This window comes from Desulfovibrio sp. DV, assembly GCF_001936595.1.
Lineage (GTDB): Bacteria > Desulfobacterota > Desulfovibrionia > Desulfovibrionales > Desulfovibrionaceae > Solidesulfovibrio.
The window spans coordinates 1-40,958 of sequence record NZ_MLBG01000030.1 but is presented as its reverse complement, the minus strand read 5'-3'; the positions used below and the strand labels follow the sequence as shown (position 1 = coordinate 40,958).

Sequence of the window (40,958 nt, the reverse complement as noted above, 5' to 3'; positions counted from 1 at the left end):
TTTTGGGGCTGGACTGGTGAGCCGGTCGGCTGCGGATCAGGGAGAGCATCAGAAAACAGTCGGGATGTCGCGGGAACCGTGCAGAACGCGAATGATAGTGGTCTGGCCCGGCAGGGAACGGTAAAAAATGACGTACCGGCCGAGAGGAAAACTCCGCACGCCATCGCCCAGGTTGTCCCGCGGCCGGCCGATATTCGGCGATACGGCAAGCGTTACGAGCTTGGCGTGTATCTTCTCAATAAAGGCATCGGCCATAGACAGGCTGTCCCGGGCGATAAAGTCCCAGATGTCGAGAAGATCCTCTCTGGCCCGGGGCGTGATGACGAGGCCGGACATTTAGTCGTCTGCTGCATGCGCGGCGGTCCGGCGGGCGCGGCCTTCCCGCTTGATGTCCTCGGGGTCCCAGGCCAGCGGCTCGCCGCTGTCGAGACCTTCGCGGATGTCCTCTTGCAGCCGCTTGAGCTTGGCAGCCTGCAACCGGTCCTGCTGCTCCAATAGCCGCAACGCCTCCCGGACCACCTCGCTGGCCGAATTATAGAGGCCGGACGCCACTTTCCCCTTGACCAGCTGCTCAAGCTGCGGCGTAAGATTGACGTTCATGGGCACACCTCCTGTCACGTATGGCCAAAGGATAGCGGCCTGCCAAAGATTGTCAATCCTGGACAGGCCAGGCAACGGCAAGGTGGCGAAGGCGGTGGAAGGTGGTGGAAGGTGAAGAGGAAGAGTGCCTCCGGCGGCCGGGGGATGATCCCCCCGGACCCCTGCAAAGGGAAAAGGGGTTCTTGGGGTGGTGTCCGGGATGGCAACTGAACGGCTTTCACGCACAACGAAACTGTTCAACCATCCGACTTTGTTTACATATATCTAAATTTATTGCGGGTTTCCAAAGGGCACTGCCCTTTGGCCGCCGGAGGCCTTCTTCCCTCTTTCCCTGCTGCCATCATCACAACAGCCCAAAGGATACCCATGGTTGATATATTGGTTCTCAATCCGCCGTTTCTGCCCAAATTTTCCCGGCCGCAGCGTTCGCCGGCCGTGACTAAGAGCGGCACGCTCTATTTCCCGCTGTTTCTGGCCCAGCTCGTGGCCGTGCTCGAAGCTGACGGCTATCGCGTGGATTTTTGCGACGCCCCGGCCGCCGGCCTGGACTTGCCGGCCGTGGTCGATCGGGCCGTCGCGGGGAAACCGTTTCTGGCCGTGCTCGACACCTCGACCCCGAGCATTGACGCCGATATCGAAGCCGCCGCCGCCCTGGTGCAGGCCCTGCCCGGCCTTTTCACCGTGCTGGTCGGCCCCCATGCCACGGCTCGGGCCGGCGAGGTGCTGGCGATGGCCCCCGGCGCGGTCCTGGCCGTGGCCCGGCGCGAATACGAGGCCACCGTGCTGGAACTGGCCCGGCTCATCGCTTCCGGCCCGGCCACGCCCGCGCGGCTGGCCACTGTGGCCGGCCTGTCCTTTGTCGGAGAGGACGGGACCGTGGTCCACAACCCGGACCGACCCTATCTGGATGATCTCGACGCCCTGCCGCCGGTAGCCCCGGTCTATGCCCGGCATCTGGATATCCGCCATTATTTCAACCCCAATGCCAAGCCCCCCATGGTGACGCTGGCCACCTCGCGCGGCTGCCCCTACCGCTGTTCCTTTTGCCTGCATCCCCAAACCCTGACCGGCCGGGCGGCGCGCTACCGGGCCATCGACAACGTGCTCGACGAAGTGGCTTGGTGCCTGGACAATTTTCCCGGCCTGCGCACCATTTTTTTCGAGGACGATACCCTGACTGCCGACAAGGCCCGGTGCCGCGAATTTTGCGCCGCCATCATGCGCCGGGGGCTGGTCTTTGACTGGTCGGCCAATGCGCGGGCCGATCTGGACGCCGATTTGCTGGCCATCATGCGCCGGGCCGGCTGCCGGCAGGTCTGCACCGGGTTCGAGTCGGCCGATCCGGCTGCGCTGACTTCCATGAAAAAAGGCATCGGCACCGAGCGGATGCGCCGGTTCCGGGCCGACGCCGCCCACGCCGGCATCAAGGTCCACGGCTGCTTCATTTTCGGCTTTCCGGGCGACACCCGGGAGTCGATCCTGGCCACCATCGACTTCGCCCTGAGCCTCAACCCGGACACGGCCCAGTTCTATCCGGTCATGGTCTATCCCGGCACCGAGGCCTATGCCGAGTACGAGGCCCGGGGCTTCATCGCCGCCGGCCGCTGGCGCGACTGGCTGACGCCCGAGGGGTTGCACGGCTGCGTGGTGCGAAACGAGCATCTGACCCCGGCCGAAATCGTGCGCCTGTGCGATCTGGCCCGGCGCCGGTTCTACCTGCGCCCCAAATTCCTGGCCCGCCGGGCGGCGCTGTCGCTTCTAAGCCCCGGCGAAATGGCCCGCACCTTCCGGGCCGGCCGGGTCTTTTTGAAGCATCTGGTGCGGGGCTCGCGGGTGTGAGGGGGAGTGCAATGACCACTCCCCCCATGCCCGGCATAGCCGTCGTTATCCCGGCCTATAACGCCGCCGCCACCCTGGCCGGGACCCTTGAAGGGCTCGATGCCCAGACCATCGGGCGCGACACCTTTGCCGTCATCGTGGTGGACGACGGCTCCAGCGACGACACCGCCGGCGTGGCCGCACGCTTTGGCGCAACCGTCATCCGCCAGGCAAACGCCGGGCCGGCCGCCGCCCGAAACGCCGGGGCCGCCGCTGCCCGGTGCGACATCCTGGTTTTCACCGACGCCGACTGCGCCCCGGCCCCGGATTTCCTGGCGAGGCTCACCGCGCCGCTGGCCGATCCGGCCGTGTCCGGGGTCCAGGGGGCCTATCGCACCTGCCAAAGCGCCCTGGTGGCCCGGTTTGCCCAGCTCGAATTCGAGGACCGCTACGCCTACGTTGCCCGCCGCCCGGCCATCGACCTTATCGCCACCTACGCCGCCGCCTACCGCAAGGCCGTCTTTGACGCGGCCAGCGGCTTTGACACGTCGTATTGTGTGGCCGACAACGAGGATACCGAGTTGTCCTACCGGCTGGCCGCCGCCGGGCACAGGCTGGTCTTTGCCCCGGACGCCATCGTCTGCCACCTCCATCCGGCAACCCTCGCCCGCTATGTGCGCATCAAGGCCCGCCGGGCCTGCTGGCGCTTCCGGGCCTGCCGGGACCATCCGGGCAAACTGGTCTGCGACGGCTACACCCCGTCCATCATCCGGGTGCAGACCGTGCTGGCCGGGCTTGCGGCCCTGGGCCTGCTCCTTTGGCCCCTGTCCCTGGCCGGCGGCGTGCTGGCCGGCGCGGCCCTGGCCGCCCTGCTCGGAACCACCGTCCCCTTTGTCCGTTTCGCCGCCCGGCGCGACCGGCCGGTGGCCGTCGCCGCCCCGGCCATCATCCTGGCCCGTTCCCTGGCCTTTGCCGGGGGCCTTGGCTGGGCCATTGCCACCAAGCTCACTCCCGCAGCCTTGAAAAAAACGACAACACTTCCACCCGCACCATCAACAAAAACGACAACACTTCCACCCGCACCATCAACAAAAGCGACCCGATTCCCACCCGCACCTTTGAAAAAATGTAGGGATTGATTTGCATACGGTGGGGGGGATCCGGCAGGGGTCGCGCACCTATATTGCCGCCCTGGCCGCCCGGCTGCCGGCGGCTGCGCCGGACCTCGATTTTGTCTTTTACGTCACCCCGGCCGGGCGCGACGAGGCGGCCCGGCTGGCCGGGGACGCGCCCAACGTGGCCATCCGCGACATCCCGGCCGGCCGGTTCGCCCGGCTGGTGTTCCCGTTTCCCTGGCGGCTTGGCCGCGAGGTGGACGTCTTTCACTGCCAGTATATCGCGCCGCTTGTGCCCACCGTGCCCTGCGTCATCACCCTGCACGACATCCTCCATGAAACCATGCCGCAGTATTTTCCCCGGGGCCTTTCCAGGCTGATGCGCCTGCTCTATCCCCTGAGCGCCCGGCGCGCGGCCATGGTGCTGACGGTTTCGGACTACTGCCGGGGTGAGATCGTGCGGCGCTACGGCGTCGCCCCCGAGCGCGTGGCCTTTGTCCATTCCGGGCTGGATGCGGCTTTTTCGCCGGTGGCCGACGCCGCCGCCCTGGCCGGGATGCGCCGTCGCCTGGGCATCCCGGAGGGCCGCTACATTTTATCCCTCGGGCGCATCGAGCCGCGCAAAAACCTGCCCGGACTGGTGGCCGCCTACCGGCTGGTGCGGGAGCGGCTGGGGGCGGCTGCGCCGCTGCTGGTCATCGCCGGCCCGGACGACGGGCTTTTTGCCGATTTCGGCCGACAGGTGCGGGACAGCGGCGGCGGGGAAGGCATCGTCTTTTGCGGCGGCGTGGCCCAGGCCGATCTGCCGGCGCTCTATTCGGATGCGGCGGTCTTTGCCTATCCGAGCTTTGGCGAAGGCTTCGGGCTGCCGGTATTGGAGGCCATGGGCTGCGGCGCGCCGGTGGTGGCCGGTTCGGCCCCGGCCGTGCCCGAGGTGGCCGGCGATGCGGCCCTTTTTGTCGATCGGCCGACACGGCCGGTCTGGCCCAGGCGCTTATGCGGGTGCTCGGCGACCCGGAGCTGGCGGCGGATCTGCGGGGCCGTGGGCTTGTCCGGGCAGCGGGGTTTGACTGGAACGGCGCGGTGGCCCTGGCCCTTGCCGCCTACCGCCGGGCTGCGGCCGGGCAACCGGGGGCATGATGCGCGTCCTTCTCTATTGCGACGATCCCGGCTACGGCGGGACAGCGGTCAATGCCGGGCTGCTGGCCGCCGGGCTGGCCGGGGAAGGCCTGGAGATGGTCCTGGCCGCCTCGGCCGACATCACCGGGGGCGCGCCGGGCGTGGCCTATGTCCCCATCGACTACGACACCATGCGCACCTTTGCCAAAACCGCCCACAGCCGCAATGAGCCGGAAGCCATTTTCATGGCCGTACGCCCGGATGTGGTGGTCTTTTGCGACGGCGCGCCGGATTCCAGTCTGGCGGCCAAGGCGGTCTGCCGGGATTTCGGCCTGCCCTATCTGGTCCACGTCAACTACGTGGCCCCGAGCCATCCGGCCGAACTCGGCGGGCGGTTGTCCGAGGTGGTGCGGGCCAATGCCGCCGCCCTGGCCGTGGTGGCCGTGTCCGGGGAGAATCTGGCCCTGCTGCGGCTGGCCTTTGGCGCGCCGGCCGGGCGTTCGGGCGTCATCCACTACGGCCGGCCCCTGGCGTTTTTCGAGCCGGCCGGGCCGGCGGCCCGGGCCGAGCGGCGGGCCTGGCTCGGCCTTGGACCCAAAGACGTCCTGTGCCTCACCGTAGCCCGCTACGAGCCGCGCAAGGGGTATCGCCATCTGCTGTCGGCCGCCGCCAGGCTGGCCCGGCATCCGGCCGGGGCGCGGCTTTTTTTACGCCGCCATCGGCCACAGCATCGGCGACGGCCAAAATGCTCATGGAGGCCATGGTGGCCGAGGCCGGCCTGTCCGACCGGGTGGCCCTGCTCGGCCGGCGCGACGACGTGCGGGAGTGGCTCGGGGCGGCCGACATCTTTGTCTTGCCGTCCGATTCCGAAGGGATGCCGCTGTGCATCACCGAGGCCATGGGCCAGGGCCTGCCGGTCGTGGCCTCGGCCGTCAGCGGCATCCCCGAGCAACTGGGGGGCACCGGCATCCTCCTGCCCGACCCCGCTATCGACCCCGAGGCCACGGCCCTGGCCCTGGCCACGGCCCTGGCCGCCCTGGCCGGTGAACCGGCCACCCGCCAGACCCTGGGCCAGGCCGGCCGGGAACGCGCGCGCAGCCATTTTACCGCCCCGGCCATGATCCGTTCCTGGCTGGACCTGCTCGCCTCCCTGGCCCCGGCCCTGGCCGGAGCCAGGGTGCGGTATCCCGATCCGGCCGGGTATTTGCCGCCAAACGCCGCGCCCTTTGGCCAGGATATTCCCATCGGCGACGATCTGGCTGCTGCGGAATTTCTCAAGGAAGGCTGGAGCCACGGCGAGGGGGCCGGGCGCTGGACCGAGGGCGGCCGGGCCAGATTGGCCCTGGGCCTGCCCGAGGCTGCCCGGGACGGCTTTGTGCTGGAATTAAACGGCCGGCCGTTTCTGGGCCGGGGGGACACGCCCCTGGCGCTGACCGTCACGGTCTGCGGCCGGGAAGCGGGACGGTTTGCCTGGCCCGGTTCGCCGCAACCCCTGGCGGCCGCCCTGGCCTGCCTGCCCGGAACCGGACGCTTTGCCCAGCAGGCCGTCGTCACCCTGGCCATCGACGGCGCATCCTCCCCGGCCGCCCACGCCATCTCCGACGACCCCCGGCCACTCGGGTTTTTCCTGGCCGGCCTTCGCCTCACACCGCTTTCCCGGCCGGGTGTCCGGCCATGACCGCCGCTGCCGCCGTCTCCGTGGTCATTCCCTGCCGCAACCACGCCCCCTACCTGGCCGAACGGCTGGCTTCGGTGCTCGGCCAGACCATGGGCCGCCTGGAAGTGCTTTTTCTCGACGACGGCTCCACCGACGGCAGCTATGAAACGGCCGCTGCCTTTGCCGCCGATCCCCGCCTGACCCTGCGCCGGATCGAGCCGCCGACCGGCAATCCCTTTGCCGCCTGGAGCCTCGGGCTGTCCCTGGCCAGCGCGCCCCTGGTTTGGATCGCCGAATCCGACGACGCCTGCGATCCGGATTTCCTGGCGGCCCTGGTTCCCTTGTTCGCCGCCGACCCCGGTCTGGGGCTGGCCTACTGCCAATCGCTCTCCATGGACGCCGACAGCCGGATCACCGGGTCGCTTGCCCGCCACACCGACGCCGTGGACGGTCTGCGCTGGGCTGCCGACTATGCCTGCTCCGGCCACGAAGAATGCCGCCGGGCCCTGATCTTTCGCAACACCATCCCCAATGCCAGCGCCTGCCTGTTTCGCACCGATGCCCTGCGCGCCGCCATGGCCGCGGCTGAGGGCTATCAGGTCTGCGGCGACTGGGCCGTTTACGCCGCCCTCCTGGGCGCCGGCTGGGGCATGGCCTACCGGGCCGCCCCCAAAAACCGGTTTCGCCGCCACGCGGCCAGCCAGCAGGCCCGGCTGGCCGCGGGCGGGGCGGAAATCATTGAGACCGTCCGGATCAAGCGGGCCATCCTGGCCGCCGTTGGGGCCGACGCCGACACCGTGGCCGCGTCCTCGGCCATGACCCTGGAGCGTCTGGCCGGATTGGCCGCAGCGGCCGGAGCCGGGGCGGCCTCGGCCTGGTTTGCCGATGGGACGCTTTTGGCCGGCCTGACCGCCTTTGATCCGTTTTTTCTCCCTGCCCTGGCCGGGGCCTCGCCGGGTCGGCGGTTTTGGTGCGATGTCTATGCCGGGCAGGCCGGGGTGTTTGACGAGACCGGCAAGGTCACCCTGGCCTATGCGCCAAACCGGCCGGCGGTGCTGTCCGTGCTGTGTCCGGCCGGACCCCTGCGCCTGGACCCGACCCAGGCCCAGGGACTGGTTCGGCTGCACGGACTGACCCTGACCGACAGCGACGGCCGGCGGCTTGGCCACTTTGCCGGGGAAGGGCTGCGGCAACTCACGCCGGGCGGCACAGGCGTGGTTGTGGCCGTGGACGCGGGCGGGCTGCTCCTGTGGAGCCACGGCCATGACCCATGGCTGGCGCTGCCGCCGGTTGCGGGCGGCAGCGGGCAGGTGCGCCTGGATGTGCGTCTGACCGGCTACAGTCTGGTGCCCGGAGCGACGCCGCTGCCGGAGGCGCTCTAGGCCCGCCTCCGGGCCCGGCGGCCTTCCCCGGTCCGGACGTCCGGCAAACGGGCCGGCCGGCGGCCGGGGGAAAGCCACGGCCGCTTTAGACAAATCTGGAATTTTCCGGTAGGTTCCCGGCCATGCATAACCGCTTCCGGGGCGTCTTCGTCGGGCTGGTCCTGATCCTGGTCCTTTTTGGGGGGGAAGCTGCCCCTTGGCCGGGCTGCCAAGACCATGCCGGCCGTCCTGCTGCTGGCCTCCTACCACCATGGCGATCCCTGGTCCCAGGGGGAAATCAACGGGTTCATGGAGGGTCTTGCCCCGGTTGGGGCCCGGGTGTTCGTGGAGCATCTCGACGCCCGGCGCTTTTCCGAAACCGCCGACCAAAGCCAGTTCGCCGCCTATCTGGGCACAAAATACCGCAATGTCCCGCTCGCCGTGCTGGTCGCCTGCGACGACGCGGCCCTGGATTTCTGGCTGCGGCTGCGTCCGACCCTTTTCCCCGGCCTGCCGCTGGTCTTTTGCGGGATCAATGATTTCACCCCGGCGCGCATTGCCGGCTATGACAACATCACCGGCGTTGGCGAATCCCCGGATGTGGTGGGCACCATGGAACTGGCTTTGGCCCTGGTGCCCGGAGCGCGGACGGTGCTGGCCTTCGGTTCGGACACCACGGTGTCGGCCAGGGCCAACATGGAGCGGTTTCGCCGGGCGGCCGCTGCCCTGGAACGCCGGGTGCGGCCGGTTGAAATCCTCAATGCCAGCCTGGAAAGCGCCGCCGCCGCCCTGGCTTCGGCCCCCACCGACGCCGTGGCCATGCGCCTGACATCACTTCCTTCCGGCGAGGCCGAAAACACCGTGCAACCGGGCCAGGACACTTCGGAACTGGCCAGGGTTTCCGCTGTCCCCATGTTCGGCCTGTGGGATTTCGACCTGGGGAATGGGACCCTGGGCGGCCGGGTGCTGCGGGCGGCGGCCCAGGGCCGGGCGGCCGCGTCCATTGTGGGCCAGATTCTGGCCGGACGGCCGGCAGGCGACATTCCCGTGGTGGACATCCCGGCCGAGATGGTGGTGGATTACACTGAAATGCAGCGGTTTGGCCTGTCCATGGACCGGGTCCCGGCCAAGGCGACCCTTATTAACGAGCCGGCCACGGTCTTTGAGCAGCACAAGGGGCTGTTGTGGGCCGGGGCGGCGGCCCTGGCGGTGTTTGTCCCCGGCGGCTGCATCCTGGGCTGGCTGCTGGCGGCCCGGCGAAGGACCGAGGCCCGGCTGCTGGAAAGCGAACGCCGGTATCGGGAGCTGGTGGAAAGCGCCAATTCCCTCATTTTGCGCTTTGACGCCACCGGCCGGCTGCTTTTCGTCAACGAATACGCCGAACGCCTGTTAGGCTACACCCGGTCCGAGCTGCTGGCCGGCAAGGCGGTCTTCTGGCCGGCCGCGCCGCCGGATCTGTCGAGCCTGCTGGCCCGGGCCATGGCCGCGCCCCAGTCCCTGGCCAGGGGCGACTCGGAAAACGAGATCACCACCAAGGACGGCCACCGGGTGTACCTGCACTGGGACAACCAACCGCTTTTCGACGCGACCGGCAAGCCCGAAGGCTGGCTGGCCGTGGGTTCGGACATAACGGCCCGGCGGCTGGCGGAAGAAGCCCTGGCAGCCCGGGCCATGGCCGAGGAAGAATTGTCGATTTTCGGGCGCGAACTGCTGGCCGATGCCCCGGACGCCGTGGACCGGGCGCTGACCCGGCTTTTGACGGCCTTTTCCCTGGGCCGGGCCGTCTGGTTTGAAAATGTCGAAGACGAGACGCACGGCCTGGGCTGCCGGCTGGCGGGCGAAGCCTGCGCGGCCGGGCTGACGCTGCAGCGCGGCCATCCGGACGTGGCCTTCATCCCCTACAGCCTCGACGGCTTCCAGTGGGCCGACCGTCTGGCGGCCGGGGAGTGCATCGCCGGGCCGGTGGACGACTTTCCCGAAACCGTACAGAACATCATGCGGGCCTTTGACCTGACGTCGGTGCTGGCCGCGCCCGTAACCTGCCGCAACGTCTGGGCCGGCGCTATCGTTGTCGGCGACGTGCGCACCCGGCGCACGTTCACCCGCCAGGAGCAGTCGCTGTTGTCCACGGCAGCCAGCCTGCTCTCCGCCCACCTGTCCCGAGGGCGGTAGGGTGGGGCGGCTAGCCGGCAACACGAAAGGATCAAGTCCGTGTTCATTATATTGGGAGGGTTGCCGGGCTGCGGCAAAAGCACCATTGCGCAGCCCTTGGCGAAGCGCATGAAAGCGGTTTATCTGCGAATAGACTCCATTGAGCAGGGCATCCGGTCATCCGGCCTTTTGGCCTCCGATGCAGATATGGGACCGGCCGGCTATATGGCAGCGTACCGCGTCGCCTCCGACAATCTTCGGTTAGGCCATTTAGTCATTGCAGACTCGGTCAACCCTCTTGAAATTACGCGGAAAGCCTATCGAGACGTTGCAGTGCGGGCAGGTGTCGGATTTGTGGAGGTGGAATGTGTCTGCTCTGACTTGGCAGAGCATCGAAAGCGGGTGGAAACCCGGCGTTCCGGCGTCGAAGGACTGACATTGCCCACCTGGGAGCAGGTGGCAACGCGCCACTACGAAGCCTGGGTTCAGCCACACCTACAGCTTGACACCGCATCTTTGTCGGTTGGAGAGAGTGTGGAGCGGATACTGCAAGCCGTATCGTCTGCTCTGCCGCGAAACCCCTAAGTTCCGCAACGAGCAACCCGAGCGCCCCCGGTCAAATCCTCCCCAGGAGGGGATTCCAAAGGGACTCAGTCCCTTTGGCCGCCGGAGGCATCTTCTCCCCTCCCCCTCTTCCCCTCCTTATCTCCCCCTCCCTCGTTACCCCTTCCGGCCGGCCACGGTCGGGTCGTGGCGAAGCGTGCGGCGCACGAAGCCGGTGATGCGGCCGAGGTCGCCGTGCCACAGGGCGCTTGCCCCTTTGGCGGCCAGACGCAGGCCTTCGCCGAGGACATAGGCGGCCTTGTAGAGCCAGACGGGATTGGCGCGGCTAAAAAGGCGCACCAGGGCCGGCGAGGCCAGGGCGGCGTAGAGGCGGGGCGGGATGTGCTGGAAGGTCAGCAGATAGAGCAGGAAGGCCGGGTAGCTGCGCCGGGGGGCGATGTAAAACGGGCGGCGGTAGATTTCCGTTTCCTCGTCGACGATGCGCCCTTCGGCCTTGGCCCGGCGGTAGAGTTCGGTTTCCGGGAAATAGACCAGGCTGGCGATGGCCAGGCCGAAGGGCTTGGGCAGGCGCATGAGCAGGCGCACCGTGTCCAGCAGATCGGCCTCGTCCTCCCAGGGCGCGTCGATGATGACGTGGTAGTCCGGGGTGAGCAGTTTCCCCTGGCGGGCGTGCAGCAACCGGGCCCCGGCCAGGACCGTGGCGTCGTCTTCGGGTCGGCCGAAAATTTCGCGCAGCTTGGGGCTGCCGGTCTGGATGCCCATTTCGACGTAGCACAGGCCGGCCTCGATGAGCACGTCGAGCTTGGCGGCGTCCAGGGTCGTTGGCGAGGCCTGGCAATACAGCGGCAGGCCGATGTCTTTCTTGTAGACGGCGGCAAACTCGGTCAGCCAGTCGAGCCGCCGGGAGAAGAACGTGTCGTCGAAAAGCTGCACCGCCTCGATAAACGGATAACGGGTGGTGATGGCCCGCAGTTCGGCCATGACATGGGCCACGCTCCGGTGGCGGAAATACGGCACGCCGCCGCCGCGAAAAAAGCGCCTTGACCGTCGGCACATTGCAGTAGGAGCAGCCGTGGGGGCAGCCCCGATCGGTCATGGTGCGGTAGGCGGTCAGCAGTCTGCCGCCGAAATACGGCAGCCTTGGGAGCGCACGGGCCAGGACCTCGGGGGCCAGCGGCACGATGCGGCCGAGTTCCGGGGCCAGGGCGTACTGATTTTCGCCGCTGAAATCGAAAAAGGGCAAGGCGTTTAAATCCGGGACCAGGGGGGCCAGGCCGTTGTCCACCATCCCGTCCTCGCCCATGGTCCACACGCCAGGGATGGCGGCCGCAGATGCGCCGGTTTCCAGGGCCCGGGCCAGGGCGTCAAGGGCGGCCTCGCCCTCGCCCCGGCAGACGAAATCGGCGTGCTCCAGGGCTTCGATGGGCCGCACCGTGGCGTGGATGCCGCCCCAGACGACGGGAATGCCGAGCCGTTCGCGCACGGCGGCGGTGAGCTGGAGGGCCCGGTCGAAATAGTTGGTGAAAAACGACACCCCGACCAGATCGGCCCCGGCGGCCAGTTCCAGGGCCTGCCCGATGACGGCGTCGGTGTAGCGGTAGACGTAGGACCCGTCCTCCTGGGACAGGCCGATGCTGCCGGGAAAAAGGACCAGGCGCACGTCGTGGCCGGCGGCCTTGAGGCTGGCTTGCAGGCTGCGCACGCCAAAGGCCGAGAGATCCGGGGGCGTGGGCGAGAGCAAAACGATGTTGGCCACGCCGGCTACCCGGTCATTTCCAGGATTTTGGCGTCAATGGCGGCCATCAGCGCGTCAAAGCCTTCCTGGGCCAGTACCACCATGATGTCGCCGGTAACCATGAAGCGCTCCAGGGAAAAATGTGCCCGCACGTAGAGGGTCACGGTGTTGCAGGAATCGGCCACGGCCAGCAGCGGGTCGAGGTTTTTGGCCGTGGTCAGGGGCTGGTAGACGACGTGCAGGCCAAGCACTGTGCCCATGGCCCCGAGGACGCCGACCAGGATGACATTGCCCACCTCGCGCAGGGTGTCGTCGCGCATGGCCTCGGACGGGTCGTCGATGCCCATGTCCGCAGTCAGGCCGCTGGTCAGTTTGGCCGCGTCGCCGTAGGCAAAGGCCAGGGCGGTCATACCCATCATGGGGCCGGTAAAGGGCAGGAACACGCCCTCACACCGGCTCGGACAGCGTCCGGCCGTGGCGGCGGTCAAGGTCGGGCGGCTCATGATCCGGATTTCCGGGGCCGAGAGCTTCACATGGCTGTCGCACATGCGGTTGAGCGCCTCGGCGGCCCGGCCCAGGCCAATGTTGACGCATTCGCTTAACAGATCCATGCGCGCTTCGAGACTGATGGCAGACGTCATGTACCGTTTTCCTCCTGCCTGGCCCGTCGAATATACCCGTATAGGGCCGGCTTGGAAATGCCCATCATGGGGCCGGGCCGGGCCGCCGGGCCCCTGGCGGCCGGGGTGCCGGCCAGGGCCAATTGGGATAGCCAAACACGGGCTAGCCAATTTACATTGCTGTTTGCCTTTTTTGGCCGGCCGGGTTACAGCCAGCCAAGTTCGGTATACCCATCCTGGCGAGGGACTATGCACGCAGCCCGCATCTATATCCGAGTCAGCACCGACGCCCAGGATCTCACCCGGCAGGCCGGGATCGAGTCCGATACCCGGGCGGCCGGCTATTACATCGCCGGGGTTTACCGCGAGAAGGCCTCGGGGGCCCGGGCCGACCGTCCCGAACTGCTCCGCCTGATCGCGGACCTGCAACCCGGGGACGTGGTGGTTGCCGAAAAGATCGACCGCATCAGCCGGCTGCCTTTGGCCGAGGCCGAGCAACTCATTTTGTCCATTCGAGCCAAGGGGGCGAAGCTGGCTATTCCGGGGGTGGTCGACTGGTCGGACCTGGCGGCCGGGACCGAGGGCGTGGCCAGGATCGTGCTGGAGTCGGTCCAGGAGTTGCTCCTCAAGCTGGCCCTGCAAATGGCCCGGGACGACTATGAAACCCGGCGCGAACGGCAGCGCCAGGGCGTCGAGCTGGCCAAGGCCGCCGGCAAGTACCAGGGCCGCATTCCCGATCGTGCGACCCACCAGCGCATTATCGCCTTGCGCGCCAGCGGCCAGAGCATCAAACGCACCGCGGCCCTGGCCGGATGCAGCGAAAGCCAGGTCAAACGCATCTGGGCCCTGCATCTGGCCGCCCTGCCCCCGGCCGGGGCGCAGCAACCCTAGCCGCAGCGAAGGTCAGGCGGTTTGGCGCATAGCCGGCGTTTTCCGGGCGAAAAGGCCAGCCGGGAGGCCGGGGGCACATTTTGCAAAATAATTTTGCTTTTCCCGCGATTGATCCCGAGAGCCGCCCCGCCGTTTGAACCATCCGATCCGGCCGATTCCACCGCCCTCCCCCCTCCCTGCGCCGGCTGCCCGGATAGGACATACAAGATGCCATAATTCCAGTATGTTACGTTTTTTTCCAATCCTGTTTCCCGGCTCCAACCTGTTTGGGAGTCTGGGCCATTTTGGTTTTTGTGACAAAAACCGGCTTCCACTTGTCCCTGGGCGCAGGCGAAAAACTCCTGTCGCCAAACCCGGCCCGTCCTTGACGCCGGCCGCTTTTCGTGGACTCATGGGAAGGTAAGAGCCTGGCCGCGCGACTCCTGCCATATTCCCAACTGGCTTGAATGCTTCATATTGCTTTGAGCAGCCCATGAGAACACCGGCCAACCGGCCGGTGTGGACGGCCTTTTGCGGCTTTTTGGCTGGGGCGTCCGGGAAAGTGGGCGGTTTGTTGACAAATTTGACCCACAGTGAAAATAATGCCCACGGGGAAATAAGGGAGGAAGGGAAATGCCAAAACCCGTCATCATCACGGTCGGCAACAACAAGGGTGGCGTCGGCAAGACGACGACCATCGTGAATCTTTCCGCCGCGCTGGCCCGGGAAGGCAATGCGGTTTTGGTGGTCGACGGCGACCCGCAGTCCAACACGACGTCGACCCTGCTGCCTGATTTGGGTCTGCGTGAAAATTCGTCGTTGGTCAAGGCGTTGGAGGACCCGGAAGGGGCCTTCTCCCCCAACGCATGTGCCACCCGGACTGAACACCTTGAAATTCTTCCAAATTCCATTCGCTGCATGGAATGGGAAGTCCGCTCCTATTCGAGCATCGACTCGGTCCTGGGCTTTTCCCGGCTCATGCAAAACGACAAGGACATCAGCCGCTACGACTATGTCCTCATTGATACACCGCCCAATATCGGCCCGATGCTGCGCAATGCCCTGCTCATCTCCGACTATGTCCTGGTGCCCTGTCCGGTTGGCGACCAATACGCCCTGGACGGATTTTCGACCTTTATCCAGGTGTTGTCCCAGGCCAAGCAGCAGAACAAGAAACTGCTGCTCCTTGGAGTGGTGCTCACCAAGTACGACGGCCGGGCAGTGACGCACAAGAAGAACAAGGACCGCATCCGGGCCTTTTTCGATGCCAAGGGGATTCCGGTTTTCGATACCGAGATCCGGGTCAACATCGACATCGATCGGGCGCACTCGCACCGCAAGACCATTTTCGAGTTCGACGCCACCAAGTCGGGGGCGCAGGATTATCAATCCCTGGCCAAAGAGGTTTCCGCCCGTGTCCAGAAAGAAGCCTAGGGAAATCGAGGACCAGCCCTTTGCGTCGATTCCGCCGCGGGAAACGTTCGATGCGTTTCCCGACCTGACGGCCTTTCCGGAGAGCGCCATTGCGTTCCTGACCGGCCGGGCTTCGGGTGTGGAACCGTCGCCGGGCGAGGCAGGGTCGGCCGCGCCGTCTAAGCCAGTCACAAAACCCGTCAGCCAGTCAACCGATAAGCCAGACGAAAAAAGGGCCACACAGCCGGCCGATAAATCGGACGGCCAGTCCGACTTTCGAACAGACAGTGCGTCAGTCGGAACGTCGGCCACACCGGCCGACACCGGAGGAAGACAGGAACCGCCCGCCCCGGCCCCGGCCCGGCCGGAAGCGGCCCAAACCGGCCAGAGCCCGGACCAGCGGCCGGCAACCGCCCTGCGGCCCCACGACGAAGCGACAAACCAGGCCGCACAACCAGCCGCCGGTCCCGCCCCGACCAAACGCCCCGCCGCCGCAGCCACCGGCCCGGGGCGTTTTGCCGCCCCGTCCGGACCGGCGACCGCGGCCACCACGGCGGGGCTGGCGGGTTCGAACGGTTTGGCCGACCAAGCCACTCTGGGCGGCTCCCCTGCCCAGCCGGACCGGGACCAGGGAACCGGCCGGGAGGCGTCCGATTCGACCGGTGAGCGGCCTGACGCGGCCAAAGAAGGAAGCCCTGCCCCGGCCCAGGCCCTCGTCGCCGGCAGTTCCAATGCCGGCGACGAGGGCCCTGAAACCGTCAATGGTCCGGCCAGCGCCAGCCGGACCGGGCCGGACAGTGCAGCCAAGGCCGGTGTTGGCCCCGGCCGCGAAGACTCGTCCGGACGCCGCGGGACAGCGGCCCGGGGCCAAGCGCCCGAAGCGGAAGTCGTTGCCGCCGGCCCAGGTAACGCCACCGGACAATTGCGACCGGCCAACGGACCGGACCGAGCCTCGCCCGATGGTGGCATCATGAAGGACCGGTCCGACTCCGGCGCTGGCCAGGACGCCCGGCCGAATGCCCCCTCCTCCGGCGGGCCTTTGACTGGCCTGCCCCGGCACGCTGCCGGCCGGCCCTTCAGTCAAGCCGATCAACCGACCGCACAGACAACCGGTCAGCCGGCCGCAACGTGGGCCAAACAGCCTGACGCATACTCAGCCGGCCGGTCTGACGACCAGACAACCGCCCAGCCCGTCGCAGGGCGGACCGGTCAGCCGGACGCATACCCCGTCAATACGGCCCACAGCCAACCGGCAAACCTGTCCCACAGTCTGACACCGGGCCGCCAGACCCCTGCCGCAGCCCGACCGGCAACCAGCCTGTCAGGCAGCCAGCCACAAAGCCTGCACACAGACCTTTCTGCAAGCCTGTCTCCAGGCAGCACAGCCGGCACCACTTTGAACCAATCAGAAACACTTTCTCAAAACCTGGCAGCAGGCCAGTCACTAACGAACGGGCAACCCGTCGGCCGGGTCAGCGTGGCCGACAGACTCAACCCCAACCAGCGCAAGGTCCTCGATCTGCTGCTGGCTGCCAAGCCCTACATCGTCAAGTTTCGTGACATCGCCCTGGCCCTGGATATGCGCGAAGCCTCGGTCCGTACCATTTTGCGCCGGCTTGAGGCCCTGTCCTTTCTGTCCTTTAAAAAGGCCCGTGACGGCAACATCCAGGGCGTGACCGTCACGTTTAACCAGCATGTGATCGAGCAGTACCAGTGCGACCAGACATTGAGCCTGTCTTTGACGCCTTTTGCCGGCCTGCCTGTAAGCCAGTCTGCAAGCCAGCCACAATTTATGTCACCAAGCCCGTCGCCAAGCCTGCAACCAAGCCAGCCCATCACAACGTCAGTCAGCCCCGAAGCCAGCCGATCCCCCTCTGATTTGATAGATAGAAAAGAAAATATCTCTCTATCAGAAGACTTCGGCTGGGATGACAGCCTCCTGTCCATCATGTGGCCGCTGGTCCATGAGACCGGCTTTGGCCTGGAGCAGATCGTTGCGGCCGGCCGCACCCGGGCCAAGCTCGGCAAGGAGCTTGACCGCGACCGGGTGAGCCTGACCCTGGACCGGGCCGAGTGGGAGCTTGAGACCATCGGCCACCTGACCGAGTTGGCAACCGGTGAACGGGTGCGCAATCCCGCCGGCTATATCTTTACCGCCCTGGCCCGGTGGGGTGTGCTGCGGGCCCATCCCCAGTACGTGTCCCGTGAGGAGGAGGAGGCCGGCAAGGCCGCTGCGGAATTGCAACGCCGGCGCGAAGCCAGCGAGAAAATCGAGGCCGACCAATTCGAGGCCTTCAAGGCCGGGATGTCCCCCGAAGAACTGGAAAGCCTCCTGCGCCAGTGTCCGGGCGGCAACCGTGATATCTGGCTCAAGTTCTACTGGCGAACCCAGATCCGGCCCGGCCAGTAGTCCGAGTGTGTGGTCCGGTGGCTGGCCGCAGTCGGCCGGGCTCCCGGCCTGGACCAGGGCTTCAGAGTCCGGTCCGGGCCGCCTGGTCAGGGGCGGACGTCCCGGCTGGCCGACAACAGCGTCAGCGATAGCCCGGCCGGCTGCACCGGGCGGCCGGGAAAAGCGCCAACCGATGGTCCGGCATGGCTGCGCCGGGCGGCCGGGAAGGCGGCGAGTGCCCAGGCTGCGCAGGGCCGGTCGCGTCGGACAGGCCGGGCCGGTTCGGGAAATGGCCGAACAGTGGCCATTTTGCCGGCATACGGCGACCCGGTTGCGGGGACGGCTTTGCGGCCGGGATTGTTTTGGGTTGGCTCTGCTCACGACGTCTTCACGCGCCTTTGGCCATTTAAACCATGGGGCAAGAAAGCGGGGCGGCAGGCCCTTGGCCCTGCGCCCTGTTCCGGACTGCGGAGAGGGGGCGTCCTGTTCCCGGCCAAGTGCTTGCAAGCTGCGCTTGATCCGGGTGGTCGGGGGAGTCTGGCCGCCTTCAACTGGGCGGACAAGGCGTGCGGGACGCGGCAGCCTGACGCGGCGGCCGGCCCTGAGGCCCTGTGCCGGCCGCAATGGCGGGAGCCAATGCGGCGCATCCCGTTGGCGCTCGGCACGGGAGCTATTTTGTTGGTTGCGGGAAAAAGGCTGGTCCGGGGATTGTGCTGGCAGGGGTTGGTGGTTTACCAAATGGTAAGAATTGTCGGCCGCCTGCGGGCCATGGGCCACGGCCGCCGGCCGGGGTTCGGGAGAAAGACCCCCAAACATCGGGAGACGACCATGCTGCGACACATTTCGGCGGCCCTGGCCGCGCTGGCCCTGGTTGGCCTTATCGGCGGCTGCGCCGGCAAGAAAACCGCCAAGAAGCCCTATGCCACCACGGATGAGCTTTTCGCGGTCTACGACGCCGACAAGGATGGCAAGATCACCAAGGAAGAATTTACGGTCCGCATGAAGGACAAGCAGAAAGCGGAAAGCGCCTGGAAGCGTCTGGACACGGACAATAACGGCTTTGTTGAGCGTACGCTCAACGGCGACGCGCCGCTTCGGGTCTGGAACGATGTGGAGTCCCAGGACCTGCCGTAGCCTTGGGGTGCGGCCGACCGGCTGGACGCATTGCCGTTCTGCGCCACCGTTTGGCGCTTGCAGTGCAGTGCAAACGTGTTGCCGCCGGCATTGAAAGCGGCCGTTTCCTCATGGGAGCGGCCGCTTTTCCTGTGTCAGCAGGGAAGGGCGTCTTTTTGAGGGGCTGCACAGTGTTTTCATGAAGCTTTGGCGGTGTTCGCCATCCGGTTGGCGGCAGGAACGGATTGTCGATGTACCGGCTCTGCAGCAAGGGTCGAATGCAATTATCGGGAAGAAAGAGATGCAGGAAAAGTCTCCGACGAAGAAGGGTTGCGCTTGTCGTGAAGAGGACCGGTCTTACGGCGTGTTGAAAATGCCGATTCACTTTTTGGACCGCACGGCCTTTGTGCCAGTCCAGGGGTGGTTGTGCCGGCGTTGCGGACGAAGCGAGGTAACCGGAACGGAGATGTCTCTCACCGGTCGCGTTTTGCAGGAACTCGATCTGACGGTTGAACAGTTTGGGGCGTAGGCGTCGTGGCGTGTTCTTGGGAGGGAACGGAGAACAGCCGGATAGATTGAACAGCCGGATTTTTTTGCGCTTCTTGGATCGCAGCCAAAGAGACTGAGACCCTTGGGCCGCCACAGCATTCGCGGCTTGCATCAAGGGTATGCTTGGCCCGGCCTGGACCAATCTCCCCTTAAAAACTTCTCCCCTTTGCAGGGGTCCGGGGGGATCATCCCCCCGGCCGCCGGAGCATCTTCGTCTTCGTCCTCGTCTTCCTCCTTCTCCCTATAATTCACCGACATTGATGCCTTTTTGCGTTTTGATGCGTTCCTGGAGCCGTTCGAGGCGGGCGGTTAAGTAGGCCAGTTCGTAGGGTTCGGGCAGTTCTTCGAAATCGGCGCGATCGGCTTCGTAGACTTCGAGGTCGATGACGGCGCGTTCGGCTACGAGGCGCACGTATTCGGCGTAGTCCGGGAATTCCAGGGGTTTACCCGGGGCGCGCAGGCTTCGGGCGAAATCGAGGGCTTCGACGTAGGCGGCGGTATCGAGCATGGTACTGGAGCGTTCGGGCATGGGAGGCTCCTTTAGGCTGGCTGACAGACTTGTTGAAAGGTTGACTGGCTGACTGACAGGCTTACTGTAAATACCCCTGACCTTCCAGATAGAGCAGCACGTCCTGGGCGGCCTCGCTTGGCCCAAGCAGCGAGGTATCTATCCTGATCTCGGGCGTTTGCGGCTCCTCGTAGGGATCGTCGATGCCGGTGACGCCTTTGACCAGCCCGGCCCGGGCCTTGGCGTAGAGGCCTTTGCGGTCGCGCTGCTCGCACACGGCTAGGGGCGTGGCCACGTGGATTTCGATGAACGCGCCGTGGGGCGACACCAGTTTTCGGGCCACTGACCGGCCGGCGGCGTAGGGGGCTATGGGGGCGCAGATGGCGATGCCGCCGTTTTTGGCGATTTCGCTGGCCACAAAGCCGATGCGGGCAATGTTGAGTTCGCGGTGCTCGCGGGTAAAGGTCAGTTCACTGGAAAGATGGCGGCGAACGATGTCGCCGTCAAGGAGCGTGACCGGCCGGGTGCCAAGCTCCATGAAGAGCACGTAGAGATGTTTGGCCAGGGTGGATTTGCCGGCCCCGGACAGTCCTGTCATGAAAAGCGCCAATCCTTGCCGGGAGCGCGGCGGGGTGGTCTTGCGCAATTGGGCGACCATGTCCGGGCGCAGATACCAGGCCGGGATGTCCAGCTCGAATTCCAGCCGCCGGGTCAGTTCCGCCGGGGTGAGGGCCGGGGCGGCGCTGGCCCCGGACAGGCTGTCGGCCGGGACGTAGCGGGCCGTGTCCGGGTCGTAGCCCATGGGGACGGCCGGGACGGCCGTGGCCGCGCCCTGGCCGGCGTGGTCGGCAACCAGGGCGAGGGCGGCCTGGCGGGGATAGAACAGCTCGCCAGTGCCGGCAAAGGGATCGGCATGGTCGGGAGCGACCAGGGTGTGGCTGGCCCCGAGATTGCGGTGGATGACCGCCTCGTAGAGGGCCTGGCGCGGGCCGGCGGCCAGCACGGGCAGGGGGAGCAGGGCGAGCTGGGCGGTATTCCTGGGGAAGGCGTCGGCCGCCAGCCGGGCGCAGCGCACGCCGGTAAAGTGGGCCGCGCCGCCGGCCAGGGCGTCGCCGACCGTGCGAAGGAGCAGCAGGCGGGCCCCGGCCTCGCCGGCGGCCCGGGAAAAGGCGGCCCGGTCCGCCTCGGTCAGGATGCCGGAAAACTGGCAGGCCAGAACCGACCGCCAGCCGCGTTGGGCAAAGCCGGCCTGGATGGCGGCCGGGGGCAGGCGCAAATCGGTGCAGTCGGGATGTTGCGGCAGGCTCAGGCCCTGGACCTCACCGGCCACGCGCCAGGGGTTGACCCGGCCGGCATAGGCCAGGGCTCCGGGGTGGGCGGTAAGATCCGGTGCGTCAAAGATGCTCCGGGCTTCGGCTTCCGGGTCGGCCTCATAGACTTCGGACACGGTCATGACAGCCAGCATGAAGCCTTCGGGATCGCGCAGGGCCAGCCGCATGCCGGCCGTCAGGGATGCGGCCGGCGCGGCCGGGATGTCCAGGGTGACCGGCATGGGCATGAGTTGGCCGCCTGGCAGGCGCATGGCGGCCAGCACGCTGTCGTAGCCTGACCGGGTCAGATACCCGGTCAGGGGGAAAAGCGCCCCGGACAGGAGCAGTTCCAGGGTGAGGAGCTGGTCCTCGCGCAGGCTGTAGGACGGATAGCCCACGGATTCGGCTCGCAGTTCCTCGGCCCGGCAGAAGTGGACAAGCAGATTCTGGGCATGATTTTCCATAATGCGGAAAACCTCTTAGAGAAGCGCTCAGTAGGCGGGCCAGGCCGGGTAGCCGGGACCGTAGTAGGGCGGTTGAGGTGTGTCGGGTGCGCCCGCCCCGGTGCGGGCGGGCGGAGTCGGCTTGGCTGCGGCCTTTGGAGCCTGCTTGGCGGCCGGTTTTTCGGCAGCGGTGCGGGCGGCGGCCAGGGCGTCGATGCGGCCGGCCAGGGTTCTGATTTCGCCGGCCAGACGGTTGGCCGCTTTGGCCTCGTCGCCGGCCAGGGCGTCGAGTTTCTTGGACAGGGCGGCCACATCGCCGGCCAGGGCGGCGAGCTGGTCGGCCACCGGGGCCTGGGGCTGGGTGGTTTCGGCGGTCAGGGCCAAGGCGTCGAGGCGGGTGGCCAGGGTGCCCAGCCGGGCATTGGCGCGTTCGGCGGCAATACCGAGCCAGACGACGCCGGCCAGGGTTAAAAGCAGCAGTGTGCCCAGGGCGGCCTGCAGGGCGGCGCGCCGGGCGTCAGTGGGTATTTCGGGCAGCATGGGTACCTCCGTGGCCGGCTGGACACGCCTTTGGCGCTTGGGATCGAACCGGCCGGGAAGTAAAAAGCAATTTTTGTGCCAATTTTATGGAATCTGGTCTGTTTTTTTCTTGTTTCCGTTCTGCAGCATCTTCACGAAAATTTCACCGGTCGACGTCGAGAACACAATCTTGCGGCCGGCCTCGCCGCCCACATTCGAGGCCGCCACCCGCAACCCCAGGTCCGAGAGCGTGGCAAAGGCCGTTTCCACATTGCGCCGGCCAACCGACATCTCCTCGGCAAAAAGGGCGCTGGCCCCGCCAAACACCTTGCACTCGATATGCGACAGCCTGACCCCCCGGCGGGTGAACCGCGACACCAGCGTCGTGATGGCCGTATCCACGAATTTATACGGTGAATCGGCCGGTTCATGCAGCCGGTATTCGGCCGCCCGGGGGAGCAGGGCGTGGAACAAGGCGGCCAGGCCATGGCGGGGGGCAAAAAAGGTCACCGAGACGCACGAACCGAGCACCGTGTGGGCCACTGTCGGACAATCGACCAGAATGCCCTGGGCGACGTTTAAAAAGGTGATTTTGTGGCCGGGAAAGCGGTCTAGAAGGCCTTGCATGGAAGTCCGTCCTCCTGAAGGGCGACATCGTCGCCAGCGCCATTCAGGGGATTGTCGGCCAGCCCCAGGCTGCCCAGGGCCTCAAGCAGCGTCTTGGCCTGGAAGGGCTTGGTCACATAGGCCTGGGCTCCGGATTCGAACTGGGCCCGCAGCATGTTGGCCGGATCGTCCAGGCTCGAGAGCATGACGGCCGGGGTGCGCCCCTCGGGCCCGATCCCGGCTTCGGCCTCCAGGCGGCGGATGCCGATAAGGGCGTCGTGGCCGCTCAAAACCGGCATCAAAATATCCATGACAATAAGGTCATACGGTTTTTTGGCGGCAAGGGCGGCGGCAAAAAGCGCGATGGCCTCCTTGCCGTCGGCGGCTTCCTCAGTCGAAAAAAGGCCGGACAGGGCCTGGAGGATCAGGTGGCGCTGGTAGCGGCTGTCATCGACAATCAGGGCACGGGGCATGGGGCATGTCTCCGTCAGGGTTGGCGGGTTTTGGTTCGGGCGGCGGCGCGGGCGGCCTCAAGCAGGCCCGGCACGTCGAGGACAAGGGCCATGTCGCCGGCCTCGGTGACCGTGCCGCCAAGCACGCCCTCGATGCGGCCGAGCGCCCGGCCGAGGTGTTTGAGCACGGCCTGTTTGCGGCCGATGACGGCATCGACCACGATGCCGGCCCGGCCGCCGCCCTGGCGCACCGTGACCACGTGGGGCGTGGCGGCCTCCTCGCCGGGCAGCTCGAAAAACCGGCGAAGCGACAACAACGGCATGGGCAGGTCGCGGTGTTCCATGACGCCAAGGTCGGCGGCCAGGGACAGGCCGGGCGGCAGCTCCAGGCATTCCTCGACGTAATCGAGGTGGAGATAGTAGGCCTCGCCGGCACAGCGCACTTCCAGGCAGTCGATGATGGCCAGGGATACGGGCAGGCGGATGGTGAAGGTGGAGCCGTAACCGGGCCGGCTGGACACCTCGATGCGGCCGCGAAGGGCGCTTATGCCGTCGCGCACCGCGTCCATGCCCACCCCCCGGCCCGAGACCGTGCCGACGGTGTCGGCCGTGGACAGGCCGGGCAGAAAAATAAGCTCCAGGGCGGTGGCCTCATCAAAAGGCCGGGAGGCGTCGAGCCGGCCGGCAGCCACAGCCTTTTGCCAGAGCTTGCCGGCGTCGATGCCGCCGCCGTCGTCGGACACGGCAATGATCACGTCGGAACCGTCCTGGCGGGCGGACAGGCTGATGGTCCCCCGGCGGGGCTTGCCCAGGTGTTCGCGCACGTCCGGCGGTTCAATGCCGTGGTCCACGGCGTTTCTGAGCAGATGGATGCAGGGGTTGTTGAGCTGCTCGATGATGGTCTTGTCGAGTTCGGTATTTTCGCCGGCCATGACCAGTTCGGCGTCCTTGCCAAGGCTGGCGCAGGCGTCGCGCACCAGCCGGCGGTACTTGGGAAAGCTCACCTTGATGGGCAGCATCCGAAGCCCGAGCACCTGATCGCGGAGCAAGGCCGAGAGCCGCTCGACCTCCTCGGCCACGTCCCGAAGCTCCAGATCGGCCCGGCGCTGGGACAAGGCGGCGAGGCGGGCCTGGGCAATGCCCAGCTCGCCCACCCGGTCCACCAGGATATCGAGCTCCAGGGCCGGTATGGACAGCTTGCGGATATGGGTGTCGTCTTGTTTCCTGGCCGTTGCCGCCGCCGCCTCGGCATCGCCGGGGTCGGGTCCGTCGCCGTTTGGCGCGGCGGCTTCCGGTGCGGCGTCCCGGTCCGGGGCGAGCAGGGAGGCCAGCCGCTCCTGATGGGTGCTTATATCGCGGTCGGCGTCGTTTCGGGCATTTTCGGCCATGGAGCGCATGGCGTCGAAGATGGCCAGCAGTTCGCCGATAAGATCGGGGGTTACGGACAGGCGTTCCTGGCGCACGAGGTCAAGGACCGATTCCACGGCATGGCCGAGTGCGGCCAGATTGGCCGCGCCGATGGCCCCGGCGTCGCCCTTGATGGTGTGGGCGGCCCGGAAAATGGCATTGACCTTGGGCTCAAGATCGGCGGATCGGGCGGTTTCCAGGTCCAAAATGGCCGCTTCGATCCCCCGCAACTGCTCGTGGCAGCTTTCGGTGAAAAGCTCGTAAAGGGTATCGTCATCGGCCATACGGTCTGCTGTTTCCTTGTTTGCCGTCATACGACGCAACCGTCTGCGAGGCAAGACGATAAGCGGTCCGGAAGGGCGGGGTGCGGTTCACCGCCGCCGATTGCGTTGCACGAAGCCTTGCCCGGCAGACCATTTGCCATTACATAGTGTCTATGCAATTCGTCTGGGATGAAGCCAAGCGGCGGGCAAACATCGCCAAGCACGACGTGGACTTTACGCACGCGATTCAGGTGCTTTATGACGCGCCTTGGATGGAAGTCGATGACCGGCATGAATACGGTGAAACACGGTGTCTTGCCATTGGGCTGTATCTCAACGTGATGCTCGTGGTTGTGTTTACGCTTCGTGACGGCATATTCAGGATCATATCTGCCCGACGGGCCAATTCCCGCGAAAGGAGGAAGTATGCCAAAGCGTTCTGTTGACGCCGATGGACGGACACTCGTCCACTATACGGTCGAGGAAGTGCAAAATCTGCCCTCGCTGACGGATATGTCGCGGGCTATGGCCATGACCGACGAGGAACTGACCGCCAACGCCTTGTCCGACCCGGACAATCCGCCTTTGGATGACGCTTTTTTCGACCGGGCCAAGCGGATGCGGCTGGAGGATTTCCTGCCGGCCGGCAAGGAAAAGGTCTGCCTGCGCCTTGACCGCGACGTGTTGGCCTGGTTTCGGGCCAACCGAGAAAAGGGCTATCAGACCGCCATCAACGCGGCCTTGCGCGCCTTTATCGCTGCTCAGCAAGACCATTCGCGCCGGTAGGTTTGCATCCCTCGATTTTAAACCCTTCCCGCCTTTCCGGCTGGGTAGCGCCCTTGACCCGTCATAAGCTATCGCTTATATATCCCCCATGGCTTGGTCGGTTGAGTACCTCAACGCCCTCATTGAGGAAGAGTACAAGACCCTCCCCGGAGACATCCGCGCCCGGTTCTCGAAGATAATACGCATGATCGAGGCCTACGGCCTCCCCCAGGTCGGCATACCCTATGTGCGCCACGTCGAAGGGAAGCTTTGGGAAATGCGGGCAAGCGGCCGAGACGGTATCGCCAGGGGCATGTACGTGGCCGTGAGAGCCCAGCGTGTGGTGCTGGTCCATGTGTTCGTGAAGAAGACCCAGAAAACGCCCCGGGAAGAAATCAAAAAGGCCCTGGCCAACGCCCGGGAGGTGGATGATGGGAAAGAGAATTCTTGAAGACCATGACGCGTGGATGCGCGACGATACGCAATACCGCGAAGCCTACGAGGCTTTGGGACCCGAATTTACTGTGGCTGAAGCCCTTGTGAAGGCTCGCTCCGAAGCCGGCATGACCCAGGCCGACGTGGCCGCTTTGCTCGGCGTCAAGCAACCGGCAGTCGCCCGGATCGAAGCCGGAAAGAACGTGTCGCTCAAGACGCTGGAAAAGTACGCCAAGGCCTTAGGCTGCCGCGTCAGGATCGATCTGGTCCACATCTAGGCCCTTCGGGGTCATCAGTGGCGGCTTGGCCGTCTTCATTCTCACCCTGGCCTGACCGTGACCAGTTCAAGAGCCAGGAACTGCCGCGGCGTTCACGACCGTACCAAATACGAGCCCCCAGGTGGGATTCCAAAGGGCTGTCACTCCCTTTGGCCGCCGGAGGCATCTTCCGCCTTTCTCTCACCTCACCTCACTTCAATTCACATATACCCCAGATCCGACAACTCCTCGGCCATGGCTGCGGCGCCTTCGTCGTCGGCTGCGCCGACGGCTGCGGCGGTGGCGGCCACGGCTCCGGCGATGGGCCGGGCGGCCAGGGTTTCGGCGGTGAAGGCTTGCGTTTGCACCCGGCCGTCCATGTCGCTGGTGGCGGCTTCGCCCAGGGCGTAGAGCAGTGTCGGCGTCACGTCGGGCATGTCGGCGTCGGCCAGGGTGACGCCGGCGGCGATGCCCGGCCCGGCCAGGGCGAACACGCCGTATTGTTCGTGGCGGCCGCTCCATTTGTGGCCGGCGAAAAGGCCGGTCGGCGCGCCCTGGTCGTAGAGCGCGATTTCGTGGGGCACGAGAACCTGATAGCCGGGGCCGCACAGGGTGATGACGTCGGGTGCGCCGGCCACGGCCGCGCCGTGGTAGAGTTCTTCCCGGGCGTGGACGGCCATGAAGGGATGGGCTCCGGTGTCGGTATCGACAATGGCCAGGAGTCCCTCTTTGAGCCGGGCGATGAGCGCCGGCCGGTCGGCCTCGCCGACAACCGCGGCATTGAAAAAGATGCCGCCGGCAATGCCTTCGGAGACGCAGGCCGAGCGCTGCCAATCGACGATGGCGGAAAAGAGGTTGTTGATGCGGGCGTGGGCGGCGGATTTGCCCCGGCGGCGGGCCTCGATGACCGAAGCGGGCAGCACGGCCCTGGCAGCGGCGGCCACGAAGCGGCGCAGGGCCGAGGGCGGCCGGCGGCCGGCCAGGGTGGCGGCCAGGTCGCCGGTCAGGTGCAGGAGGCCGTTGTCTATGAGCCACTTATTGAGAAAAATGGAGCGTTTAAGCGGCCCGGCTCCGTGGTCGGAGACGATGGCCACGGCGGTGTCGTCGCCGGCCGCTTCCACGATGCGGGCCAGAGCTGCGTCCAGGCGTTCGTAGACCTGCTCGATGGCCTGCCCCAGTTCGGCGTGGCGCGTGTGGGCCGGGTCGCGGTAGCCCCAGAAGAAATGCTGCACCCGGTCGGATTCCATGAAGACCGAACAGAAATAATCAAGCGGCCGGCGGGCCATCAGCCACAGGGTAAGCTCGGCCCGCGCGTCCACGCCGGCCAGGAGGTTGGCGAGGTATTTGGCCGGGTCCGGGTCGAGCATGGGTGATTCGCGGCAGGTGCCGAATTTCGCTTCGATTTCAGCCCGTATTTCGGGCGGGGAGGTGAAGTCTTCGATGTGCGTCGGGGTGAACATGCCCGGAATGACAAAGCCGTCGATGGTGTCCGGCGGCCAGGTGACCGGCACGTTGGCCGCCCCGGAGGGCCGGCCGCGGTCGGAGAGCACCCGCCAGATGGGCGGCACGCGGCGCATGGCTGCCGAGACAAAGCGCACCTCATGGCTGTCCGGGTCCAGGGTCAGGGCATCGAAAATGCCGTGCCGGCCGGGACTGGTGCCGGTTGCAAAGCTGGTCCAGGCCACCGGCGTCACCGGCGGCACGGTCGAACGCAGCGGCCCGTGCGCGCCCCGGGCGAGCAGGGCGGCCAGGGCCGGCATGCGGCCCTGGGCCAAAAGCGGCTTTATGACGTCGAAGGTGGCCCCATCCCAACCGATAACCACCACCCGTCTGGCTGTCACGGACATTGCGTCTTCTCCTTCTCCGAATTCCGGCGGGCCTGACGGATCTGGCGCAGTTCGGCCAGATCGCGCCGGCCAACCCCTTTGAGGCCGAGCATCACCACGGCGTAGGCCAAAGCCCCGGCCCAAGCGCCGACAAGCGGCACATGGCGCAGCAGGACGCAGGCTCCGAGGCAGGCCCCGCCGGCGCAGGCCACCCGCACCAGGGCCGAGAGGGCCAGGGGCGTATAGCCATGGCGCGCCCCGAAGCGCGTGGAAAAAACCAGCAGCCAGCTGTACGAGCCAAGGGCCACCCAGGCCGCGCCCAAGGCCCCGTAGCGCGGCACGATCAGGGCGTTTATGCCAAAGGCCAGTATCAAGGCGGACGAGGCATAGTACAGGGCATAGCGCTGCCGGCCAATGGCCACCAGCAGATTGTTAACCAGCATATCCAGGGCCAGAAGCGGCAGGGACAGGGCCAGCACCCGCATGACCGGCGCAGCCCCGGCATATTTGCCGCCAAAGAGCAGCACGCAGGCCGGTTCGGCGTAAAAGGCCAGCAAGATGGCCGGCAGGGCCATGCCCTGGAGGGTGTGGCGGAAAATCAGGCGATAAAGCCGCCGGGCCGTCTCGACATCCACCGGGGCCAGCCGGGCCAGGGCCGGAAAGACGGCCAGCATGAGCGCCTGGGGCAGGATCTCGATTTTGAGCAGAAATTCATGCGGGGCCTGGAAATCGGCCACCGCCGCCAGCTCCGACCACCACGACAGCGACAACGTGCCGGCCCGGAACAGGTTTTTGCTGGAAAAAAACGCCCAGCCCCACCACCGACGAGGCCAGAAACAGCGCCCGCATGGCCGGCCAGTCCGGGGCAAAGGACGGGCGGGTCAGCCTGCCCGCCACCCGCCACACCAGGGCCAGGTGGAGCAGGGCGGCCAGCAACAGCCCGGCCAGCACGCCGATGACGCCATAGCCGAGCCACAGGGCCAGCCCGACCAGGGCCATGGAGGCCAGCCCGGAAACCACGGACAAGGGCGGCTCGTAGCCCATGCGCTCATGGGCCTGGAACACGGCGCAGCCGAGCATGGAAAACGAGCGGCAGACCTCAAGCCCGAAGGCCAGCCCCAGGGCCAGAAACATCGATCCGGCGTAGCCCGAGAAAAAGCCGGCCACGGCCAGCCCCAGGCCGGCGGCCAGGGCCAGGGCGCCGCGCAGGAGCACCGCCCGGCCGACCACGGCCGCCGCTGTCGCCCGGTCGCACACCATTTCCCGGATCATGACCTGCTGGATGCCGAAATAGGTCAGGGCCGTCACCGCCCCGGCCAGGGCCGAAACCGCAGCGTAGCGGCCGAAATCCTCCACCGGCAGGACCCTGGCCGCGGCCAGCAGCACGAAAAAGCCGCTGACCGTCTGCACGCCCCGTGATGTGGCCAGGGCCAGGAAATTGCCCAGAAGCGAGCGCGGTGGGGAGAGGCTTTGCTGTGGCATTATTGGTCCTTACGGTCAGTTGCGGGAGCTGGCTTCGGCGGCCCGCAGGAGGCTTTGGGATGCCGCCGGGGAACAGTGCGGCCCCAACCGGCCATGGCTTTGAAGCCGGGCCGCGCGGGTTGGAGAAAGAGCGGGTAGGCAGGGGGAACGGGCCAGGATCATGTGTCGGCGTCGTCGTCGCCCAGAAAGCTGACGGCCCGGTTTTCCGCGTAGCCGAAGCGCAGCCAGTGGTCCAGGCCGGAGGCGACCAGTTTGTCGGCCACGGCTTTGGCGACGTCGGGATTGGCTTGAAGATAGAAGGCTTCGTTGAAGTGGCAGGGGTGGGCATGGGCCGAGGCGGCCACGAGGTCGCGCAGCAGATTGCCGCGTTCGCGCCCGAGGCTGGCCAGACCGGATTCCAGCGCGCCGCAGCGGGCCTCCAGGGCCGCAAGCTGTTCGCGCAGCCCCTCCGACCGGCCGGTTGCGCCGTCCAGGGCCGAGCCCAGGGCATGCGCTTCGGCCAGGGCTGCGTTGCGGACCCGTTCGCTATCGGCCAGGGCCGCGCCCAGGGCGGCCTGCCGGGCGTTTGCCTCGGCCAGGGCTGCGTCGCGCTCCCGGCTTGCCGCCAACGCCTCGTTGCGGACCTGTTCGCAATCGGCCAGGGCCGCGTCCAGGGCGGCCTGCCGGGCGTTTGCCTCGGCTCGGGCTGCATCGCGCTCGTGACTTGCCGCCAACGCCTCCGTGCCGGCCCGTTCGCAACCGTTCAGGGCCGCGTTTAACTGCGCCCGAAGCTGCACAGCCAGATTCCGTTCCTCGGCCAGGGCCGCCTGGAGGCCGTTGGCCTCGGCCTGGCAGGCGTTTTTTTCGTCGCTTAAGGCCTGCAGCCCGGCCAACTGGTCTTCACAGGCCGCATGGCGGCTGGCGAGTTCCTCATGCTGCGGCCTTAAAATGTCGTATTGCCGGCTGTCTGCGTAAATTTTTGTGTAATACTTGTTGAGGTGCTCGACGTTGGAAAAGATGTGCTGCAGTTCCAGGCGGGTTTCCGGGTCGCTGCCGGCCAGTTTGAGCTTGTTGTAGATGAAGGCGCAGAAGTCGTGTTCCGGAGCAGACGTGTTGTGTTGCAACGACGGCGTGATGGTTTCCGAGCAGATGGCCCCGATGGTCAGGGGTGACAGATAGTGTTCGATGCCGAGATACCGGACGATATCATAGGCGACCCGGTATCCGTCGCTGAACCAGTCGTCATAGTCGACGATCAGCAGTTCGCCGTCGAGCCTGTTTTGGAAAAACTCGGTATAATGGCGCAGCCACAGAAGCTTGCTGTAGTTGATGTCAAAATTGTTGCGCTTGTTGAGCGACTCGGCAACATCCCTGGGATTGCGTATGCACATGATGCGCTTTGCCGGGATGGACAGGCGGGTGGCGATTTCCTCCCACAGCGGGAAAAGGCGTGTGGTTCTGGGGTCTTTGAACCCCCAGGGCAGGGAATCGCCCAATTGGCGGGCCATGTCGAGCAGGGCGGCCTTTTCCCCGGCCAGACAGGGATCGCGCCACCAAGCCGCCGGGAGCGATTGCAGCGAGGACCACTCCAGGCCCAGGCTGGACATGATGCGGTCGTGGGCGTCGACGATGTCGAAACGCTCCCAATGGCCCTTGGGGTTGTCGAAGGCGGCGGGAGTGCTGGTCTGCACCATGTTGACGCCGAGCTTGTGGATGATCGAGGCGCAAAGCGATGTGCCGCTGCGGTGCATGCCGACCAGGAAGACGCAGAAATTGCGGCCGGCCGGGGAGGCCGCCAAGGGGCTGGCATGGACGAGTTCCTTGTCCTGGAGCTCGGAAGCGGCGTGTGTCGACATGGAATGATCCTTTTTGGACTGGCGTTTCGCGCGCCCCAGGAGGGGATGTTAAAGGAACTCAGTCCCTTTGGCCGCCGGAGGCACTCGTATCCTTCTTCTCTTCCCGCATTACGGATTGGTCTCGCAATGAAGCGACGGCAACAGCGCAGCCAGCCGGCCGGCCGGCATGTTGTACAGGGCGAAAGTGGCGTTTTCCGCGGCCAGATACGGGGCCAGTTCGGCCGGAGCGCCGGTTATGGGCCGGTCCAGGGCCACGAACACCGGCGTGTCGGCCGGGAGCCCGGCCTGGGTGGCCGGGGCGACCACGCCCAGGCGGCCGGAGCCGTCCAGGGACAGGCCCAGAAAGGCCCATTTCCAGGGATCGGCCGAGCAGATGGCGACCGATTCGGCCTTGGCCCGGCGAAGCGCGGCCCGGATGGGGGCCAGTTCGCAATCGATGGTGCGGTAGCGGCCGTGGTTGCGCACGTAGCGGGGATAGTCGATGTCGTAGGCGGCATAGGCCGGGCGCAGGCCGGCGACGGTGAGCTGGCTTAGGATGAACAGCGCGGCCAGGGCCAGCCCGCCAAGGCCCACGGCCCGGACGGCCAGGGGCCGTACTGCCGGCCGGGCCAGGGTGGCGTAGAGAAACAGGGCGGTGACGCAGGGATAGAAATAGGACAGACCCTTGCCGGCCACCCAGGGCTTGTCCTTGTAGCAGAACAGGGCAAAGGCGGCCAGGGAGGCGGCGGCAAACGACAGGGCGATCAGCGGGGCGTCCCGTTTGCTGTCGGCCATGGCCCGCAGGCAGCCCAGCAGGAAATAGGCCCCGACCAGACAGGCAAAAACGGTGACGAGCCAGCCCGGCCAGTCCAGAAAGGCCCAGCCCGGCAGCCGGGAAAAGCCGTTTTCCAGCAGCGGCAGGCCGAAGATGCCGGCCGGCACGTTGTGGAAAAGCCAGGTGAAATAGGCGTCGCTCCACAGTTGGGGCGCGGTTTCGGTGAACTGGATCTGGGCCATCATGTGTTCCCACAAAAACCGCACCGGCCAGGTGGCGGCCATGCCCAGGGCAAAGCCGGCCGACTGGATGGCCAGTTCCCGGCGGGTCAGGCGCGAAAGGGCGGCCTTGAGGGTCAGATAGGCGGCGGCGGCGCCGAAGATCATGGGGAATATCTCGGTATAATTGACGAAGGTGGTGAGGTAGCAAAACCCGAGCAAGACCGTCCGGCGCACCGCTCCGGAGCGGGTCAGGGGGGTTGGCAGGGCCAGGGCATAGGCCAGAAGGATGGCCAGGGGCAGGGTGTTGATCTGGGAAAAGGCCCGGATGTCGAGCACGAGCTGGGCGTAAAAGCCGGTGGACAGGGCCAGGGCGGACAGGGTGGCGCTGGTGGCCGAGAGGCCCATGGCGGTCAGGAAAGGGAGCAGGGCGGCGAAAAAGAGCACGTAGCTGACCAGGGTGAAGGGATACTGGAAATCCAGGATGGCCATGCCGCCCAGGCGGGAGCAGGCGGTCAGCATGGCCCCGGAGGTCCAGCGGATGTTTAGCATGTTGCGGGCCGGGCCGAGCATGGGATTTGCGGCCGTGACTTCCTGTTCGGTCCGCTCAAAGGCCCAGGTCCGGGGGTGTTCGTCGAAGTAGCGGGCCAGGAACATGTAAATGAACGAATCCGAGGCGTTGCCGCGAAAAACGGCATAGCCCCGGTTGCCGGCGGCCAGGGGGGCCAAAAGCAGGCCCAGGCACATGGCCAGGCCAAGCAGGCCGGCCACGGCCCGACGCCGGGACACGGCCGGCAGACGCAGGCGCACGGATTTCCAGGCCAGGGCCAGACAGGCGGCGGAAACGGCCAGGAGCACCCCGGCCAGGGGCCAGGCAGCCGCGCCGGCCGAGCCTTCCTGGAGCAGCCACCAGGTGAGCGCCACGGAATAGATGGCGTACCCGGCTGCCGGGGCCAGGGCCAAGACGGCCAGCAGGCCGACGCGCGGGGCCAGCAGGGCCAGGGGGCCAAAGCCGACTCCGGCAAACACAAGACAATTGGCCGCCACGGCCAGGACGATTTCGCGCATGACGTTCCGTTGGATTAGTTGAGATTGACCACGACGTCGCAGCGCATGCCTTCCTTGATGCGCATATCGGGGTTGGGCAGCGCCAGCTCGATCAGATAGAAGGATGGCTGCTGGAGCATGGCCGGCTGGGCCACGTAGTCCACCTTGGAGATGGTGGTCTGGAAGGTCTCCTTGGGCCAGGCGTGGAACACGATGGTGGCCGGGTCGCCGACCTTGAGCTTTTGCACGGCGATCTCGTGGACCGAGGCCCGGACGAGCATGGGATCGAGCTTGCCGATGGTGACCAGGGCGGCCTGTTTGGTGAAGGCCATGCCGGGGATGAGGCTTGAATTGACCCACAGCACGTAGCCTTCCGAGGGCGAACGGACGAAGCCCTGGCGGGGCAGTTTTTTCAGGTCGACATTCTTGCCGAATTTGGAACGGGCGATGAGCAGGGTGTTTTCGTAGCGCTGTTTGGCCAGTTCCAGTTCTTCGGCCAGATAGTCGCGCTCCAGAATCAGGGTCTCGATGTCCTTGGTGTTGTTGCGCACATCGGCCGGGGCGGCGGACTGCTGGTCGGCCATGTTTTCCAGATCCTGCTGGTGGGAGGCCAGCCAGTCCAGGCGGAATTTCACCGAGGTCATGGCCCGTTCAAGCGAGTTCAGCTCATTGCGCGACAGGGCTTCCTTTTCGATGATGAGGCTGTCAAGCGGCAGCTCGTAGGTGATAAGCGCCTCATCTTCCACCACATGCTGTCCGACATGGATGGGGGCGCTTAAGATGTGCAGCCGGCGCATGTCCGAGCCGAGTTCGGCGGCGGACTTTTCCTCGTAGGATTCCTTGGGCAGTTCGTAGACGTTGGCCTGGATGCCGCTGCCCTGGGCCGGGGTTTTCTTGGCCTTGGTGACGAAGGGCCAGTTGATGTCGTATTTGATGGGGCAGTAGGCCTTGCCCAAAAACGTGACGGTTTCGGCGGCGGCCGGCGTGGTGCCCAAAAGCAGCAGGGCCACGGCCAGCCCGAGGATGGTTTTCATAACAGTCATGCTACGCCCGCAGGCGGTTTGTTTTTCGGCGTTTTGGCCAGATTGCCCGGCAAACAGTCGTTTTACGCCGGCGCGGCTTGCCCATACACCAGTTCGCAGTGGACCACAACGCGCCGGCATGCGCCTTGCGGCCGGTCCTGAAATCCCGTAGTCGTGGAGAGATCGATTCTGAGAGCGAAAGGACCGCCATGCCCGTTTGCGCCACCCTGCCTTCCCGTGCCCTGCTTGTGTTCCTGGCGGCAGCACTGTGTTTATGCGCCTGCGCCCGTCCGACGGCTCCGCCGCCGGCCGTGGCCACCTCCAAAACCCGGCCCGAGGCCCGGACCGCCGATATGGCGGCCAGGCGGGCCGCCCTGGGCTACGGCGACGAGCTGAGCGTGGCCGTGTGGCGGCAGGAAGACCTCAAAACCAGCGTGCGCGTGGATGAGGCCGGCCGCATCCAACTGCCCCTGGTCGGCGAGATCAGGGCCGGCGGACGCACCATTTCCGAGCTTCGGGCCGACCTGACCCGGGCCTATGCCAAATATCTGGTCGATCCCCAGGTGACGGTCACGGCCGCCAACATCCGCAGCCAGACCGCGCTGGTCCTTGGCGAGGTCAAGGCCCAGGGGGTGGTGGTGGTCGACCACGACATCCCGCTGTTTGAGGCCATCGCCCGGACCGGCGGCTTTACCGACAATGCCGGCAAGTCCACGGTGGTGCTCTTCCGGGCCCTCGATTCCGAGACGCCCAGGGCCTACATCCTTGATATGAAGCTTGGAACGTCCCTTGGCAAGGGCACGGCCGGATTTGACCGCTACCTGGAAGGCGGCGACGTGCTCTATGTGCCCAAAAGCGCCTGGGCCAATTTCGACGAATTCATGGGCCACTTCAATGCCGTGGTCAGCGCCTTTATAAACGCCGAGCGGCTGGTGATCTTCCTGCCCCAGTTGCGCGACGCCATCAACGATTTGTCCAAAGGCCCGGTCGAAGCGACCACCACCGTCATCCAGCAAAGCCAGCCCGTTGCCGGGGAATACCTCAGCAACAGCCAGGGCGGCGTCATCGCGGTGCAGTAAATTATGGAACTGCGCCAACTCCTCGCCCTCTTGTGGCGTCGCCGCACGCTCATGCTGTGGGTTTTTGCCCTGGTGGCCGGCGGCCTGGCCGCCCTGACCCTTTTGTGCGAGACCCAGTACGTGGCCTCGACCAAGGTCTATCTGTACCATTCGTCCAACAAGGCCAGCCTGCTGTCGCGCATCGGCCTGGATTCGGCCGCCATGGGGGCCGCTTCCCTCACCGACGCCGAGCGGGCCACCTATGAAGAGTTGGGCCAGACCGTGCCGGTCATGACGGCCGTGATCGACGAGCTGGACCTGACGCGCAAGCGAAAATCGCTGCAAATTATAGAATTTATTCCATTTGTCCGGCTTTTGATCGACCATTTCCTGCCCGGCGTCCTGCGCCGGCCCATGACCTATGAAGAACTGAGCCACAAATCCATCGTCCACCTGATCTTCCCCCGGCCCTATCTCAACGCGGCCATGATGGACGATGCCGACATCCTGGAATTCTCCAGTTCCGCCGACTCCATAGAACTGGCCATGGCCATGACCAATACCGCCGCCCGGTCCTTTGCCGCCCGGGAAACGGCCATGCGCCAGGCCGAATGCCGGGTGCTGGCCGATGCGTCGGACAAGGAACTCGTGCGGGCCAGGGCCGACTATGAAAAAGCCCTGGCCGAACTTGGCCGGGTGCGCCAGCGCGAAAAAATCGTCAAGCTCGACAGCGAAGCCGAAAAGCTGGTGGACCGCTACTACGTCCTGTCCGGCGCGCGCGACTCCAACCGCCTGGAACTGCTCAAGGCCCAGGGGATGCTGGCCAACGTCAAGGCCCAAGCGGCCAAACGCCCGGAATTCCGCAAGTCCGGCGAATCCATCCAGCGTTCGGCCCTGGTCGATTCCCTGAAGCTCACCCTGCGCGACCTGTATATGGATCTGGCCGTGGCCAAGGCGCGCATGACCCCGGACCACCCGGCGGTCAAGGAGATCGAAGGCAAGATCGAGGAAGCCAAGCGGCTGATCAAAGGCGAATCCCTCAAGGTCTTCGGCTCGGAAACCATCTCCACCGACCAGACGTTTAGCTACCTAAACGAACGCGCCGCCGAATACGCCGCCCAGGCCGCCGGCTACGAGAGCCAGGACGCCGCCTACGGCACGCTGATCGATGCCGTGGAAGGCCAGATCCTGGCCTTCCCCGACCGGGCTGCCGCCGATTCCCTGCTGGCCGCCCGGGTGAACGCCGGCGAGGTCTTCCTGTCGAACTTGAACCAGCTCCATAGCGCTGCCGTGGCCGGACAGTCGCTTGACCTGTCCATCGCCCACCTGATCGAACCGGCCTCCGCCCCGGGCAAGATCGACGACTACATGCGCCCCAAGCTCACCCTGATGCTGGCTGTCGGCATCGTCCTTGGCGGCTTTCTGGCCATGTGCGCCGCGTTGGTTGCCGCCTACGCCGATCCGGCCGTCAGCTCGGCCGCCGCCCTGGGAAGCCTGGGGGCCATGAGCCCGGCCAGCCTGCCCCGCCGGCCCGGCCCCGGCCGGGCCCAGGCCTTCCGCCGCCTGCGCGACGCCCTGTTCCCGGTCTCGGGCGTGCCGCCAAAGCTCCTGCTCGTCACCGAGGCGTCGGCCGGCCCGGCCGACGCCCTGGAAACGGCTATCGGCCTGGGGACCGCCCTGGCCCGGGCCGGCCGCTCGGTGGTGCTGGTCGATGCCGCCCTGACCCATCCGACGCTCCACACCCGCATGCACCTGCCCCTTGGCCCCGGACTGGCCGAAGCCGTGGGCGGCAAGGTCTTTCGCGACGCCGTGACCCTGCCCGGCGAGGAACCGAACCTGTTCGTCCTGCCGGCCGGCGAAGCGGCCCTGACGCCCGAAGAAGCCGACCGGCTCCTGGACAGCCCGGCCACGGCCGGACTGCTCGACGGGCTGGTGCGCCGCTTCGACGCCGTTTTGGTCATCGCCGCCCCGGTGGCCGAGAGCGGCGACGCCTGCTCACTGGCCCGTACCGCCGACGCCGTGCTCCTCACCGTGCGCCTGTACGTCGATTCCGCCCCTGTCGTGGCCGAAGCGGCCGGCCAGCTCGCCGCCGCCGGCCCGCCGCCGCTTTTGGTGGTGGTCGGCTCCCCGACCGACGACGCCACCCCCGGCGAAGTGTTTTCCGGGCTGCGGGCCTGGTTGCCGTGGCGACGGAAGAAGTCGGGGTAGGGGGAAGAGAAGAGGGGAAGGCAAAAGAATGCCTCCGGCGGCCAAAGGGACTGAGTCCCTTTGGAATCCCCTCCTGGAGGAGTTTGACTTGACTGTGGGCGTTGCTTTGCCGGAGAGCGGCCGTTTGCGCATGAAAAGATGCCAGGGGGCCGTGGGCGCTTGACGGGAAACACCGTTGCTCCGGCGGCCGGCCCAAGCTGTACCTCACGTCTTCCTTCCTGCATCACGATTCTGCCCGCTCCCGCCGGCGACCAAACACCGGCGCACTTCCTAGCGTTTGTATATCCCAATTATGAGAAACTGGTATCCGACATTTTTTCTGGCTACAGTGATTGCGTTCGACATTAATACGCATAAAACGTTATTTGATGTTGACTTTGTATATTTTTATTCGCATATAATAAGTGTGGTCCACTGTCTCCGGGTGGAAGGCCGACAACCGTTACGCAAGGAGAAAACGATGAACCAGATTCGTGTTGATTCTGCGCAGGCCCACAAAACGGAATTTCTTGGACAGGTGCGTCTCTATTTGACGGCCAATGGCATGGCTCCAACCTCGGGTTGGTCTTCGCCCTACCTGGCACCGCGCTACACCACTGTCGTTCCGGCCGACGGCGTCTGGGAATTTGATTTTCTGGCATCCCCTCCCCACGGTATGGTTTTGCAGGTTCTAACGCCCATTGCGGCGGCAGGCTTTTTCACCTGCCCGGATTGGGTGAAAAAGATCCGGATCTGCGCCGCCAACGAGATTGAAGTGGATCTGGCGGCCAAGCATGGGCCGGAGTTTATGGTAGATATCCCCTGCGCGGTGACACAAAAGGGCGTTCTCTGGAAAAGGGAGATTGCGTCTTTCGACGACAGCTTCAACATCATCGGCCATTGCGGCGGTCTTTCCATCAAGATGAAGAAGTTGCACCACACCTTGACCGTCGTGGTCAATGGTCCGGACGAGGCAGCCATTCGCCGCTGCTTTGACGAGGCCATGGCCGCTGGGGTTATCGCGGCCATCGTGGCAGCGTTTATCACCGGCGGCGCGGCACTCAGTGCGGCCATCGGGGCATTTTTGTCCCAGTTTGGCGCCTGTCTTGGCGGGGGGTATACCATAACGATGGATGACCGGTCTGAATGGATCGAGTGGTGCACCTAGGCTTGTCCGCTGCAGTGTGATGCACTGCGGCGATACGGGAAGGGGCCATTGCGGCCCCTTCCCGTTGGCGTCCTGCGGGTCCGAAGGGGAGCAGGGCAGGCAGAGCCTTCCGGCGGCCAAGGGGCCGGCGGCCCTTGGCCCACCCCGGAGAAAACGGGCGGTTTGCAGGGCGGGCCGGTGCGTGCTAACGCCATGCCCGTGAAAAGATTCCTTTACCACCCCTGGCCGCTGGCCTTGTTCGTCCTGGCTCTGGCCCCGCGCCTGTATGCCCTGGGCGACCCGTCGATGTCCTTTTACGACGAGCTGACCACGCTTGCCCGCGCCCTGGAACCGTCCTTTGCCGGGGTCATTGCCGGGGCGGCCCGGCAGTATCCGCCGTTTATCGATTTCCAGCCGCCGCTGTATTACCTGCTCATCCATGCCGTCATCGACCTTTTTGGCCACAGTGACTTTTTTGTGCGCCTGCCGGCGGCCCTGGCCGGGGCGGCCTGCGCCCCGCTGCTCTATCTCCTGGGCAAGCGCCTGGGCGGCCGGGTCTGCGGCATCTTTGCCGGCGCGGCCGTGGCGGTGAGCCTGTATCATATCGATGTCAGCCAGCAGGTCCGGCTCTACGCCCTATTCGGCGCGCTGACCCTGGGGGCCGTGCTGGCCCTGTTGCGGGCGCTAGCCGGCGGCCATCGCCGGGATTGGGCCGTTTTTGCCGCCACCCTGGCCGTTGCCGGCTACACCTCCTATCTCTCGGCCGCGACCCTGGGGCTGGCGGCCGTGCTCGGCTCCCTGGCCCTGGCCTGGCCGGCCCCCGATGCCCCGCCGCGCCGGCGCACCCTGGTCGGACTGGCCGGCTCCCTGGCCGTGGCCCTGGCCGCCCTGGCCCCGTGGTGGCTGGCCACCAGCGATATGCGCTCCTCGCTGCTGGCCCCGGCCACGTCGCTGCGCCCGGACCTGGGCGCGGCCCTCGCCAGCACCTTTGCCGCCTTTTCCAGCTTCTACGCCGCCTTTCTCGGCCGTCCGGAACTGCCCTGGCTCCTGGCCGGGCCGGCCCTGCTCGGGCTTGGGGCGGCCTTGGCCCGGCCCGGCCGGCGGCGGGCGGCGGCAGTGGTGGTTCTCCTTTTTGCCGCCTTTTTCGGCTTGGCCTGGGGCCGGGCCGACAGCATCCACCATTTCCAGGTGCGCTACGTGCTGCCGTGCCTGTTTGCCGTGCTGCTGGCCGCTGGCCTGGGCCTTTCGCGCCTGACCGACCGGGTGTCGGCCCGGTGGGCGGTCCATGTCCTGGCCCTTGTCCTGGGGCTGGCCCTGGCTGCGCCGAGCGTCGGGGTGTTGCCGTTTTATTACCGCCGCGACGACAGCCGCTTAAAAACCCTGGCCGCCGCCCTGCGCCAACACGCCGCGCCAGAGGCCTCGCTGGCCTTGTGGCGTGAGGCCGACCCCTGGACCCGGCCCTATTTCGAGACCTTTGTGCGCTGGTATCTGCCGCGCGGCTTCCTGCCGGCCCAGCCGGGCGAGGGCGAAGACGGCCGTCTGGCCCGGGAATGCCTGCTCGTGGTCCCGACCGCGCCGGGTGCGCCGCCCCTGCCGGAGGCCGCCCTGCCGGTGACCGCGCTGGCCCGGGCGGAAATCTGGCGGCTGCCCCTGGCCAATGCCACGCCCCTTGTGCCGGCCGGGGAGACGTTTACGGCCCGCTTCACGCCCGAGGCCGCCTTTGCCGAACTGGCCGGCAGCCGCAACATCCGGGCCACGGGCACCTCCCTGGCCCTGGCCGATCGGGGCCGCTCGGGCGAGGCCAGCTATGTGTTCACGCCGCTTCCCGGCCAGCTCGTGGCCCTGGACGGCCTGGAACTGGACGTGGCCGCCACCGCCTATCCCGACGAACCGCCTTCGGGCCGGGTCACCGTCCTGGTCGGAGCGGACCGCGATTCCCTGACGCCGTACCGCACCGACCGGCCCTTGCCGCCGGCCGGGTCGCTGACCGTGCGCCTGATGTTCGACCCCGGCTTTGACCGGGGGCCGGTGGCCGTGACCCGTTTTGTCGTCCGTCTGGCCGTCTCCGGCCAGCCGACCCTGGCCGACGGCCCGGCCGGAGAGGCCGCCCGGCGGCTGGCGGTCAATACGACGGTGGCTCCCTGCCCGGCCGGCACGATCTATCCGGCCCGCTACGTCCTTGATCCGTCGGGCCGGGCCTGCCCCTACGCCGGCCGGCTGGTTCCGGGCGGGCCGCTCACCCTTGGCAATCCCGGCCCTGACGCCCTTGAGCCGGACAGCCTGGAGTTGGCCGGCAATCCCGGCGGCGCATGGCTGACCCTGGGACCGACCACGGCGGTCCCC

Annotated in this window: 36 protein-coding genes and 1 pseudogene; 19 read left to right on the top strand and 18 right to left on the bottom strand. The window is 66.4% G+C overall.

Annotation, left to right across the window (positions count from 1 at the left end; all coding sequences use genetic code 11):
- Positions 1-48: 48 nt before the first annotated feature.
- Entirely contained in the window at positions 49-336 is a 288-nt protein-coding gene (locus DVDV_RS09220) for a type II toxin-antitoxin system RelE/ParE family toxin (protein ID WP_075354385.1), read from the bottom strand.
- Positions 337-600, bottom strand: coding sequence for a type II toxin-antitoxin system ParD family antitoxin (locus DVDV_RS09215; RefSeq protein WP_075354384.1), 264 nt, complete (start codon positions 598-600; stop codon positions 337-339).
- Positions 601-966: 366 nt separating this feature from the next.
- Here DVDV_RS09215 and DVDV_RS09210 point away from each other — a divergent pair, with 366 nt between their 5' ends.
- The 3 genes from DVDV_RS09210 to DVDV_RS23325 are packed head-to-tail and all read left to right on the top strand — an operon-like array spanning position 967 to position 4,881.
- On the top strand, positions 967-2,439 hold the full coding sequence (locus DVDV_RS09210) for a radical SAM protein (RefSeq protein ID WP_075354383.1): 1,473 nt from the start codon (positions 967-969) through the stop codon (positions 2,437-2,439).
- Positions 2,440-2,450: 11 nt separating this feature from the next.
- Positions 2,451-3,557, top strand: a complete 1,107-nt coding sequence (locus DVDV_RS23330) for a glycosyltransferase family 2 protein (protein ID WP_075354382.1) — start codon at positions 2,451-2,453, stop codon at positions 3,555-3,557.
- Positions 3,558-3,567: 10 nt separating this feature from the next.
- Positions 3,568-4,881, top strand: coding sequence for a glycosyltransferase family 1 protein (locus DVDV_RS23325; RefSeq protein WP_254845327.1), 1,314 nt, complete (start codon positions 3,568-3,570; stop codon positions 4,879-4,881).
- 126 nt (positions 4,882-5,007) lie between these two features.
- On the opposite strand, the gene DVDV_RS22740 is transcribed toward DVDV_RS23325, so the two are convergent.
- Positions 5,008-5,163, bottom strand: a complete 156-nt coding sequence (locus DVDV_RS22740) for a hypothetical protein (RefSeq protein ID WP_175577087.1) — start codon at positions 5,161-5,163, stop codon at positions 5,008-5,010.
- A gap of 234 nt (positions 5,164-5,397) precedes the next feature.
- Here DVDV_RS22740 and DVDV_RS09190 point away from each other — a divergent pair, with 234 nt between their 5' ends.
- From DVDV_RS09190 to DVDV_RS09175, 4 genes are all read left to right on the top strand, one after another.
- Positions 5,398-6,330, top strand: a complete 933-nt coding sequence (locus DVDV_RS09190) for a glycosyltransferase (RefSeq protein ID WP_075354380.1) — start codon at positions 5,398-5,400, stop codon at positions 6,328-6,330.
- A complete protein-coding gene (locus DVDV_RS09185) occupies positions 6,327-7,691 on the top strand; it encodes a glycosyltransferase family A protein (protein ID WP_075354379.1) in 1,365 nt (454 codons plus the stop codon). Before DVDV_RS09190 ends, DVDV_RS09185 begins: the two co-directional genes overlap by 4 nt.
- 216 nt (positions 7,692-7,907) lie before the next feature.
- A complete protein-coding gene (locus DVDV_RS09180; protein ID WP_083634729.1) occupies positions 7,908-9,842 on the top strand; it encodes an ABC transporter substrate binding protein in 1,935 nt (644 codons plus the stop codon).
- A 39-nt stretch (positions 9,843-9,881) separates the two neighbouring features.
- Complete coding sequence (locus DVDV_RS09175; RefSeq protein ID WP_075354377.1) at positions 9,882-10,406, top strand: AAA family ATPase; 525 nt, start codon at positions 9,882-9,884, stop codon at positions 10,404-10,406.
- A gap of 135 nt (positions 10,407-10,541) precedes the next feature.
- Here the strand turns inward: DVDV_RS09175 and DVDV_RS23320 are convergent, their stop codons facing one another.
- The 3 genes and pseudogenes from DVDV_RS23320 to DVDV_RS09165 form a co-directional block, all read right to left on the bottom strand.
- A complete protein-coding gene (locus DVDV_RS23320) occupies positions 10,542-11,402 on the bottom strand; it encodes a radical SAM protein (RefSeq protein ID WP_254845326.1) in 861 nt (286 codons plus the stop codon).
- A 400-nt stretch (positions 11,403-11,802) separates the two neighbouring features.
- Positions 11,803-12,087, bottom strand: a pseudogene (locus DVDV_RS23315) (cobalamin-dependent protein); the annotation flags it as partial.
- A gap of 59 nt (positions 12,088-12,146) precedes the next feature.
- On the bottom strand, positions 12,147-12,761 hold the full coding sequence (locus DVDV_RS09165) for a chemotaxis protein CheC (protein ID WP_075354376.1): 615 nt from the start codon (positions 12,759-12,761) through the stop codon (positions 12,147-12,149).
- Positions 12,762-12,989: 228 nt separating this feature from the next.
- On the opposite strand from DVDV_RS09165, the gene DVDV_RS09160 reads away from it, so the two are divergent.
- From DVDV_RS09160 to DVDV_RS09145, 4 genes are all read left to right on the top strand, one after another.
- Entirely contained in the window at positions 12,990-13,631 is a 642-nt protein-coding gene (locus tag DVDV_RS09160; RefSeq protein ID WP_075354375.1) for a recombinase family protein, read from the top strand.
- A 612-nt stretch (positions 13,632-14,243) separates the two neighbouring features.
- Positions 14,244-15,044 carry a ParA family protein gene (locus DVDV_RS09155; protein ID WP_075354374.1) on the top strand — a complete coding sequence of 267 codons (801 nt, stop codon included), beginning with the start codon at positions 14,244-14,246 and terminating at the stop codon, positions 15,042-15,044.
- A gap of 1,456 nt (positions 15,045-16,500) precedes the next feature.
- A complete protein-coding gene (locus DVDV_RS22735; RefSeq protein WP_175577086.1) occupies positions 16,501-17,433 on the top strand; it encodes a hypothetical protein in 933 nt (310 codons plus the stop codon).
- 807 nt (positions 17,434-18,240) lie between these two features.
- Positions 18,241-18,546, top strand: coding sequence for a calcium-binding protein (locus DVDV_RS09145; RefSeq protein ID WP_075354387.1), 306 nt, complete (start codon positions 18,241-18,243; stop codon positions 18,544-18,546).
- A gap of 769 nt (positions 18,547-19,315) precedes the next feature.
- On the opposite strand, the gene DVDV_RS09135 is transcribed toward DVDV_RS09145, so the two are convergent.
- From DVDV_RS09135 to DVDV_RS23780, 6 genes are all read right to left on the bottom strand, one after another.
- Positions 19,316-19,603, bottom strand: coding sequence for an exonuclease V subunit alpha (locus tag DVDV_RS09135; protein ID WP_075354371.1), 288 nt, complete (start codon positions 19,601-19,603; stop codon positions 19,316-19,318).
- Positions 19,604-19,664: 61 nt separating this feature from the next.
- Positions 19,665-21,356 (bottom strand): adenylyl-sulfate kinase, encoded by a 1,692-nt coding sequence (gene cysC / locus DVDV_RS09130; RefSeq protein ID WP_075354370.1) that lies wholly within the window; start codon positions 21,354-21,356, stop codon positions 19,665-19,667.
- A gap of 27 nt (positions 21,357-21,383) precedes the next feature.
- Entirely contained in the window at positions 21,384-21,875 is a 492-nt protein-coding gene (locus DVDV_RS09125) for a hypothetical protein (protein WP_075354369.1), read from the bottom strand.
- Between the two features lie 84 nt (positions 21,876-21,959).
- Positions 21,960-22,481: a chemotaxis protein CheD gene (locus tag DVDV_RS09120; protein WP_075354368.1), complete on the bottom strand. Its 522-nt coding sequence runs from the start codon at positions 22,479-22,481 to the stop codon at positions 21,960-21,962.
- Complete coding sequence (locus DVDV_RS09115; protein WP_075354367.1) at positions 22,466-22,933, bottom strand: response regulator; 468 nt, start codon at positions 22,931-22,933, stop codon at positions 22,466-22,468. The genes DVDV_RS09120 and DVDV_RS09115 overlap by 16 nt, the downstream gene beginning before the upstream one ends.
- 14 nt (positions 22,934-22,947) lie before the next feature.
- Positions 22,948-24,603, bottom strand: a complete 1,656-nt coding sequence (locus DVDV_RS23780) for a chemotaxis protein CheA (RefSeq protein ID WP_075354366.1) — start codon at positions 24,601-24,603, stop codon at positions 22,948-22,950.
- An 80-nt stretch (positions 24,604-24,683) separates the two neighbouring features.
- Here DVDV_RS23780 and DVDV_RS09105 point away from each other — a divergent pair, with 80 nt between their 5' ends.
- The 4 genes from DVDV_RS09105 to DVDV_RS09090 all read left to right on the top strand — a co-directional run bounded on the left by DVDV_RS09105 (position 24,684) and on the right by DVDV_RS09090 (position 26,060).
- Entirely contained in the window at positions 24,684-25,028 is a 345-nt protein-coding gene (locus DVDV_RS09105; protein ID WP_254845325.1) for a BrnT family toxin, read from the top strand.
- The gene (locus DVDV_RS09100) at positions 25,009-25,368 is read left to right on the top strand and encodes a BrnA antitoxin family protein (RefSeq protein WP_075354365.1); all 360 of its coding nucleotides are present in this window, start codon (positions 25,009-25,011) and stop codon (positions 25,366-25,368) included. The genes DVDV_RS09105 and DVDV_RS09100 overlap by 20 nt, the downstream gene beginning before the upstream one ends.
- Before the next feature lie 88 nt (positions 25,369-25,456).
- Positions 25,457-25,798 (top strand): type II toxin-antitoxin system RelE/ParE family toxin, encoded by a 342-nt coding sequence (locus DVDV_RS09095; protein ID WP_075354364.1) that lies wholly within the window; start codon positions 25,457-25,459, stop codon positions 25,796-25,798.
- Entirely contained in the window at positions 25,776-26,060 is a 285-nt protein-coding gene (locus tag DVDV_RS09090) for a helix-turn-helix domain-containing protein (RefSeq protein WP_254845324.1), read from the top strand. The genes DVDV_RS09095 and DVDV_RS09090 overlap by 23 nt, the downstream gene beginning before the upstream one ends.
- A 200-nt stretch (positions 26,061-26,260) precedes the next feature.
- Here the strand turns inward: DVDV_RS09090 and DVDV_RS09085 are convergent, their stop codons facing one another.
- From DVDV_RS09085 to DVDV_RS09065, 6 genes are all read right to left on the bottom strand, one after another.
- Positions 26,261-27,886 (bottom strand): alkaline phosphatase family protein, encoded by a 1,626-nt coding sequence (locus tag DVDV_RS09085; RefSeq protein ID WP_075354362.1) that lies wholly within the window; start codon positions 27,884-27,886, stop codon positions 26,261-26,263.
- Complete coding sequence (locus tag DVDV_RS23300; RefSeq protein ID WP_254845323.1) at positions 27,877-28,602, bottom strand: polysaccharide biosynthesis C-terminal domain-containing protein; 726 nt, start codon at positions 28,600-28,602, stop codon at positions 27,877-27,879. Before DVDV_RS23300 ends, DVDV_RS09085 begins: the two co-directional genes overlap by 10 nt.
- Positions 28,577-29,347 (bottom strand): lipopolysaccharide biosynthesis protein, encoded by a 771-nt coding sequence (locus DVDV_RS23295; RefSeq protein ID WP_254845322.1) that lies wholly within the window; start codon positions 29,345-29,347, stop codon positions 28,577-28,579. Before DVDV_RS23295 ends, DVDV_RS23300 begins: the two co-directional genes overlap by 26 nt.
- A 158-nt stretch (positions 29,348-29,505) precedes the next feature.
- Complete coding sequence (locus tag DVDV_RS09075) at positions 29,506-31,182, bottom strand: sulfotransferase family protein (RefSeq protein ID WP_075354361.1); 1,677 nt, start codon at positions 31,180-31,182, stop codon at positions 29,506-29,508.
- Between the two features lie 108 nt (positions 31,183-31,290).
- On the bottom strand, positions 31,291-33,222 hold the full coding sequence (locus tag DVDV_RS09070; protein ID WP_075354360.1) for a hypothetical protein: 1,932 nt from the start codon (positions 33,220-33,222) through the stop codon (positions 31,291-31,293).
- A 14-nt stretch (positions 33,223-33,236) separates the two neighbouring features.
- A complete protein-coding gene (locus tag DVDV_RS09065; protein ID WP_075354359.1) occupies positions 33,237-34,244 on the bottom strand; it encodes an efflux RND transporter periplasmic adaptor subunit in 1,008 nt (335 codons plus the stop codon).
- Positions 34,245-34,432: 188 nt separating this feature from the next.
- Between DVDV_RS09065 and DVDV_RS09060 the strand changes: the two genes are divergently transcribed.
- The 4 genes from DVDV_RS09060 to DVDV_RS09045 all read left to right on the top strand — a co-directional run.
- Positions 34,433-35,302 carry a polysaccharide biosynthesis/export family protein gene (locus DVDV_RS09060; protein WP_075354358.1) on the top strand — a complete coding sequence of 290 codons (870 nt, stop codon included), beginning with the start codon at positions 34,433-34,435 and terminating at the stop codon, positions 35,300-35,302.
- Between the two features lie 3 nt (positions 35,303-35,305).
- A complete protein-coding gene (locus tag DVDV_RS09055) occupies positions 35,306-37,489 on the top strand; it encodes a tyrosine-protein kinase domain-containing protein (RefSeq protein ID WP_075354357.1) in 2,184 nt (727 codons plus the stop codon).
- 460 nt (positions 37,490-37,949) lie between these two features.
- Positions 37,950-38,636 (top strand): hypothetical protein, encoded by a 687-nt coding sequence (locus DVDV_RS09050; protein WP_075354356.1) that lies wholly within the window; start codon positions 37,950-37,952, stop codon positions 38,634-38,636.
- Between the two features lie 198 nt (positions 38,637-38,834).
- Positions 38,835-40,958, top strand: a 2,124-nt coding sequence (locus tag DVDV_RS09045; RefSeq protein WP_254845321.1) for a glycosyltransferase family 39 protein, incomplete at its 3' end; no start/stop codon positions are given.

What these genes read in the sequence shown, in the direction of transcription:
- DVDV_RS09115 (WP_075354367.1), bottom strand. Translation starts at nt 22,933, where the DNA reads ATGCCCCGTGCCCTGATTGTCGATGACAGCCGCTACCAGCGCCACCTG.
- DVDV_RS23295 (WP_254845322.1), bottom strand. Translation starts at nt 29,347, where the DNA reads ATGCCACAGCAAAGCCTCTCCCCACCGCGCTCGCTTCTGGGCAATTTC.
- DVDV_RS09160 (WP_075354375.1), top strand. Translation starts at nt 12,990, where the DNA reads ATGCACGCAGCCCGCATCTATATCCGAGTCAGCACCGACGCCCAGGAT.
- DVDV_RS09220 (WP_075354385.1), bottom strand. Translation starts at nt 336, where the DNA reads ATGTCCGGCCTCGTCATCACGCCCCGGGCCAGAGAGGATCTTCTCGAC.
- DVDV_RS09065 (WP_075354359.1), bottom strand. Translation starts at nt 34,244, where the DNA reads ATGACTGTTATGAAAACCATCCTCGGGCTGGCCGTGGCCCTGCTGCTT.
- DVDV_RS09145 (WP_075354387.1), top strand. Translation starts at nt 18,241, where the DNA reads ATGCTGCGACACATTTCGGCGGCCCTGGCCGCGCTGGCCCTGGTTGGC.
- cysC (WP_075354370.1), bottom strand. Translation starts at nt 21,356, where the DNA reads ATGGAAAATCATGCCCAGAATCTGCTTGTCCACTTCTGCCGGGCCGAG.
- DVDV_RS09180 (WP_083634729.1), top strand. Translation starts at nt 7,908, where the DNA reads ATGCCGGCCGTCCTGCTGCTGGCCTCCTACCACCATGGCGATCCCTGG.
- DVDV_RS09055 (WP_075354357.1), top strand. Translation starts at nt 35,306, where the DNA reads ATGGAACTGCGCCAACTCCTCGCCCTCTTGTGGCGTCGCCGCACGCTC.
- DVDV_RS09085 (WP_075354362.1), bottom strand. Translation starts at nt 27,886, where the DNA reads ATGTCCGTGACAGCCAGACGGGTGGTGGTTATCGGTTGGGATGGGGCC.
- DVDV_RS09155 (WP_075354374.1), top strand. Translation starts at nt 14,244, where the DNA reads ATGCCAAAACCCGTCATCATCACGGTCGGCAACAACAAGGGTGGCGTC.
- DVDV_RS09135 (WP_075354371.1), bottom strand. Translation starts at nt 19,603, where the DNA reads ATGCCCGAACGCTCCAGTACCATGCTCGATACCGCCGCCTACGTCGAA.
- DVDV_RS09185 (WP_075354379.1), top strand. Translation starts at nt 6,327, where the DNA reads ATGACCGCCGCTGCCGCCGTCTCCGTGGTCATTCCCTGCCGCAACCAC.
- DVDV_RS09070 (WP_075354360.1), bottom strand. Translation starts at nt 33,222, where the DNA reads ATGCGCGAAATCGTCCTGGCCGTGGCGGCCAATTGTCTTGTGTTTGCC.
- DVDV_RS09125 (WP_075354369.1), bottom strand. Translation starts at nt 21,875, where the DNA reads ATGCTGCCCGAAATACCCACTGACGCCCGGCGCGCCGCCCTGCAGGCC.
- DVDV_RS09075 (WP_075354361.1), bottom strand. Translation starts at nt 31,182, where the DNA reads ATGTCGACACACGCCGCTTCCGAGCTCCAGGACAAGGAACTCGTCCAT.
- DVDV_RS23780 (WP_075354366.1), bottom strand. Translation starts at nt 24,603, where the DNA reads ATGGCCGATGACGATACCCTTTACGAGCTTTTCACCGAAAGCTGCCAC.
- DVDV_RS23330 (WP_075354382.1), top strand. Translation starts at nt 2,451, where the DNA reads ATGACCACTCCCCCCATGCCCGGCATAGCCGTCGTTATCCCGGCCTAT.
- DVDV_RS09050 (WP_075354356.1), top strand. Translation starts at nt 37,950, where the DNA reads ATGAACCAGATTCGTGTTGATTCTGCGCAGGCCCACAAAACGGAATTT.
- DVDV_RS09090 (WP_254845324.1), top strand. Translation starts at nt 25,776, where the DNA reads ATGATGGGAAAGAGAATTCTTGAAGACCATGACGCGTGGATGCGCGAC.
- DVDV_RS09190 (WP_075354380.1), top strand. Translation starts at nt 5,398, where the DNA reads ATGCTCATGGAGGCCATGGTGGCCGAGGCCGGCCTGTCCGACCGGGTG.
- DVDV_RS09215 (WP_075354384.1), bottom strand. Translation starts at nt 600, where the DNA reads ATGAACGTCAATCTTACGCCGCAGCTTGAGCAGCTGGTCAAGGGGAAA.
- DVDV_RS09060 (WP_075354358.1), top strand. Translation starts at nt 34,433, where the DNA reads ATGCCCGTTTGCGCCACCCTGCCTTCCCGTGCCCTGCTTGTGTTCCTG.
- DVDV_RS22740 (WP_175577087.1), bottom strand. Translation starts at nt 5,163, where the DNA reads ATGACGCCCGAACGCCCGGCCGGCGCGCCAAAGGCCAGCCGCAGCAGG.
- DVDV_RS09210 (WP_075354383.1), top strand. Translation starts at nt 967, where the DNA reads ATGGTTGATATATTGGTTCTCAATCCGCCGTTTCTGCCCAAATTTTCC.
- DVDV_RS09100 (WP_075354365.1), top strand. Translation starts at nt 25,009, where the DNA reads ATGCCAAAGCGTTCTGTTGACGCCGATGGACGGACACTCGTCCACTAT.
- DVDV_RS09165 (WP_075354376.1), bottom strand. Translation starts at nt 12,761, where the DNA reads ATGACGTCTGCCATCAGTCTCGAAGCGCGCATGGATCTGTTAAGCGAA.
- DVDV_RS09095 (WP_075354364.1), top strand. Translation starts at nt 25,457, where the DNA reads ATGGCTTGGTCGGTTGAGTACCTCAACGCCCTCATTGAGGAAGAGTAC.
- DVDV_RS09120 (WP_075354368.1), bottom strand. Translation starts at nt 22,481, where the DNA reads ATGCAAGGCCTTCTAGACCGCTTTCCCGGCCACAAAATCACCTTTTTA.